Origin of the sequence: Microbulbifer rhizosphaerae, from assembly GCF_014191725.1 — a bacterium.
Classification (GTDB): domain Bacteria; phylum Pseudomonadota; class Gammaproteobacteria; order Pseudomonadales; family Cellvibrionaceae; genus Microbulbifer; species Microbulbifer rhizosphaerae.
Genome location: NZ_JACHWZ010000003.1, coordinates 230,686 through 288,356, shown reverse-complemented (window position 1 = coordinate 288,356; position 57,671 = coordinate 230,686). Strand labels below are relative to the sequence as shown.

Annotated in this window: 51 protein-coding genes (1 of these 51 running past the window's edge); 27 read left to right on the top strand and 24 right to left on the bottom strand. The window is 57.5% G+C overall.

The window, feature by feature from the left end:
* The 13 genes from FHS09_RS04730 to FHS09_RS04670 all read left to right on the top strand — a co-directional run.
* Nucleotides 1-378, top strand: the end of a protein-coding gene (locus FHS09_RS04730) for a F0F1 ATP synthase subunit alpha (protein WP_183457255.1). The gene continues 1,098 nt to the left of window position 1, outside the view; the window shows 378 of its 1,476 coding nt (coding positions 1,099-1,476); its start codon lies off the left edge, out of view; it ends in the stop codon at nucleotides 376-378.
* Between the two features lie 10 nt (nucleotides 379-388).
* Nucleotides 389-1,279: a F0F1 ATP synthase subunit gamma gene (locus FHS09_RS04725; protein WP_183457253.1), complete on the top strand. Its 891-nt coding sequence runs from the start codon at nucleotides 389-391 to the stop codon at nucleotides 1,277-1,279.
* Nucleotides 1,279-2,022, top strand: a complete 744-nt coding sequence (locus FHS09_RS04720; protein ID WP_246394475.1) for a ZIP family metal transporter — start codon at nucleotides 1,279-1,281, stop codon at nucleotides 2,020-2,022. The genes FHS09_RS04725 and FHS09_RS04720 overlap by 1 nt, the downstream gene beginning before the upstream one ends.
* A gap of 305 nt (nucleotides 2,023-2,327) precedes the next feature.
* Nucleotides 2,328-3,737 (top strand): phytase, encoded by a 1,410-nt coding sequence (locus FHS09_RS04715; RefSeq protein ID WP_183457251.1) that lies wholly within the window; start codon nucleotides 2,328-2,330, stop codon nucleotides 3,735-3,737.
* Between the two features lie 338 nt (nucleotides 3,738-4,075).
* Complete coding sequence (locus tag FHS09_RS04710) at nucleotides 4,076-4,726, top strand: response regulator transcription factor (RefSeq protein ID WP_183457249.1); 651 nt, start codon at nucleotides 4,076-4,078, stop codon at nucleotides 4,724-4,726.
* A 344-nt stretch (nucleotides 4,727-5,070) separates the two neighbouring features.
* Nucleotides 5,071-5,727 carry a response regulator transcription factor gene (locus tag FHS09_RS04705; protein ID WP_183457247.1) on the top strand — a complete coding sequence of 219 codons (657 nt, stop codon included), beginning with the start codon at nucleotides 5,071-5,073 and terminating at the stop codon, nucleotides 5,725-5,727.
* A gap of 110 nt (nucleotides 5,728-5,837) precedes the next feature.
* Nucleotides 5,838-7,430, top strand: a complete 1,593-nt coding sequence (locus tag FHS09_RS04700; protein ID WP_183457246.1) for an SLC13 family permease — start codon at nucleotides 5,838-5,840, stop codon at nucleotides 7,428-7,430.
* A 15-nt stretch (nucleotides 7,431-7,445) separates the two neighbouring features.
* Nucleotides 7,446-7,886 (top strand): hypothetical protein, encoded by a 441-nt coding sequence (locus tag FHS09_RS04695; protein ID WP_183457238.1) that lies wholly within the window; start codon nucleotides 7,446-7,448, stop codon nucleotides 7,884-7,886.
* Between the two features lie 142 nt (nucleotides 7,887-8,028).
* A complete protein-coding gene (locus FHS09_RS04690) occupies nucleotides 8,029-8,256 on the top strand; it encodes a hypothetical protein (protein WP_183457236.1) in 228 nt (75 codons plus the stop codon).
* A gap of 263 nt (nucleotides 8,257-8,519) precedes the next feature.
* Nucleotides 8,520-9,008 carry a hypothetical protein gene (locus FHS09_RS04685; RefSeq protein ID WP_183457234.1) on the top strand — a complete coding sequence of 163 codons (489 nt, stop codon included), beginning with the start codon at nucleotides 8,520-8,522 and terminating at the stop codon, nucleotides 9,006-9,008.
* Between the two features lie 74 nt (nucleotides 9,009-9,082).
* Entirely contained in the window at nucleotides 9,083-9,301 is a 219-nt protein-coding gene (locus FHS09_RS04680) for a hypothetical protein (RefSeq protein WP_183457232.1), read from the top strand.
* Nucleotides 9,302-9,323: 22 nt separating this feature from the next.
* Nucleotides 9,324-9,704, top strand: coding sequence for a potassium channel family protein (locus tag FHS09_RS04675; protein WP_183457230.1), 381 nt, complete (start codon nucleotides 9,324-9,326; stop codon nucleotides 9,702-9,704).
* A gap of 44 nt (nucleotides 9,705-9,748) precedes the next feature.
* The gene (locus tag FHS09_RS04670) at nucleotides 9,749-10,642 is read left to right on the top strand and encodes a LysR family transcriptional regulator (RefSeq protein WP_183457229.1); all 894 of its coding nucleotides are present in this window, start codon (nucleotides 9,749-9,751) and stop codon (nucleotides 10,640-10,642) included.
* Nucleotides 10,643-10,697: 55 nt separating this feature from the next.
* Here FHS09_RS04670 and FHS09_RS04665 read toward each other — a convergent pair whose 3' ends face one another.
* The 12 genes from FHS09_RS04665 to FHS09_RS04615 form a co-directional block, all read right to left on the bottom strand.
* Nucleotides 10,698-11,369, bottom strand: coding sequence for a succinylglutamate desuccinylase/aspartoacylase family protein (locus FHS09_RS04665; protein ID WP_281383075.1), 672 nt, complete (start codon nucleotides 11,367-11,369; stop codon nucleotides 10,698-10,700).
* Nucleotides 11,261-11,731, bottom strand: coding sequence for a succinylglutamate desuccinylase/aspartoacylase family protein (locus FHS09_RS23060; protein WP_281383074.1), 471 nt, complete (start codon nucleotides 11,729-11,731; stop codon nucleotides 11,261-11,263). Before FHS09_RS23060 ends, FHS09_RS04665 begins: the two co-directional genes overlap by 109 nt.
* A gap of 101 nt (nucleotides 11,732-11,832) precedes the next feature.
* Nucleotides 11,833-12,084, bottom strand: coding sequence for a hypothetical protein (locus FHS09_RS04660; RefSeq protein WP_183457227.1), 252 nt, complete (start codon nucleotides 12,082-12,084; stop codon nucleotides 11,833-11,835).
* A 23-nt stretch (nucleotides 12,085-12,107) separates the two neighbouring features.
* On the bottom strand, nucleotides 12,108-12,347 hold the full coding sequence (locus FHS09_RS04655; RefSeq protein ID WP_183457225.1) for a hypothetical protein: 240 nt from the start codon (nucleotides 12,345-12,347) through the stop codon (nucleotides 12,108-12,110).
* An 11-nt stretch (nucleotides 12,348-12,358) separates the two neighbouring features.
* Complete coding sequence (locus tag FHS09_RS04650) at nucleotides 12,359-12,628, bottom strand: hypothetical protein (protein WP_183457223.1); 270 nt, start codon at nucleotides 12,626-12,628, stop codon at nucleotides 12,359-12,361.
* A 204-nt stretch (nucleotides 12,629-12,832) separates the two neighbouring features.
* Complete coding sequence (gene rimI, locus FHS09_RS04645) at nucleotides 12,833-13,420, bottom strand: ribosomal protein S18-alanine N-acetyltransferase (RefSeq protein WP_343057403.1); 588 nt, start codon at nucleotides 13,418-13,420, stop codon at nucleotides 12,833-12,835.
* A 67-nt stretch (nucleotides 13,421-13,487) separates the two neighbouring features.
* On the bottom strand, nucleotides 13,488-14,936 hold the full coding sequence (locus FHS09_RS04640) for an alkaline phosphatase PhoX (RefSeq protein ID WP_183457219.1): 1,449 nt from the start codon (nucleotides 14,934-14,936) through the stop codon (nucleotides 13,488-13,490).
* 471 nt (nucleotides 14,937-15,407) lie between these two features.
* Nucleotides 15,408-17,348, bottom strand: coding sequence for a PhoX family protein (locus tag FHS09_RS04635; RefSeq protein ID WP_183457217.1), 1,941 nt, complete (start codon nucleotides 17,346-17,348; stop codon nucleotides 15,408-15,410).
* A 506-nt stretch (nucleotides 17,349-17,854) separates the two neighbouring features.
* Nucleotides 17,855-18,376 carry a hypothetical protein gene (locus FHS09_RS04630; protein ID WP_183457215.1) on the bottom strand — a complete coding sequence of 174 codons (522 nt, stop codon included), beginning with the start codon at nucleotides 18,374-18,376 and terminating at the stop codon, nucleotides 17,855-17,857.
* Between the two features lie 104 nt (nucleotides 18,377-18,480).
* Nucleotides 18,481-18,807, bottom strand: a complete 327-nt coding sequence (locus tag FHS09_RS04625; RefSeq protein ID WP_183457213.1) for a hypothetical protein — start codon at nucleotides 18,805-18,807, stop codon at nucleotides 18,481-18,483.
* Nucleotides 18,808-19,371: 564 nt separating this feature from the next.
* On the bottom strand, nucleotides 19,372-19,893 hold the full coding sequence (locus FHS09_RS04620) for a hypothetical protein (protein WP_183457211.1): 522 nt from the start codon (nucleotides 19,891-19,893) through the stop codon (nucleotides 19,372-19,374).
* A 101-nt stretch (nucleotides 19,894-19,994) separates the two neighbouring features.
* Complete coding sequence (locus tag FHS09_RS04615) at nucleotides 19,995-20,315, bottom strand: hypothetical protein (RefSeq protein ID WP_183457208.1); 321 nt, start codon at nucleotides 20,313-20,315, stop codon at nucleotides 19,995-19,997.
* 544 nt (nucleotides 20,316-20,859) lie between these two features.
* On the opposite strand from FHS09_RS04615, the gene FHS09_RS04610 reads away from it, so the two are divergent.
* Nucleotides 20,860-23,577: a cation-translocating P-type ATPase gene (locus FHS09_RS04610; protein WP_183457206.1), complete on the top strand. Its 2,718-nt coding sequence runs from the start codon at nucleotides 20,860-20,862 to the stop codon at nucleotides 23,575-23,577.
* A gap of 5 nt (nucleotides 23,578-23,582) precedes the next feature.
* Here FHS09_RS04610 and trhP read toward each other — a convergent pair whose 3' ends face one another.
* A complete protein-coding gene (gene trhP / locus FHS09_RS04605) occupies nucleotides 23,583-24,899 on the bottom strand; it encodes a prephenate-dependent tRNA uridine(34) hydroxylase TrhP (RefSeq protein WP_183457204.1) in 1,317 nt (438 codons plus the stop codon).
* A 160-nt stretch (nucleotides 24,900-25,059) separates the two neighbouring features.
* On the opposite strand from trhP, the gene FHS09_RS04600 reads away from it, so the two are divergent.
* Entirely contained in the window at nucleotides 25,060-25,467 is a 408-nt protein-coding gene (locus tag FHS09_RS04600) for a SpoIIAA family protein (RefSeq protein WP_183457202.1), read from the top strand.
* A gap of 48 nt (nucleotides 25,468-25,515) precedes the next feature.
* On the opposite strand, the gene fnr is transcribed toward FHS09_RS04600, so the two are convergent.
* From fnr to ppsA, 4 genes are all read right to left on the bottom strand, one after another.
* Nucleotides 25,516-26,262, bottom strand: coding sequence for a fumarate/nitrate reduction transcriptional regulator Fnr (gene fnr / locus FHS09_RS04595; RefSeq protein WP_183457200.1), 747 nt, complete (start codon nucleotides 26,260-26,262; stop codon nucleotides 25,516-25,518).
* Nucleotides 26,263-26,391: 129 nt separating this feature from the next.
* On the bottom strand, nucleotides 26,392-27,774 hold the full coding sequence (gene hemN, locus FHS09_RS04590; RefSeq protein ID WP_183457198.1) for an oxygen-independent coproporphyrinogen III oxidase: 1,383 nt from the start codon (nucleotides 27,772-27,774) through the stop codon (nucleotides 26,392-26,394).
* 19 nt (nucleotides 27,775-27,793) lie between these two features.
* Nucleotides 27,794-28,489: an OmpW/AlkL family protein gene (locus FHS09_RS04585; protein WP_221191792.1), complete on the bottom strand. Its 696-nt coding sequence runs from the start codon at nucleotides 28,487-28,489 to the stop codon at nucleotides 27,794-27,796.
* Between the two features lie 119 nt (nucleotides 28,490-28,608).
* Entirely contained in the window at nucleotides 28,609-31,050 is a 2,442-nt protein-coding gene (gene ppsA, locus FHS09_RS04580; RefSeq protein ID WP_183457196.1) for a phosphoenolpyruvate synthase, read from the bottom strand.
* A gap of 156 nt (nucleotides 31,051-31,206) precedes the next feature.
* Here ppsA and FHS09_RS04575 point away from each other — a divergent pair, with 156 nt between their 5' ends.
* The 5 genes from FHS09_RS04575 to FHS09_RS04555 all read left to right on the top strand — a co-directional run bounded on the left by FHS09_RS04575 (nucleotide 31,207) and on the right by FHS09_RS04555 (nucleotide 44,484).
* Complete coding sequence (locus FHS09_RS04575; protein ID WP_183457195.1) at nucleotides 31,207-32,487, top strand: aminotransferase class V-fold PLP-dependent enzyme; 1,281 nt, start codon at nucleotides 31,207-31,209, stop codon at nucleotides 32,485-32,487.
* Nucleotides 32,488-32,958: 471 nt separating this feature from the next.
* Entirely contained in the window at nucleotides 32,959-33,966 is a 1,008-nt protein-coding gene (locus tag FHS09_RS04570) for a universal stress protein (protein ID WP_183457192.1), read from the top strand.
* Entirely contained in the window at nucleotides 33,963-42,557 is an 8,595-nt protein-coding gene (locus tag FHS09_RS04565; protein ID WP_183457190.1) for a GH36-type glycosyl hydrolase domain-containing protein, read from the top strand. The genes FHS09_RS04570 and FHS09_RS04565 overlap by 4 nt, the downstream gene beginning before the upstream one ends.
* Nucleotides 42,558-42,560: 3 nt before the next feature.
* On the top strand, nucleotides 42,561-42,980 hold the full coding sequence (locus tag FHS09_RS04560; RefSeq protein WP_183457188.1) for an archease: 420 nt from the start codon (nucleotides 42,561-42,563) through the stop codon (nucleotides 42,978-42,980).
* 67 nt (nucleotides 42,981-43,047) lie between these two features.
* Nucleotides 43,048-44,484 (top strand): RtcB family protein, encoded by a 1,437-nt coding sequence (locus tag FHS09_RS04555; protein ID WP_183457185.1) that lies wholly within the window; start codon nucleotides 43,048-43,050, stop codon nucleotides 44,482-44,484.
* A gap of 47 nt (nucleotides 44,485-44,531) precedes the next feature.
* Here the strand turns inward: FHS09_RS04555 and FHS09_RS04550 are convergent, their stop codons facing one another.
* Entirely contained in the window at nucleotides 44,532-45,002 is a 471-nt protein-coding gene (locus FHS09_RS04550; protein WP_183457183.1) for a Crp/Fnr family transcriptional regulator, read from the bottom strand.
* Between the two features lie 194 nt (nucleotides 45,003-45,196).
* Between FHS09_RS04550 and FHS09_RS04545 the strand changes: the two genes are divergently transcribed.
* The 7 genes from FHS09_RS04545 to FHS09_RS04515 all read left to right on the top strand — a co-directional run bounded on the left by FHS09_RS04545 (nucleotide 45,197) and on the right by FHS09_RS04515 (nucleotide 52,239).
* Nucleotides 45,197-46,318: a 4Fe-4S dicluster domain-containing protein gene (locus tag FHS09_RS04545; RefSeq protein WP_183457181.1), complete on the top strand. Its 1,122-nt coding sequence runs from the start codon at nucleotides 45,197-45,199 to the stop codon at nucleotides 46,316-46,318.
* Nucleotides 46,315-46,794, top strand: coding sequence for a cyclic nucleotide-binding domain-containing protein (locus FHS09_RS04540; RefSeq protein WP_183457309.1), 480 nt, complete (start codon nucleotides 46,315-46,317; stop codon nucleotides 46,792-46,794). The genes FHS09_RS04545 and FHS09_RS04540 overlap by 4 nt, the downstream gene beginning before the upstream one ends.
* Nucleotides 46,794-47,600 (top strand): FAD/NAD(P)-binding protein, encoded by an 807-nt coding sequence (locus FHS09_RS04535; RefSeq protein ID WP_343057399.1) that lies wholly within the window; start codon nucleotides 46,794-46,796, stop codon nucleotides 47,598-47,600. Before FHS09_RS04540 ends, FHS09_RS04535 begins: the two co-directional genes overlap by 1 nt.
* 21 nt (nucleotides 47,601-47,621) lie before the next feature.
* Complete coding sequence (locus FHS09_RS04530; protein ID WP_183457179.1) at nucleotides 47,622-48,410, top strand: NADH-quinone oxidoreductase subunit B family protein; 789 nt, start codon at nucleotides 47,622-47,624, stop codon at nucleotides 48,408-48,410.
* Complete coding sequence (locus tag FHS09_RS04525) at nucleotides 48,397-49,716, top strand: Ni/Fe hydrogenase subunit alpha (RefSeq protein WP_183457177.1); 1,320 nt, start codon at nucleotides 48,397-48,399, stop codon at nucleotides 49,714-49,716. The genes FHS09_RS04530 and FHS09_RS04525 overlap by 14 nt, the downstream gene beginning before the upstream one ends.
* Nucleotides 49,713-50,192 (top strand): hydrogenase maturation protease, encoded by a 480-nt coding sequence (locus FHS09_RS04520; RefSeq protein ID WP_183457175.1) that lies wholly within the window; start codon nucleotides 49,713-49,715, stop codon nucleotides 50,190-50,192. Before FHS09_RS04525 ends, FHS09_RS04520 begins: the two co-directional genes overlap by 4 nt.
* A gap of 202 nt (nucleotides 50,193-50,394) precedes the next feature.
* Complete coding sequence (locus FHS09_RS04515) at nucleotides 50,395-52,239, top strand: hypothetical protein (protein WP_183457174.1); 1,845 nt, start codon at nucleotides 50,395-50,397, stop codon at nucleotides 52,237-52,239.
* 66 nt (nucleotides 52,240-52,305) lie between these two features.
* Here FHS09_RS04515 and FHS09_RS04510 read toward each other — a convergent pair whose 3' ends face one another.
* From FHS09_RS04510 to FHS09_RS04485, 6 genes are all read right to left on the bottom strand, one after another.
* Entirely contained in the window at nucleotides 52,306-52,671 is a 366-nt protein-coding gene (locus FHS09_RS04510; RefSeq protein WP_183457172.1) for a hypothetical protein, read from the bottom strand.
* A gap of 72 nt (nucleotides 52,672-52,743) precedes the next feature.
* Nucleotides 52,744-53,214 (bottom strand): SRPBCC domain-containing protein, encoded by a 471-nt coding sequence (locus tag FHS09_RS04505; protein WP_183457170.1) that lies wholly within the window; start codon nucleotides 53,212-53,214, stop codon nucleotides 52,744-52,746.
* Entirely contained in the window at nucleotides 53,211-53,534 is a 324-nt protein-coding gene (locus FHS09_RS04500; RefSeq protein WP_183457167.1) for an ArsR/SmtB family transcription factor, read from the bottom strand. Before FHS09_RS04500 ends, FHS09_RS04505 begins: the two co-directional genes overlap by 4 nt.
* 394 nt (nucleotides 53,535-53,928) lie before the next feature.
* A complete protein-coding gene (locus FHS09_RS04495; protein WP_183457165.1) occupies nucleotides 53,929-55,173 on the bottom strand; it encodes a tyrosine-type recombinase/integrase in 1,245 nt (414 codons plus the stop codon).
* A gap of 175 nt (nucleotides 55,174-55,348) precedes the next feature.
* On the bottom strand, nucleotides 55,349-56,422 hold the full coding sequence (locus FHS09_RS04490; RefSeq protein WP_183457163.1) for a DNA-binding protein: 1,074 nt from the start codon (nucleotides 56,420-56,422) through the stop codon (nucleotides 55,349-55,351).
* Nucleotides 56,423-56,673: 251 nt separating this feature from the next.
* A complete protein-coding gene (locus FHS09_RS04485; protein ID WP_183457161.1) occupies nucleotides 56,674-57,480 on the bottom strand; it encodes a site-specific integrase in 807 nt (268 codons plus the stop codon).
* Nucleotides 57,481-57,671: the final 191 nt, after the last annotated feature.

Genomic DNA, 57,671 nt, shown 5'->3' with positions numbered 1-57,671 from the left:
GCCCAGCACCCGGCCATCAAGTGGGAGGCCGGACGCATGAAGCTCGACTACCTGCAGTTTCTCGAACTGGAAATGTTCACCCGCTTCGGCGCCAGGCTGGAGGCGGGCATGGAAAAAGCCATCCGCCGCGGCCGCGTGCTGCGGGAGATTCTCAAGCAGGAGCGGCTGGCGCCGCTGTCGATCGAGTTCCAACTGGCGTGGATGATCGTCTTTAATGACGGCCTGCTGGACGGCGTGGAGCCGCAACAGGTACAGGACCTGATGGCAGGGCTGCAGGGCAGGGTGGAGGCCAGCGGCCTGCAGCTGGACGACCCGCGCGAGCGGTGGGTGGCGCTCGCGCAGGACTGGCTGTCGAGTGCCGCGGGAGCCCAAAAGTGAGGGGAGAGAGGTGAGCCGTCGCCACGAGCTGCAGCGCCACGGGCAGCAACTCGGCGAGACACGCGAGATTGTCAGCGCCATGAAGGCGATGGCTTTTATCGAGGTGCGACGCCTGGGGCGTTTTCTCGACAGCCAGCGGCGGACGGTGGAAACCATGCGCACCGCCGCCGCGGACTTCCTCAGCTTTTTTCCGCAGGCACTGCCCCCGCCGCAGGAGCGGCAACTGCGGCGCATCTACCTGCTGATCGGTTCCGATCGGGGTTTTTGCGGCAACTTCAATGAAAGCCTGATACAGCGTTTGCACCGGTGTCTGGTGGAAGAGCCTGTGGAAGGCGACGGCACAAAAGCGGGCATTATCGGTTGGGGGCAGAAGCTGTGCGTCAAATTGGGAGAACACCCGCTGCTGCTGGCGGCCGTCGAGGGCGCCGCGGTGCTGGACGAGGTGGGCGCGCGACTGCTGCAACTGGTGAACCGGCTCTCGGAACTGCAGGCCGGGGGCGCCATAGCGCTGGTGGTGCTCTACCACGACCCGCAGCGGCAGGGCGTGGCAGTGCGCGAACTGCTGCCCCCGTTTGAATCGCTGCGCAGTGCGCCGGAAAAATTCCCCTTTGCGCCCGGTTTAAATCTGGCACCCGGCGACTTTCTGCGCGAGCTGGTGGAGCAGTACCTGTTCGCGGCCCTGCACGAAATACTCTACGTCTCCCTGATGGCGGAAAACCAGCAGCGCATGCAACACCTGGAAGGCGCTCAGCGCTACCTGGACGAAAAACTGGAAGCGCTGCGCCGCAGGAGCAACCAACTGCGCCAGGAGGAGATAACCGAGGAAATCGAGGTGATACTGCTGAACGCCGACAGCGCAAAACTGCCACCGCGGAAAAAATCCGGGGAAGGCGATCACTGATGCCTGACACTCTGGCTTGGATTATCGCCGGCGGCCTGCTGATGAGCGCCATCGCCATGGTGGGCGGCGTCACCGCGTTTATGAAGCCTGCCACTCTGGAGCGAATACTGCTGCCGCTGGTTTCCCTGGCCGCCGCCACACTCCTCGGCGGCGCATTCTTCCATATGCTGCCTGGAGGCCTGGAATCCCTCGCGCCGCTGGCCGCAACCGCCTGGCTGGTGGCGGGTTTCAGCGCCTTCCTACTGCTGGAACAGTTGCTGCACTGGCACCACTCGCACAGCGCTCAAGAGGAGAGATACCGGCCGGTGACCTACCTGATCCTTCTCGGCAATGGTATCCACAACTTTATCGGTGGCCTCGCCATCGCCAGCACCTTCTTGATCGACCCCCGCGCGGGCATCTCCGCCTGGATCGCCGCCGTCGCCCACGAGGTGCCGCAGGAACTGGGCGACTTCGGCGTGCTGGTACACGGGGGCTGGTCGCGGCGGCGCGCACTGACGTGGAATGTGCTGTCCGCGCTGACCTTTCCACTTGGAGCCCTGATCGCCTATGCGATTTCCCGCCATTTCGACGTGGTCTGGCTAATGCTGTTCGGTGCTGGCAATTTTGTCTATATCGCCGCGTCGGACCTGATACCGGAAATAAAACAGCAGGCCAGCCTGCGAACGGCGGCGGTACATTTCGGATTCTTCGCCGCCGGCCTGCTCCTGATGTTTATTCTCGCGTGCTGCTTTTACCACTGAGTAGCGCCAGAAATCGACGGTGACGCTATATTCAGAATAATTGGGGAACTTATACACGTCACACTTCCACCTTGAAGAAATACTTCAACCTCTGTGCCAGAGAAGGTTTTATGTTTGTGGTCAAGCACAACAACGGCGGCTGGATCCCTTCTATCGCACCAGTCTGCCAGACTCGTCAGGAGATTATGAACAGATTCCAAGGACCTGTAGGCGAGCGCATCGCTCAATGTTTACTTTTTTGAGCAAATAGGCATTTATAATTCCTATACTCCTGTTCCACCGACACGAATCAGGAGGGATTCGCAATGAGAAAAGTCATATTACCGAGCAACCGCAGCCTGAGCGTCCGTTCCGTCATGATGCCCATACTGGGCACGACGATGCTGGCGGGAACTGGGGGCATGGCCGCAGTGATGCTGGCGGGAAGTGTGAGCACGGCCGCGGCGCACGACGGATCGGGGCAGTCAGTTGAAGTCGAGCCTGAGCTGGAGATCAGGCCCACGTTCGACGACGAGGCGGGCGGATACCGGGCGACCGATGATGCGGCGATCTGGATTGATCCGAACGACACTGAAGACAGCCTGGTGCTGGCCAGCCAAAAAGAGGGCGGGCTGGCGGTGTACAACATGGATGGTGAGCTGCAGCAAGATATCCCAGCGCCGCCTCCGCCGGGGTCGAATGACCAGCCGGGTCGTATCAACAACGTCGATGTCGCCTACAACTTCCCGTTGTTCGGGTACGGCTGGGTCGATATCGCGGTTGTCAGCGATCGCGGGCTCGACCAGGTGCGTACCTATGTGATCGACCCCCACGATCCGAATGGCCCGCTGACTGACGTATCGGCGGCGAGCTTGCCGTGGATATTCTCTGCCAGCCAGGAAGAGGTGAACGAGGAGTTCACTGCGTATGGGCTGACCGCCTGGCAGCGGTTCGGCAATACCGAAGTATTCGTCACGCAGAACGGCGAAGCGGTCGTCGCGCACCTGCGCCTGTTGAGCCAGGCCGACGGCACTGTCACCTACGAACAAGCCGGTACCATCGAGCTGCCGACGCAGTTTCTACTGCCTGATGGTACAACGTGGGAACCGTGTACCGATCCGGATGAGCGGCCGTTCGCTGAAGGGCTTGTCGTTGACGACGACAGGGGAGTCCTCTACATCGCCCAGGAAGCGGTGGGCATCTGGAAGGTACGGGTCTGGCCTTATCAGGGGCATCCCCGGCTGGTCGACACTGTTGGTGAATACGGAGTGCCCTGGACCTATGAGGCTGACGCCGAGGAGGAGTGCGTGATCCATTACGACCAGGACCCCGGTTATGGCGGTAAATGGCTCACCACCGATGTCGAGGGATTGGCGATCTATGACGGAGGTCATGGCCGCGGCTACCTGATCGCGTCAAGCCAGGGCAGCGATACCTTCGTGATTTACGACCGGGGATGGGGTAACTCTCCCATCGGTGAATTCCGGGTGGTGGCCGATCACGGTATCGATGGCGTCAATGGCACGGATGGTTTTGATGTCACGAATGTCGACGTTGGTGGCGAATTCGAAGATGGCTTGATTGTGTTGCAGGATGAACCGAACACGCCCGACATCTACGACGACGAAGGTGAGTTGCGCGACAACGCCAACTTGAAGTTCGTGAAGTGGGGCGATGTGGCCGAGGCATTCAAGCCAGAGTTGATCGTGAACACCGGTCCCGATCCACGGGACTGATGAAGATACGGCATGGCCCATTCACGAGCAACGCTAATGGGTCGCTGCCGGCATTCCGCAACCTGGTGAGAGCCTCGACACGACTGTTTTTCCCTTCCGAGTTTAGGTTTGCGATGTATTTATAATCCTTATGAAAATTCTAGTTAAATGTAAATTGATATCTCTATTGTTGCTGTTAATCAATTGTATAGATGATTTGTCTTTTTATAAAAATATCCGTAAATAAAAAATTTTGCGACAAATACCATAAAGTGTGACAAGAGCACGATTCTGAAAAATTAAAAAATAGAAACTTACTATGAACAATAATCGGTATAAAAATTATGAACACGTCAAGGATGAAAACACGGGTTCTGATCGCCGATTCCTATCCAGCATTTGTGATGGGTGTTGAATCCACTGTGCAAAATGAGCCAGATCTACTTCTGGTTAGTAAGGCGCAAGAAGGTGTTCAGGCTGTCCAGGAAATTCGCCGCTTGCAACCGGATGTCTGTCTGGTTGAACTGGAACTACCAAAAATAAACGGCTTGAATATTATTGCATCAATTTCCCGTGAAGGAATTGCAAGTCGAATCATAATTATGACGGGATCTGCCAAAGGCTCTGTTATTCATCGAGCTTTCACCGAAGGCGCTGCTGGATTTTTAAGCAAACGGGAACCGCTGGGAAAAATCTATAAGGCTATTCGAAACGTCTATAACGGCTCTCAGGTTTTATCTGAAAGCCTTAAGATGGAACTGAAAAAATATCAACAATCACAAAACTGTATTGTTGCCGATATTCCTCCGCTGATGCATTTCCTCACTGGTCGTGAACTTGAAGTTCTGCGATGCATTGCTCGAGGAATATCTATTGTGGAAACAGCGCGTGAACTTCATATGAGTGCCACAACAGTCAAGCATCATCGGCATGTAATTTTCGCCAAGCTTGGTGTTGCTAATGCCCCAGCTGCGGTTTACACCGCCATGCGGGGAAACCTTCTTCCTTAATACTCCTACCTTATACCGCGATTATCCATCTGCTATTTTAAGCTAAAAGTCCGACCAAAAGTAGGATTGTTAATTTATTCTATGGGCGATAGCGTAGCCAATAACTTGGTATAAGCAGAGGGATTTAATACTTAAATAAGCATATATTTTATATGCATGATTAATTAAGAATAGCCTAATAGTTAATTATATTGGAGTTGAAAAATATCTGTAACGATAAAATAATCCATAAAAAATGAAAGTTATGGTGTTTTATTTTAGGTAAGAAGTATATGAAAGACGGTTAATGACAGTTTATTGATTGTAAATAATAATCTGGCGAAAAAGTTATGAACACGTCAAGGATGAAAATACGGGTTCTGATTGCTGACTCCCATCCGGCATTTTTAAGAGGGGTCGAGTCCGCCGTGCAACAGGAACCTGATCTAACTCTGGCCAGCAAGACCGAAGAGGGTACTCAAGCTATTCGGGAGATTCGCCGTCTACGCCCGGATATCTGCCTGGTCGAGCTGGAGCTACCGAAAGTCAATGGCTTGAATATTATTGCGTCGATCGCTCGTGAAGGAATTGCAAGCCGAACCATAATTTTGACGGGATCTGCCAAGAATTCCACTATTCAGCAGGCTATCACCGCAGGCGCTGCTGGATTGTTAAGCAAACGAGACCCGTTGGAAAAAGTCTGCAAAGCTATTAGAAACGCCTATAACGGATTGCAGATTCTATCGGAAAATGTTCAGGCTGAGCTGGAAAAATACCAAGCGAAAAAATCGCAAAATTCCGTTGTTACCGACATCCCTCTACTGTCTCACCTTCTCACTGATCGTGAGATGCAAGTACTGCGCTGTATTGCTCGTGGAATATCCATTGCCGAAACGGCACGTGAACTTCACATGAGCGCAACAACGGTCAAGCACCACAGGCAAGTAATCTTTTCCAAGCTTGGTGTTGCTAACGCTCCAGCCGCGGTTTATACCGCCATGCGGGAAAACTTGCTACATTAAACTACCTACTTATTATTTCTGGATGAAAGTCCGACCAAAAGTAGGATTGTTAGCTTTTCCGGTAATCGATAGTGTAGTTGCTAATCTAATGGATACCGGGGGCGAAGGGCATGATGGAAAATATGTTGCGATCTATATTGATCGCAACCAAAAAAAAGATAGGGCGTGTCGCCAAACCCGATCAGCAGAGAACACGATCATCTGATGCCCGTGTTATTACAACCGGCCGCCTGGTTGGTTTGGTAACCGGACCAATCCTGCTGGCCATTATTCTGATAACGCCAATGCCGTTAACCACACCACAGCATAATTTGTTGGCGGTAGTCGTGATGACCATCACTTACTGGGTTTTTCGTGCACTTCCGATTCCGATCACCTCGATCCTGGCCTTGGCCCTGGCAGTCGTATTGAATGTGGCCACCGCGGAGAAGATATTTGGTGCTTTTTCCTCACCAATACTATTCCTCCTTATTGGCGGATTTATCATTACCCGAGCCATGGTCAAATACGGACTGGGGCGTCGCATTGCTTTATTCGTATTGTCTATTCCGGGAATTGCCGGCTCAACGAATCGTATCATCATCGCCTTTGGCGCACTCGGTGCACTGTTATCCGGTGTTATTGATAATGGTGCTGTCGCAGCCATGTTATTGCCTATCGCGGTAGGACTGATCCATGCGCTGTCTAGTGATATCCGTGAACAAAGTTCGATTTCTGTGGATGAGAGGCGCCGCCTGAACTTCGGTACCGCGCTGATGTTAATGACGGCTTACGGACCTACGGTTGGTGCCTTGCTAACGCCTTTTGGTGATGCCTCCAACTTGGTCGGCTGGGATTTCATTCAGGGTCACTTTGGTATCAGTATTTCCCTGACCACCTGGATGGCCATGTCCGTTCCCATAGTTATTATGTTGTTTGCCGTTTTGTCCGCAGCCGTTCTGTTGGTTAACCGTCCCGAAGTCAGCCGTCTGCCAGGAGCAGAAGTATTGATTGCTAAACACAGACGTGCACTTGGTCCGATGTCGCGCGGAGAAATCAATACCGCCATCGCTTTTACATTAGCAATACTGCTATGGCTGTTACCTCCGGTCATTGGCTTAATAAGTGGCCCTTCTTCACCGTTGCACGATCTGTTCATTGAGCGCCTACAACCCGCGGTCGTTGCAGTACTCGCTGCTTGCCTGTTGTTTGTGTTGCCGATCGGCCGTCGCAAGGGATTTACATTAAGCTGGCGTCAGGATGTCACCAATATGGATTGGGGACCTGTTTTGCTAATGGGCTCAAGCCTGACTCTGGGACATCTGATGGCCGACACCGGGCTAGCCCAGATCATGGGAACTGAGCTGGCAGAAAAGGTTGATGGCGTAGGCGCAATCACCGTTTACCTGTTCGCTGCGGCTGTTGCCATCATGATTTCGGAACTGACCTCCAACCTGGTTAGCATCAGCATCCTCGTGCCGATTATTCCTACGGTCGCCGTCTCCGGAGGCGGAGATCCACTCCAAGCCGCACTGATTGCGACATTTGCCGCCGTTTACGGTTTCACACTGCCTATATCGACTTCGGCTAATGCCATTGTTTACGGCTCGGGACAGGTTCCTTTTATGCGCATGGTGAGAACCGGAATAATCGTTGATATATCCGGCATTGTAATGATTGTTGTCGGGGTCCTAACTATGTTGCAGTTCGTCAATTTAAATTGAGGAAATAGGGCGTTTATGAAAGTCAATAACTTTGGAGGAATCGTTATGAAACACAAATCAGGAGAAAATGGCAGCAATAATTCGAGTGCAAAAAATCAAACTCAAGGCTCTGGCGGCAATGAGCAGGACAGTGGACAGCCGTCGCACTTGAATTCCGCACCAGAGACAGGCTCTGAACCCCAGGGCGACGAACCGGTGGTTAGCGGTAACAGCGGTTCGGCAGAGGATGAAAATGTTTCCGAAACGGCTCCCGTATCAATCTCCATCGGAACCGACTACGCCGCGGCGGCCTGCGAATTTGGAGTTGCTGTTGTAGGACCGCACTCCGCCGCCGCAGCGAGCCAGGTAGGGGTTGTTGCGGTCAGTCCAGGGGGGGCCGCCGCGACCAGTAATTCAGCTAATTCCAGCAGTGTCGCTACTGGCAGTAATCTGGAAACTGCGGATAAGCAAACCTGACAGCGGCCATGGAAAATATAGAGTTCAAACGGTCGCGCTTGCCAGGTACAAATCTCGCGAATCTGTCTGCTGTGCTGCAGACATGTGAGACAACTGTGCGGGTCATATGACCCGTCAATATTAACCCACCAGGAGATTTATTATGTCAACAACGCCAATTGATATGCAACTTCAGAGCAGGCTGGATAGGGCTGTATCCCTATTGGAGGAGATTCGATCCGATAGGAGAACGGACCGGCTGTTTGATGTTATGAAAATTGTGCGCGATGAAGTGAATGGGCTTTCTCGGGAGCACGATGCGATCCGTGATGATGTACGGGAACTCGTCCATTTGCTTATGCAGCAACAGTCAACAACTGGTGCTGACTGATCGGTGATGATCCGGGTCGTGAGTATTTTTTTATCACGGCCCGTATCGGCCCGAAGATCAATGAAGTATTGCGATACAAAAATCACAGACTTGCAATCCTGGTATTGATCAGGTCCATTTCATGCTTATGGTGAAAATGGGCATGCATAGTTGATGCATTGGACAGTCCAACTAACGTCATTGGAGTTCTGGTCATGCTGCAATTCGTCACTTTAACCTGACACCAAGGATGCATGGGAAGCTAAATTTTTGGAGGAAACATTATGAGTAGCGCATCAGCGGGCAGTAGCAGTAGCAATTCCGGGGAGAATAATTACGCCGAAACTCCCGATGGCAGTGAGCAGGATTATGGAAGGTTACCTCAGTTTAGCGCCACATCGACAACATGCGCCGAAGCCCAACAGGGCGATGGTCCGGCGGCTGCCAGTGCCAGTGGTTCTGCGGTTGGGGTAAATGTTGCCAAAACCACTTCAGTATCAACCTGCATCGGAACTGATTATGCGGCAGCAGCTTGTGAATATGGTGTCGCTGTTGCTGGACCGCATTCGGCCGCAGCGGCGAGCCAGGTTGGAGTTGTTGCGGTCGGACCGGACGGCGCTGCGGCGACCAGCGATGCTGCCAATTCCAGCAATGTGACTAATGTCAGTGATACAGTTGTGGTGACAAGCGAACCAGAAAGCAGTCAGGAAAACCAGGACGTCGAGAGGAACTCTCTGAATGAATCCGGAGAAAATCTCGCGAACAATGCCTGACACAGGATGTATATGAAAAAGTTGCGTGGTCCAGAACGCAACCCCTCAATATCAACCATACAAGGAGATTAATTATGTCAACCACACCAATTGAGGTGCAAATCCAGAGTACGCTGGATCGGGCCGTATCCCTGTTGGGAGAAATAAGATCCGATAGAAGAATAGATCGCCTGTTCGATGTACTGGAAATCGTGCGCGATGCGGTGAATGAGCTTTCCCGGGAGCATGAGGCGATTCGTACCGATATACGGGAACTCACCATCTTAATGATTCAACAGCAGTCAGTTGAGTAGGCACCGATAAGCCGGGCTGTGAATGGTTGTTCAATTACAGCCCGGTATCGACCCTAGTAACAATATGAGATATCGCGATACAGCCAAGCGCAAACTTGCCATCATGGTATTAGCGATGCTTATGACGGGAACGACATTTTACAGCCTGGTGGAAAATTGGTCTGTGCTGGATGCACTTTATTTCAGTGTCGTCACTCTGACTACTGTCGGATTCGGAGATTTGACACCAACCAGACCTATATCAAAGGCTTTTACGATTATTTACATTCTTACTGGCGTTGGCCTGTTAACAGCCTTCATTCGTGCACTTGTACGCCAAGCCATTCCGCCAGACAAATCGTCCGCAGAGCCGAAAGGAAGCGTTGCCCATAAAAGACCTCGGCGAGCAATCCACAGGAGATAGTTTATGGAAGCGCCAATGTTTTATATAAACAGTTGGAGCAATATATGTATACCGGAAATCGCCGATTAAATGTATTCTATACTGTTGCCAATACTAACAGTTTCACCCGGGCGGCAAAAATATTGCATATGACCCAGCCTGCGGTTTCATCGCAAATCCAGCGATTCGAAGAGTATTACGGTATGCGCCTGTTTCATCGTAATCATGACGGTGTGGTGCTTACCGATACTGGCCGGATGGCGTATAGTTATGCCGAACGTGTAGTTCGGCTGCTTAATGAACTTGATTACAAACTCCGCAGGATTGATGATGATAATCGGCATCTACGCTTGGGAGCTACATCGGATACGATCATTTTTTTTGTGAAGGCGTTCCTGAATGGTTTCATTACAAATAATCCAAATGTTAAGGTGCGGATGAATATATATGATGATGAAAAGATTTTTTTTAAGTTGGGAGATCAAAGTATAGATCTTGCGGTGACAATGAAGATTAAGAATAACAGGAATATTTCGGTGGAACGCAGTTGGCAAATCCCGCTGTCAGTTATTATTCCCCGGGATCATCCTCTGGAAAAACGGGAATGCATCACCGTGGACCAATTGCTTGGATATCCGATTGTTTGCCGTGGCAGCGCTGAGGATGCATTCAGTATAATCGCATCTCATGTGGAGGAGAACTTTAACCGGAACGCCCTGGACATCATTGACAACTTGGGAAGTCTGGAAACGGTGACTGCCGCGGTGCAGGCTGGCATGGGTATCGGAATTATCCCGGAGATAGAAGGAAAAGGCTTACAACAAAATCCGGAACTGACTGTGCGCAGAATAGATCCCCCAATCATGCTGGGTTACCACCTCATTCGAGATACACGTTACAGCCGCCACGAGTCCGTTCATGCATTGCTCAAACATGTGGACTGTAACTTTACAGCATAACTTTGCGGACAGCCTTCGGCGGTGTAGAACGGCTGGTCCGGCCGCTCCAGGGTATTCACGGCGCCTTCGGCCCTGCCGTTTTGTCCTCTTGTAACAGGCTGTCCTGCAGCAGCTCCAGGCTCTCTGCCACCTCATGAGGTTCGTGGAAATAGGCGATGTGGTACATGGCCTCGCCCTTTTGTACCAGCGGGATATTCAGTCGGCCGATAATGATCCCCTCCGCGTTACACAGCATCCGGTCCAGTTCACAGCCGTAGGGGTCGACGATGGTGGCCAGCAGCTCGCCCCGATGCACGTGATCGCCGAGGGATTTTTTGTGGTTGACGATGCCGCTGTCGCTGGCACGCAGCCAGCCGCTGCTGCGGGCAATGAAGGGCTCGATGGCGTGGCACGCGCGATCTCGGGGCAACATGGCCAAGTGTCGCAGCACGTTGAGGATGCCCTTGACCCCGGCGCGGATGCACAGCTCGTCGAAACGCAACGCCTCGCCCGCCTCATAGAGGAGAATACGCACTCCAAGGTCCGCCGCCGCCTGGCTCAGGGAACCGTTACGCAGGGTGGAGTTGAGCACTACCGGCACGCCGAAGGCATAGGCCATGGCTCGGGTCTTCCGGTCGTTCAGGTTGGCGCGGATCTGGGGCAGGTTACTGCGGTGCAGGGCACCGGTGTGCAGGTCGATGCCGTAGTCACACTTGGAAAGGATTTGGTTGATAAATACGTGTGCCATACGCGATGCCAGGGAACCTCGGGGGAACCGGGGAAGGAGCGGTTAAGGTCTCGCCGGTCTGGCAGGTAGCGGGACTGATCCAGTAGGCCGTAGACGTTGACCACTGGTACAGCGATCAGGGTGCCGCGCAGGGAGTTGAGGGCGCGGCTGTTGATCAGGCGGTTGATAATCTCTATGCCGTTGAGTTCGTCCCCGTGGATCGCTGCGCAGACGAACATGCAGGGGCCTGATTTCCTGCCTCGATGCACGTGGACCGGAATTGCCATTTCGGTGTCCGTGTAGAGGCGAACCACCGGCAGGTCGATGCGCCGGGTCTCGCCGGGCGCAACCGCAACCTCTCCGATTTTTAATTCGTCTGTCATGATCTGGCCCGGATGTGCCAGCATTTGCGGGTGACAACTAAACAGGTTTCGATGACCTGTTTAGTCGTTCAGGTTAATAGAATCAGCCGCTGTTGGAGATATTATCCCGGAGGAGGGAAGAAATTCTCCACGGCTGCCATCTGCAATTTCTCCTGGATTGACAGTAATATTTGAACTGAACCATGCGTAGTTCCGACAGCATCTGTCAGCCATGAGATAAAGTCGCCGGGGGTCGTGCTATTCGGCGGCAGTTCCTGCAGAAGCTCATTAAAGAGTACAATCAGCTCTGTATCGGTATCGATCAAAAACTGTATAAGTTGCTCGACGGTAAGCTGCTTTGCCGTGGGCATCATTATCACCTCTTATGCAAAACATGTTAAATGGACTGTGTGGCAAGCCCTTCCAGAAGGGATTGTACAACGTTACGGGATTTCTCAATTTCCTGGATAAGGTTGTTCAGTCCGTTTTCCAGTTCTACCTGAGGTACCTGATCATCCCCCCAGTTGATTACCACAGATTCCAGCACATTCTGAAAGGCCAACACATTCCCGAGCACCTCCTTATTCTGCTGAATAAGGATCAGCAAGGCCTCTGCCACCGATATATTTATGGGCATAACGACGACCTTTAATCCTGTGCGGGGAAATAGCTTTCGATAAAGCGCGTCTGGAGATTCTCCTGAAATGACAGCAAAGTCTCTATGGCCTTATCGGCGGTTTGCAGGATTGAACGCAATAGCTCTTCTACTTCTCCCTGCAGCTGTCCTGATCCAGCCGTTATCAAATCATTCTCGATCTTTTCCATAAGGCTAACGAATCGGTCCAGCATTGAAGAGTTAAAGTTTATCAGTGCATCAATAGTATCGCTCACAGATACTTCGCTAGGTGTAGTTGACATGTTTTGTCTCCTGTTTGTATGAATACGGGTTCTATATAAACAATTTACAACAGGGAAAACCAATCGTTTCTTTTTATGTGTTTGTATAAATCCGGATTGTGGAGGAAAGAGAAGGGGGGAGGATAAAAGTATTTTTCTACCAGGATTTTGTGCTTTCGGGTAGATTGATTTGGATAAATGTATCTGCGGAGGAGTTTACGGAATTCAACAGCGCGGACGGAGAGCAGAGCAGAATCCGGCGGTTCCTGAAGTGAGGGGCAGTGCCATGACAATCGCATCCTCGCGGCTGTCTTCGGCGGGGTAGTAATTGCGGCGGCGACCAACTTCACTGAAACCGATGGATTTGTAGAGCCGGATGGCGTTCACATTTGATGGCCGCACTTCGAGAAATGCTATCTGCGCGCCGTACTTCCGCCCCACGTCAAGCATATGTTCCACCATTAGACGGCCGAAGCCGCGGCCCTGCCACTGCGGCGCGATGCAGATATTGAAGATGCGCGCTTGGCCGAAGGGGGCCGACATGATTCCGTGGCCGACAATCTTATTGTCTGTTTCCGCCACCAGACAACTACAGCCGTTGGTCAGGCAATCGTGAAAGACATCTTGTGTCCAGGGATGGGAGTACGCCAGTATTTCATTGGTGTGGACAGCGGCGATATCATCCGCGCTCATGGCACGAAAGCGCAGTGGGCATGATCCCGGAAATACGCCACGCGGGCTAGCAGTCCGATTCGAAAAGCCCGGTCTCCTGGTGGTGACCGGGCTTTTATTCGGGCCATCGCTGGTCCTCACCCTGCGGCAGCCTTCGGTTGTGCAAAACGACTGTTCTGCCGTTTTGTTATTGATAGCTGCTTGCTGATTACAGGCACCCGTTTCTCCAAGGGCCGCGAATCGCAAAAGTCACCCCTGGCGATTGCACATTGGCAAACAACCAGTCGCCATAAAAGGTGGCGCCGGCCCATTCGCGGCCGCGGTAGTCGTCCACGGGGTCGTCCCAGAAGTTGTCCCGGGTTCCCGGAAAGACCGCGTCGATGACGTCGATATCTCCGTCGTTCAGCACAATACGATTTTCCGCAAAGGGGAAGGTGGTGCCGCCGGTGGTCAGCCCCACTAGGCGGCTCGGGGTCCAGCTGCCGTCCTCGCACAAAATGATGCCCCCGCGGGAACTGATGGCGATGTTGTCCGGGCTGTCCACATCCGCGGAGTCGCTGGACTCGTACAGCATGGTCAGGGTTTCCGCACGCGGGTCGTAGACCCACACCTGACCCAGCTCCTCTGCACCACCGTCGGTGGAGACGAAATAGATTTTACCGGCATCCTCAAAGCAGCCCTCGCCGCGGGAGAAGATGGCCGCGCCGGGGGCCGAGTCGAACGGGCGGCCGTTGACGCCCTCCGGATCGGTAACGCGCACCCATGTGACCGGGAAGGTGTCCCCGGCATTGAAGCCGCCGCGCAGATCTTTGCCCGATTCGCCCTCGACGGCCAGGACATAGAGTTCGCCGCCGTCGCGAAGGCCTTCATTTCTGTTGCGTCTGCCGCGCCAGTGTCGGTGCCCGGCGCCCGGCTGTACGTATTTGTAGAAACCACAGGGGTTGGCGTCCTCGGTCTCGTACATGACGCCGGTACGCGGATCTATGGCCACCGCTTCGTGACTGAAGCGACCGGCGGCGCGAATCGGTAGTCCGTTGCTGGTGCCGAAGCCGGGCACGTCAAAGACATAGCCGTGGTTGAAGCCATCGGTTCGGCTGCCCCAGGAGTGGAAGGTCTCCTCGCAGGAAACCCAGGAGCCCCAGGGCGTCGGGCCGCCGGCACAGTTGCGTATGGTGCCTCCGAGGCTGGTGTAGGAGTAGACAAACCGGCCCCGGAAAAGATCGAAAATCAGGTTGGTGGTACCGCCGAACTCATTGGGGTTGTACATGCTGCCACCCACCAGACACTGATTGCTTTCGCCGGCGGAGAGTTCGTGGTTGCGTACCAGGGAGATGAAGGGCCCGCGCCGGGCGGAAACCGCCATGCCATCGTGGTCAGTGGGAGTAGGGCGCCCGTCATCCATGATCTGGCCGGTCCAGCCGAAGGACATGTATTCGAAACCTTTTGGCAGGGCCAGAAGCTCCAGCCCTGTTGCCAGGTCCCTAGTCGGCTGCAGCGGTCCATAGTCCGGCACGTGGGATCTTCGGTGCCCCCTACTCATCGGCATGCCGGATGCCCGCGCAGCCAGGGAACTGAAGGCTAGGGCTGCAACTCCGGCCGCCAGGCCGGATTTGACAAACCGGCGCCGGTCGAGCGCTGTATCGTTGTGATTTTCCATAGATCCTCCATTTTTCTTATGGTGGGGAATGTTTGGACGGGTGAGAATCGGAAAAATACGTATGCAGGCATGACATTTTTGTCTCGAAGACGTGAAGCTTCGATGAATCCCGGAAGTTATGTGATCCAGTCCATAAGCTCACACGCTGCTTCATTCTTGAGGCACTAAAGTCAATCGATACGCCAGTAATTCCGCCTGCAGATATTTCCCGGCAGTTGTGGTCGCCATATTTTCTTTTTTGATTGCGGAAAATACCCGAATCATATAAACAATTTACAGAGAGTAAATCCAACTAGTTTCTTTAATGCGCGTGTATAAATCCGCCTTATATACAGAAGGGATAAAAGAGACGAAATAATTTCCCGTGATCCGTTTGGATAATGAGATTTTGGTACCAGTTTTGAATTTTAATGCTTATTAAACTCAAAAATAGAATTCCGATATAGCGGAATAGATTACAAGAGCCCTTATTCAAGTGCCGATCTCGCCACCGTCATTCTTCTGGATTACCACTACGGAAGGACGCGGCGGCATATCCTCGGTAAAATCGGGCCAGCGTGTGGCCGGATCCTCGAAAGTCGAGTTCCGTTCGAAGCCGGGGAAGTGCTCGGTTCCGTCGGTGCCGGGATGCTGCACAGCGACAAAGAGCGTCCCGTTATCGGCGGTAAAACGGGGACTGCAGAGCTCCGCCCCGATCGGAGTACGGAAGAACATTTTGCTGTAACCGCGCAGGTCGCCTTCGGTCTCCAAGCCGAAAAGGCCGTCGGCATTGCCGGTCTTCATCCAGTTGGGGCCCTGGTCGGTGGATACCCAGAGACGCCCCCTGGCATCCACGCAGCAGTTGTCCGGCGAGCCGAACCAACCGTTCTCCGAGGTCGCCTCGTGGTACATGGCGCCGGACTCGGAATACTTCGGATTACCGGCGACCACCAGCAGTTCCCAGGTAAAGCGTTCAGCCGTATGGTTCCCCTCCGGTGGCGAGAGCTCGACGATCTGGCCAAAGTGGTTGGGACCGCGCGGGTTGGGGCTGTCTACGGCGTCGGCCGTGCGCGCGGAGTTATTGGTCAACATGACGTAGACCTTATCGGCCCACGGGTTCGGTTCCACGTCCTCCGGACGGTCCATCGGCGTTGCCCCCAGCATGTCGGCGGCGGTACGGGCCTCGATGACCACATCGGCCTGGCTGTAGAAGCCGTTCTCCGCCGTCAGTGGCCCCTCGCCGTGTACCAGAGGCAGCCATTCCAGAGAGCCGTCTTCGTAGAAACGCGCCACAGACAGAGTGCCGCTATCCAACAGGTCCATGTTGGCCGGGCGGTCGTCCGGGCTGTAGCGCCCCTCGGAGACGAAGCGGTAGAGGTAGTCGAAGCGCTGGTCGTCGCCCATATAGACCACAACGCGACCGTCGGAATTGACGATCGGCTCGGCGCCCTCGTGCTTGAAGCGGCCCAAGGCCGTGCGCTTCTTCGGCCGGGAGTTCGGATCGAAGACGTCGACCTCAACTACCCACCCGAAGCGGTTGGCCTCGTTGGGCTCGGCATTGATGTCGAATCGCTTGTGAAACTTCGGCCAGGCGCACCAGTCAGAGGGTACGCCACAGCGCCTGTAATTGCGTGCTTCCGGATGGCCGTTTTTCAGGATGCCGCCAAAATAATGGTGGAAGTTCTCCTCCGCCATCAGGTAGGTGCCCCAAGGGGTGATGCCCCCGGCGCAATTGTTGAGAGTGCCGATGCAGACTACGCCGGCCGGGTCGGCTGAGGTCTTCATGCGGTAGTGCCCGGCAGCGGGGCCGGCGATTTCCATCTCGGTATCGCCTCCGGTAATGCGCCGGTTGTACTGCCCGTCGGTCACCACCCGCCAGCGGCCGCCTTCGCGTTTCAACTCGATGACGGTACCGCCGTGAGCGGCCAACTCGATATCGACCAGCTCCTCGGTCATGTCGGCAAAGCCCTTGTTATCCTGCCGGCCGATACCGGGGAACATCATTTCCTCGTTGGTGTATTCGTGATTCACGCAGAGCAGGCCGTGGTCCGGGTTGTCGGAGCCCAGCGGCAGGCCGATGTAGCCGAGGTAGTCGTTGTTGTAGCCGAACTGTTTCCGCTGTGCGGCGGCGCTCTGGTTCATCGGGTCGAAGGGCGGCGAGTCGGCGAAAACCGGATCTCCCCAGCGGATCAGAATCTCGGCGCTGTAGCCGGGTGCCACGTGGTGCGTCTCGTCAACGCCGTGGGAAACCTCCTCCCAGAGGTAACGTCTGTCGGCCGCTGCCCTGGCTGAGATCGCCTCCTTCGGCATCGCGCGCTGCTCGTAACGGCTTTCTGTCACCTTATCGAAGGTAACCTTCGGATTGGGGTTCAGGGGTATATCGTCGGAAGCCTTGAACGTGGCTCCTTTGGATCTAAGGATGTCTTTGAGCATGTCTGTTGCCTTTCCAAATAGGTGCAATCGCTACCCGGGACGCTGAAAAAAACCAGATAATTTATTGGTGGTATGCCTGCATGAAACAGGTGTTTTTATATAAAAGATTCACGATAAACAAATCAAATCACTTATTCTTATGCACTTGTATAAGTTCTGCCCGAAGCACGCTCCGTCGAGAGTTTGTGGACTTGTTCAGAGGTCCCCAGGTAATAGAGATGTATGGTAAATTTGGCGCAAAAAAAAGCGGACTTGCGCCCGCTTTCAATACCTCTCTTCCTGTGAGTGACTATATTTCCGCAGCCTGCTTCGGCTCTGTTTACTGCCTGAGCCGGGCAGGTGCGGTGGTGCTGGCCGCGCTTGCATGGTCGCGACGCTCTCCCCCGAGAGTCCCTTCTATGCCTGTCGGTTACGAATCAGATTTTTCTACAAAGCACTGATCCGGGAATATTGTTTTGCATATACCTTATATGGTGCATGACCAGAGGCGAGTTCTTACGTTGGTACTAGCGTCCCTGTATCTGCTCCATTGTTATTTCTCCGCGATTAAACCGGTCAACAACTTCCAAGGCGAGTTCTTTCTTCTGCTCAGTGGTTAACTGATCAAATTGGGGGTCTGACGACATGACTTCCATAAGTGGTTGGCCGGAAGTAGCGTAAGCATATATGCGCTGTTCCATGGAGTCGTAGAGTTTTTGCTGTTCTTCCGTCGGACCTGTCGGATGGTCGGTAGTCGCTGCTGCCGCAATTGGGCCTGGTGATGAATCTCGAATTGATTTGCTGATTGTTTCCCTGATGCTGGACAGCAGTCCGGCGTAGGTCTGACAATTCCCGACTGCGAGTCTTTTTATCGACTTAGTTTCGAGTTGGTTTAATCGGTTATGCACTTTTTCGAGTAAGGTGTTGTTCTCATGGACCATATTATAGTGTTTATCCATGAGGTTCTGCTGTGCCGGGTTTCCGATCCAGAAGCCGATAGCAATACCAAACAATAAGGATGTGCTGACCAACAGAGTATATCTCTTCATGACGGCTTCCTGACTTTGGGTATCTGTCTCAAATCAAAATCAATGAGGTTCTTGAAAGGTGCGGAAGCACCTGTTAGTCCGGCGCTTCCGCGCCCATCAATCAGCTAGTCTGAACCTGACGACAGTTGAAGCTGCTGAGCCTGGCCCGTGTCACTGCATGTCAAGGTAACTTCCGCGCTTTGCGTGGCGGCAGTGGCCGCTGAACTCATCAGCGTGCCTCCGAATGCGGTCGTCGCATCAACGGCACAGAACACGGAGCCACCGCCGCCTCCGTCACCGCCACCACCGACGGATATCAGCGAAAATCCCGGCGTCTGTGATACAGACCACAGGTTCACCATGCCGGTCGCGGTTTGGGCCGCAAATGCTGAAATGGACGATGTGAGCAAAAAGGTGAATAAAAACACGTACTTGAATACTAACTGTTTCATGACAGCAGTCCTCCTTCGTTAGTGTCAAATGACTCCGACTTCTCATGAGTAGGAGCCCAGGCAGGTGGATAACCTGCACGGCGGAGTTAAGCAAACGAAATATGCATGCGCCAATCACTTTTCGTTATGTGTAGGAATAACCGCGCTTTATTCCTGCGCCTGTTGACACTAAAACCTTCCTGGGCCTAGTGAGGCACCGCTTCTTAAATTAAGTAGAGTTATCCCTCCTGGGTAAAATACAGACGGCGGGGACCTCTGGCGGTAAATCGGCTGACCCGGCCGCACCGGGTATCCGCGGCGCCTTAGGGCCGCCGAGTTGTTTCGGCGAGGTCGCTGTGCCGCTTGCAGAGCCGGAGCTTTATAATCCCGGGTCGCGGCCCGCACCGGCTCTGTGACTGCTGAGCCGGGCGGGTGCGAGTGGTCTTGGCCGCGCTTGCGCGGTTACAACGCTCTCCCCCGAGAGTTCTTTCTGTCTTTTCAGGCAGGCCTGGAGCCCGCAAGCGGAGCTGGAGCTCCGCGGTCCCGGTAGTTGCTGGCAGGCCAAACACGTTCGGTATGTCGGCATCAGCGTCCCTGTATCTGGTCCATTGTTATTTCACCGCGGTTAAGCCGGGAAACAACGTCCATGGCCAGCTGTTTCTTTTGCTCGTTGGTTAACTGCTGAAACTCGGGATCTGATGACATGGCTTCCATAAGCGGTTGCCCGGATGTGGCGTAAGCATAGATACGTGCTTTCATGGCGTCGTAGAGTTCGAGCTGTCTTTCCGTTGGGTCCGCATGCTGGCTGGCAGGTAGTGTTGCTTCGACAGACCTGACTGATAAATCTCGAATTGATTCACTGATCGTTTCGCGAATGCTGGACAGCAACCCGGCGTAGGTCTGGCAGTTACCTGCCACGACCTGTCTCGTTGTCTCGGTTTCAAGTTGATTCAACCGGTTATGTACTTTTTCGAGCAAGGCATTGTTTTCATGGATCATGTTGTAGTGTTTATCCATTAGATCCTGATTATCCGGAGTTCCGGTCCAGTAACCGATAACAATGCCGAACAAAAATAATGCGGCGATCAGCAGGGTATGTACTTTCATAATGTCTTCCTGACTTCGGATCTATATCAAATCAAAATCAATAGCATTGATGAGCGGCACGGAAGCGCCCATTAACCCTGCGCCTCCGCGCCATCGGCCAGTTAATCGGAGCCTGAAAGCATTTGAAGCTGTTGAGCTTGGCCGGCATCACTACACGTTAAGGTTACATCTACGCCTTGTACGGCAGCAGTGGCGGCAGAACTCATCAGTGTGCTTCCGAATTCGGCTGTTGCATCAACCGCGCAAAACACGGAATTGCCTCCATTTGCGGTGCCGTCGACGGCAATCAGCGAAAATCCCGGGGTCTGCGATATAGACCACAGGGACACCAGGCCGGTTGCGGTTTGGGCGGCAAATGCTGAAACGGACGATGTGAGTAAAAAAGTGAATAAAAACACGTACTTGAATACTAACTCTTTCATGACAGTAATCCTCCTCCATTAGTGTCAAAGAACTCCGACTTCCCGTAAGTGAGAGTCCAGGCAGGCGGATAACCTGCATGACGGAGTTAAGCAAACAATAGGAGAGGGGACCAATCGTTTCTCGTTATGTGTAGGGATAAGCTCGCTTTATCCCCTTTGTCTTCTTCCCTTTATTCCAGGTGGAAGTATCGGCCTAGGGCAGGTCCGGTTCGCGCGCTTTCAGCAGGCGGCGCATAATCTTGCCGGAGCGGGGTGCGCGGTTGGACTTCGATTTCTTTCGGCGCTATTACGCGATCCAACCGCTGACCCGATGCTCGGAGTCGAATTCCTCGTGGTCTACAGAGTACGGGAATGCGTTTGCTGAGAGCGACACGCGATCACCTTTCCCGACACCGCTCAGCTCGCCGTAGCTGAAGGAGACGACCTGATTGATTTTGATCAATACTGTCTAAAAGTGGGGGTATAAAATTTTTCATCTAATGTTGCAGAATCAGGCCCGCATGTTTACGCAAGCCGTGTACAACCGGATGTCGCAAGTGCCGATATGATCGATTCAGACAGCCAGCGCCAATGGCATTGCTTACCTCTGACCGAAGCGACCGCTCGACTGAACAGCAGTGAAGACGGCTTGTCGACCACGGAAGCCGCCCGGCGCCTTGCCAGTTATGGCACCAATGCGCTACCCGTGCCACAACTGCCAGGTTTCTGGCGGTTGTTCCTGCGCCAGTTTGTCAGCCCGCTGATCTATGTACTGCTGGCGGCGACAGTCGTCTCACTCGGCGTGGGGGAGCTGATTGATGCAATATTTATCGGCCTGGTCCTGCTGCTCAACGCGCTTATCGGTGCACTGCAGGAATATCACGCACAACGCAGTGCCGAGGCTCTCCGCAACCTCCTGGTCAGCCAAACACGAGTATTGCGCGACGGGGAAATCGTCGAGCTGGCTACCGGGCAACTGGTGCCCGGGGATCTCGTGCTGCTGTCGTCCGGAGATCGCGTGCCCGCGGACTTGCGTTTGCTGGAAGCCCGCGGCTTGGAGGTGGATGAATCCTTTCTAACCGGTGAATCACTGCCAGTGAATAAGGATAGTCAGGCCATTTGCGAACCCGATACGCCTGTGGCGGAGCGCTGCAACCAGTGCTTCGCTGGCAGCCTGGTTACCGCGGGGCGAGCCAGGGGCCTGGTGGTGGGTACTGGTCTGAATACCGAGATGGGACGATTGAGCCTCAGCCTGGAAAGCGCGGACCTCGTCAGGCCTCCGCTGTTCCAGCGTATCGAGCGCTTCAGTAAAAGGCTCACGGTCGCGCTGTTGATTACTGTGGCGCTGCTGGCGATGATCGAGCTCGCGCGGGGTACGCCGGTATTGGTGATCTTTATGACGGCGGTGGCACTGGCGGTATCGGCGATACCTGAAGGACTGCCGATGGCGCTGACCATAGTGCTGTCCGTCAGCATGCGCAGGATGGTCAAGCGCCACGTTATCGTGCGCAAGCTGGTGGCGGTGGAGAGCCTCGGGTCCTGCACGGTGATCGCCGCCGACAAGACCGGCACCCTGACCCTGAACCAACTGGTGGCCCGCGAAGTGGCTTTTTTCGACGGGCGCGGATTCCATGTGACCGGCGGCGGCACAGAACCGATCGGGGATTGCCTGCCGTTGGAGGGGGAGGTACAGCCCGGGGACGCCGAACGCCTGGCCCGCCTCAGTCGTGTGGCGGCACTCTGCAACGAGGCCGAGCTGCGCCAGTTGGAGGGCGGCCAGTGGCACGGCAGTGGCGATGCGGTGGATCAGGCGCTGCTGGTGCTCGCGCACAAAAACCACCAGGCGCCGGGCCAACTGCTGGACCGGTACCCGCTGCAGGCCCAGATTCACTACGAACCGGCACTCGGCTTTGCCGCCACGCTGCACCGCGACGACGGGCGCCAACTGGTCTGCGTCAAGGGAGCGCTGGAAAAACTGCTGCCGATGTGCAGCCATATGGCCGGTGCGGATGGCGACATTCCGCTGGATCGGAAGCTGGCTCTGGCGCGCATGCAGGAACTGGCGGGCAGGGGAGCCAGAGTGCTGGCGATGGCTGAGGGAAGCTGGCACAACCGGCATTCCTTTGCCGCGGACAATCTGGAAAACCTGTGCCTGCTGGGCCTGGTGGCCATGTTCGACCCGCTGCGGGATTCGGCCCCCGACGCGATTGCACAGTGCAGGGTGGCGGGAATCAATGTCTGTATGCTGACCGGAGATCATCCGCACACCGCCCTGAGTATTGCGCGGGAACTGGATCTGGCCGGCAAGGGGGAAACCGCGGTCACCGGTATGCAATTGGCGGACGCTGAAGCCCGGGGAGGTCAGGCGGTGGATGCGTTGACCGGTGGCACCCGGGTTTATGCCCGGGTATCGCCGGAACAGAAACTCACCATCGTGCGGTCGTTGCAACGCCAAGGGGAATTTGTCGCGGTAACCGGCGACGGGGTGAATGATGCGCCAGCGCTCAAGGCCGCCCACGTCGGTGTGGCCATGGGGCGGCGGGGCACCGATGTGGCGAAGGAGTCCGCGGACCTGCTGCTCACCGACGACAACTTCGCCTCAGTGGTGTCGGGGGTGGAGGAGGGGCGGATCGCCTACCAGAATATCCGCAAGACGGTTTTCTTCCTGGTTTCCACCGGTGCGGCGGAAATCGTGCTGTTTCTGCTGGCTTCCGCATTTGCGTTGCCCCTGCCACTAACGCCGGTGCAGTTACTGTGGCTCAACCTGGTGACCAACAGCCTGCAGAGCATCGGGCTGGCGCTGGAACCCGGTGAGGGCGACGAGATGCAAAAACCCCCGCGGTCGCCCCGCGAATCGCTGTTCAATCCGTCGATGGTGCGCCGGGTAGTGGTTTCGGGGGTGGTGATGGGCGGCCTCAGCTTTTTTTGTTTCAGCTGGCTGCTGCGACAGGGCTGGGAAATCGAGACAGCGCGCAATAGTGTGCTGTTGTTGATGGTGCTGTTCGAGAACGTCCAGGTGTTCAACAGCCGCTCGGAAAGCCGCTCGATATTCCGGCAGCCGCTGTTCAACAACCCGGTTCTGCTTCTCGGCACACTGGCCGCCCAGGCGATACATATCCTCGCCATGTATTCACCGTTGATGCAAAGCGTACTGGGTGTTTCCCCCGTGAGTCTTGCGCACTGGGGGGCACTGCTGTCGGTGGCGTTGTTGCAGCTGGCGACGATGCAGTTGCTGTTGCTCTTTTCCAAAAGGCGGGATCACGAGAACAGTATGAAGGAATAAGCCGCTTATTTCAGATAGCGCATCAGCAGGGCGAAACCGCTGTCCCCGGCCAGCGATACGCCGGCGGGGAGGGGTATCCTGACGGTGTGGCCGGATCCGGGCGCTGAGCCTACGGCCCGCCCCCGCAGGTCCTCCAGCACTTCCAGGTTGAAGCGCAGATTGCCCTCGGGAGTAATCAACTCCATTTTGTCGCCCACCTCGAAACGGTTTTTCACCTCAAGCGTGAGCCAACCGGCGTCGCAGTCAATGACCTCGGCCACGAATTGCCGGCCGGTGTTGCCCGAATTTCCCTGTTCGTAGTTCTGGTACTCGCTGGGAATATGGCGGCGGTAGAAACCCTCGGTGTAGCCGCGGCTGGCCAGGTGTTCCAGTTCGTCCATCAGGCGCATGTCGAAGGTCCGGCCGGCGAGGGCATCGTCGATGGCGCGGCGGTAGATCTGGGCAGTGCGCGCTACATAGTAATGACTTTTGGTGCGGCCCTCGATTTTCAGCGAGTGGATGCCCATTTTTACCAGGCGTTCCACATGCTGCACCGCGCGCAGGTCTTTTGAGTTCATGATATAGGTGCCGTGCTCATCCTCGTAGGCGGGCATGTATTCCTCCGGCCGGCTGCGCTCCTGCAACAGTAGCGGCGGTACGCGGCCGGCACTCGGATCGAAAGCCTTCGGTTCCACTGCGACCAGGTCGCCGCAGGCATTTTCCCGGGCTTCGTGGGCGTTGTATTCCCAGCGGCAGGAATTGGTGCAGGCGCCCTGGTTGGAGTCGCGGTGGGTCATATAACCCGACAACAGGCAACGTCCGGAATAGGCGATGCACAGGGCACCGTGTACGAACACCTCCAGCTCCACTTCCGGGCACTGCATACGAATCTCCTCGATCTCATCGAGGGACAGCTCACGGGAAAGGATTGCGCGGCGGATACCCTGACGGCCCCAGAATTTTACGCTGGCCCAGTTCACTGCATTTGCCTGCACCGACAGGTGTATCTCCTGTTCCGGCCAGCGTTCCCGTACCAGCATGATCAGGCCCGGATCGGACATGATCAGGGCATCGGGGCCCATGGTGATCACCGGTTCCAGATCCCGCAGGTAGGAGCGAATCTTGTCGTTGTGCGGAGCGATGTTGCTGGCCAGGTAAAATCGTTTTCCCTGGCTGTGGGCCTCATCGATGGCCGCGGCCAGATTTTCCAGCCGGTTGAACTCGTTGTTGCGCACCCGCAGGCTGTAGCGGGGCTGGCCGGCGTAGACGGCGTCGGCGCCGTAGGCAAAAGCGTAGCGCATGCTCTTCAGTGTGCCGGCGGGGGAGAGGAGTTCGGTGTTCATGGATGGATACCGTTGGTGGACAGGTCTGGACGGGCGCGGATTTTACTCAAGGAACAGGGCACAGACAGCTGAAAGCCGCCCGCGGCTTGATCCAAATCAAGTGTCCGGCTGCGCTCGCTGGAATAATTGCGGCACCGGCAAACGGAATGGGGGAGGAGGGATGAGATCCACGATCAGCCACGGCATTTCCATCGGCATCGAGAGAATCCAATGGGATTTCTTTCTCTGTTTGAAGGCTTCCGGTTATCTCAGCCATACCGATTATGAAATGCTGGCTCCGCTGATTGACGGCGCACTGCGCGGGGTGGCGCATCCGCAGGTGAATGTTCTTCTCGATGCAACGGATTTTTTGGGGTGGGAGCAGTACACCGCCTGGGAGGACTTTATGCTGGAACTGGGCTACCGAAATCAATTCTCCAGAATTGCCATTCTGGGCCGTTCCAACTGGCGGCTGATCACGTCCGGCATTGCCTCCTGGTTTGCATCCGGGGAGGCGCGTTATTTCGAAGACCGGGATGCGGCGTTGAAATGGCTGTCCTGGCCGGTGGTGGTATCCCGTCCCGCTTAGAGCCTGTTTGAAGACTTCAAGAAATTCGGTTTCAGTGTGGGGCAATCCCTATTGCCGGGCTGACAACTCGCTGTCGTCGTAACTGCAGTGGGTTCCCGCCAGTTCGCTCAGCCCGACCATATCGAGGATTTTCACATCCCGGCCTTCCACCTGAATCAGCCCCTCTTTCTGGAAACGGGAAAACAGCCGGCTGACGGTTTCCGCGGTCAGCCCGAGGTAGTTGGCGATGTCGGTGCGCGGCATGGACAGTAGGAAGCGGCTGGAAGAGTAGCCGCGGCGCGCGTACCGGCTGGAGATATTGATCAATAGCGCCGCCAGCCTGGTTTCTGCGGAGCGCTTGCCGAGGAGCAGGAGGATTTCGTTCTCGCCGCGCAGTTCCTCGGAAAAAATCGCGTAGATATGCCGCTGTAGTGTCGGAACGTCCTGTGCGAGTATTTCCAACTGGTTAAAGGGCAGTACGCACACGCAGCTGTCTTCCAGCGCTTCCGCGTAGCTGGGATGGGTGTGTCCGCTGTAGGCGTCCAGGCCGAGCAGTTCACCAGGCAGGGAAAAGTGGGTCACCTGGGTGTCGCCGTCGGCGGCGATAATGGTGGACTTGAAGCTGCCGGAGCGGATGGCGTAGAGGGCGGTGAAGGGGTTTCCCGCCCGGTACAGGCAATCACCGGCCTTGACGATTTTTTTCGCCCTGGTCACCCGCTCCAGCCGGACGATATCGCTTTCCGACAGGCCGGCGGGTAGGCAAAGACGTTTGACTGCGCAGTCGCTGCAGCGTACGGATATGGGGCGTTCGCTCATCGAAGAATCGGGAACCGGGTTCAAGTGTCGCTGCATTGTAACGCTGCTCGTGCTTGTTGTCCTGGGAGTTTGTTTTTGTCGGTCATTCGCGCCCGCATGCCGGCCCCTACCTCGATCTGCATCGATTGTTCAGAGAACCCTCGAGTATTCCGTTTCCGTACTTCTGCCGTGCAGATAGGCGTCGAACGCGGAGGCTATATTGCGGGTGAACCATCGGCCGCGGGGGGTGATCCGCAGGTAGTCCCGGTCCTGCTCCACCAGCCCATCGTCGAACAGGGGCTGCAGGCGCGCGAGATCTCCGCGGAAAAACTCATCGAAGGGCCCTCCGGCCATCCGGGATACTTGCTCTTTGTCCAGCTGCAGGCGGCACATCAGCTCCATCACCACATATTGGCGCAGGCGATCGTCTTCGCTCAGCTGCCAGCCGCGGTAAGCCGCGAAGCCCTGTTCGCGGATGGCCCCGGAGTACTCTTTCAGCCGGTGCAGGTTCTGCCAGTAGCCGTCGGCGCTGTAGCTGATCGCGGAGGCTCCCAGGCCCACCAGCGCGTCCGCTGGCATCACCGTATAGCCCTGGAAATTGCGCTTGAGCTGGCCCGCGCGGGCGGCCTGCGCCAACTCGTCCCCGGGCAGGGCGAAGTGGTCCATGCCCAGGAATTCGTAGCCGGCGTTTTCCAGCGCCGAAACCGCTGCCAGCTGCATGGCGATCTTCTCCATCGGCCCCGGTGTGGTGTCGGTGTCGATCAGCCGCTGTGCCTTGAAACGATGCGGCAGATGGGCGTAGTGGTAGAGGGCGATGCGATCCGGCGCCAGCTCCATCACTTTGTCCAGGGTGGATTGCAGGCCGGCGACCGTCTGCCGGGGCAGGCCGTAAATCAGGTCGTAGGAGATGGAGCGGAAGCCGTTCTCCCGTGCGGCGGTGGTCAGTTGCTCCACCTGCTGCGGAGAGCAGATACGGTTGATCGCCAGCTGCACGTCGGTATTGAAGTCCTGGATGCCGAGACTCAGGCGGTTGAAACCGAGTTCGCGCAGGGTGACCAGGGTATCGGGCTCCAGCGTGCGCGGGTCGGCCTCGATACTGTACTCGACAGCGTCGCCGGAGCCGAGCTGGAACACCTCCCCCAGCCCCTCCACCAGGCGCCGCAGGTCGCTGTCGTTGAGGAAGGTGGGCGTACCGCCACCGAGATGCAGTTGGACCACCGGCGCACTGGCCACCCGGTCGCGGTACCAGCGCGCCTCCTTCAGCAGGCAATCGAGGTAGTCCGAGGCCAGCCCGTACTGGTTGGTGATTACCTTGTTGCAGGCGCAGAAGTAACACAGTGAGTGGCAGAAGGGGATATGCACGTACAGTGACAGCCTGCGGATATTCTCCAGGGCGAGCCAGGGCTTCGCCCCCTCCAGAGGCGCGAACCGGTCAGCAGTGGGGTAGGAGGTATAGCGCGGACAGGAACCGCTGTAGCGGGACAGCAGTTCCGGCGAGAGGTCGGCGCGCAGGCGATTGGGGTCTTGTGTCATTTTGGGAAAACCACAGAACTCAGAAACGGTAGCCCAGGCCGGCCATATAGACCAGCGGGTCCAGCTCGACATCGGCCGTCACGGTGCCCACACCGGGTACATCCACCTTCGCCTCGGTATCTATATCGATCCACCAGACGGCGAGGTTGAGCATCCACTGTTTTTGCGCGCCGAAGCCGAAATCCACTCCGGCCTCCGCGGCGATTCCGTAGGAGCTGTCGAGTGAGAGATCCGCGCCGCCGGTGGCGCCGAGGCTGGCGAAAACCGCATCGGCTTCACCGCTGATTTTCTCCTCGAAGAATTTCGTGTAATTCACTCCCAGGCCAACGTATGGCTGCACCGAAGAAGCCGCGTCCAGCGGGAACCACTGCAACATTAGTGTGGGCGGGAGGTGCTTGGTCTCTCCCAGGTCGAAGGTCTCTCCCAGACCCTTCGCACTCAGCTCGTGCTTGAAAGGGGTGGCGGCCAGCAGCTCCACTCCCCAGTGATCCCGGAACAGGTAGGCAGCAGTGATGCCGAGTGCCGCGCCGTTGTCCACATCGGCGGCAGTTCCGGGCAACTGGGTTCCGGAGAGCGACAGAGCGCTTGAACTGACGTCTGGATTGACCCCGGCGGCACCCAAACGCAAGATTGTTGTCCCCTGCTCATAGGCGAATGCCGGAGTGGAAAGGGCGATGGCGGCGCCCAATGCAGTGCTTTTTACTAACGTGTTCATCAGCTTCTCCAAATGATGACGTTTCACGAGCTCTATTCTCGGCGGCGGGGTTGTGGCGCCCGGCCGGCGGGGATGGCGCAAAGGTTAGTCGGTCGAGGGCGGGCGCCCCTTGATCCAGGTCAACCAGCCGTGTCGTCGCCTGTATTGGGAGAAGCGTTCCTGTTTTCCTCTATCGCCGCCACTTTTTCGATGGTTTTCAGCAGCGCATCGGGGGTGAGGCTGATGGAGTCGATGTTGTGGCGCACCAGGTATTCCGCCACCTCCGGATAGTCCGAGGGCGCCTGGCCGCAGATACCGGCGTGGATGCCGTTGCGGTGAGCGCCCTCGATGGCCCAGCGGATCATTTCCAGCACGCCGGGATCGCGCTCGTCAAAATCGAAGGCGACGATATCCGAATCCCGGTCCACGCCCAGCACCAGTTGGGTCAGGTCGTTGGAACCGATGGAGATACCATCGAACAATTTGCTGAAGGCGTCGATCTGCACCACGTTGTTGGGGATCTCGCACATCACATAGACTTCCAGGCCCTCCTCGCCCTGTCTCAGGCCGTGCTTCGCCATGGCCTTGAGCACCTGCTCGGCCTCCGGAATCCGGCGGCAGAAAGGGATCATCACCTTAATGTTTGTCAGCCCCATCATCTCCCGCGCGCGCTTGATCGCGGCGCACTCGAGGGCGAAACCCGCCTCGTAGGCTTTGTGCGCATAGCGCGCGGCGCCGCGGAAGCCGAGCATGGGGTTGTCCTCCTTGGGCTCAAAGGCTCTGCCGCCGATCAGTTGCGCGTATTCGTTGCTCTTGAAGTCCGAGGTGCGCACAATCACCGGACGCGGGTAGAAGGCCGCGGCGATGGTGCCGATGCCTTCCGAAAGTTTTTCGATAAAGAAATCACCACCGCTCTCGTGCAGGGCGGTCAGTTTGGTGATCCGCCGCCGCGCCTCCTCATCCTCCACCCGCTTCGGGAAGCGCAGTGCCATCGGGTGCGCCTTGATATATTCGGTGATGATAAATTCCATGCGCGCCAGGCCGACCCCGTCGCAGGGCAGGGCGCTGAGGCGGAACGCCTGGTCCGGGCTGCCCAGGTTGATCATCATTTTGGTCTGCGGCTTGCGCAGGCCTTCCAGTTCAGTGGTGGTTACCTCGAAAGGAATTTTTCCGGCATAGACCTTGCCGATATCCCCTTCGGCGCAGGACAGGGTGACAGTCTCTCCATCGCGTAAATTTCCACTGTCGTCGCCAATGCCCACTACGGCGGGAATACCGAACTCGCGGGCGACAATGGCGGCGTGGCAGGTGCGCCCGCCGCGTACGGTGATCACTGCGGCGGCGCGGCGCATGGCGGGACCCCAGTCCGGGCTGGTGCTCTCGGCAAACAGCACCTCGCCTTCGTGAAAGTCCACCAGCTGCCTGGCGTTGTCTATTTTGCGCAACGTGCCGCTGGCGATATTGGCACCGACGGCGCGCCCGCGCGCCAGCAGGGATTTTCTGTCGGGTTTCTCAGCCAGGTGATAGCGTTTCAATTGGTTGCGCGGCTTCTGCGAGGCGACGGTTTCCGGGCGCGCCTGCACCAGGTAGAGCTGGCCGTCATCGCCGTCCTTGGCCCATTCGATATCCATCGGGGATTCTTTGCCGCGCCGGTCGCTGTAGAGCTTTTCGGTTTTTATGGCGTAGTCCGCCAGGGTCAGCACCTCCTCATCGCTGAGGCAAAAGTGCCGTCGCCGTTCGTCCGGCGTGTCAATATTGTGCATTTCCTGGCTGTTGAGATCTTCGTCGCACACCAGGGTCTGCTGCTTGCCGCCGAGTTCCCGGCGCAGCACGCAGCGGTGGCGGAGTTCGAAGGTGGGTTTGTGTACATAGAATTCGTCCGGGTCCACCGTACCCTGGACGATATTTTCACCCAGGCCGTAGGCGCCGTTGATAAAGACAACGTCGCGGAAGCCGCTGTCGGTATCCAGGGTAAACATGACCCCGCTGGCAGCCAGGTCGGCGCGCACCATCTTCATTACCGCGATGGCCAGGAAGACTTTGAAGTGATCGAAGCCGTTGCGCTCGCGATAGCTGATGGCGCGCTCGGTAAACAGGGAAGCGAAGCAGTGGCGACAGGCGTCGAGCAGGCCGTCGTTGTCGCCGATATTCAGGAAACTGTCGTGCTGCCCCGCAAAGCTGGCGTTTGGCAGGTCCTCCGCAGTGGCGGAGCTGCGCACCGCCACCCGCAACCCCGGGCCGTATTGCTCGTAGAGGTCGAGATAGGCCCGGCTTATCTCTTCGTTCAGGTCATCGGGCAGGCCGGCATCGTATATCAGGGCACGTGCCTCCTCAGCAATTTCCGCCTGGCTGTTGTCTTTCTGCGCCTGATCCATCAGCCGGCGGAGGGGCTTCCAGAGGTCGGCGCGATCGAGAATCTCGCGATAGGCGGCGCTGGTAATTGCAAATCCGTTTGGCACGTGAATCCCCTGTGAACCCAGGGCCCTGTACATTTCCCCGAGGGAGGCGGTCTTGCCTCCTACCTGGGGGACGTCGTCCAAACCTATTTGGTCGAACCAGCGGATATAGCGATCACCTGGCATGCGAATGCACCTCTGGGATTGTCCTTTCTTTCAACCTGAGCGCCCGTCTTTATTTTGTATCCTTGATCGTAGCCGAGGGGCCCCCCAACTGCTGGTCTATAGTTCCCGGAGCCTGGCGGGCCCCGCGTGGTGCTACTCCCGACGGAGGTGATTAGGATGACATTAAGCCGCAGGGATTTTTTGCTTTCGTTAGGGCTGGGGGCAACCGCCGGCACCCTTCAAGGAGTTGTTGCTTGCGGAAAATCGACGGCTAATGGCCAGGGTGCGGGAAAAGGTTCCGATGAATGGGAAAGTATACGTGCGCGCTTTGCGCTGTCTCCTGATTACATCCACCTTGCTGGTCTGCTGATTGCCTCTAATCCCGATCCTGTCCGCAAGACCATCGAGGAGCATAGGAAAGCGCTCAATGAAAATCCGGCGGTGTATGTGCTGGATAATAATGTGGAGCTTCAACGGGAAGTGCGGCGGGCTGCGGCCAAGTACATGGGAGTGGAAAGCGACGATATTGCACTGACCGACAGCACTACCATGGGGTTGGCTCTTGTATACAATGGCGTGAAGATCCGCGGAGACCAGGAAATGCTCACCACGGATCACGACTATTACTCTACTCATGAGTCCTTGCGTTATAAGGCAGCCCGCTCGGGCGCTTCTGTACGGGAGATCCCTCTCTACGAGGGAATCGAGCCTGTCTCCGAAAGCAGAATTGTGAAGAGACTGATTTCGGAGGTTCGCCCCAATACGCGGGTTATTGCACTCACCTGGGTCCACTCGAGTACCGGGTTAAAGTTTCCCATTCGGGGTGTGGCCGATGCTCTTGCAGAGATTAATAGAAACCGCAATGACGATGACCGGGCACTGCTCTTTGTCGACGGAGTCCATGGTCTGGGGGTCGAAGACATCGATATCAGTGCTCTGGGCTGTGATTTTTTTATCGCCGGTACGCACAAGTGGATGTTTGGTCCCCGTGGGACGGGGATTGTCTGGGGGGCTCCCCAATCCCAGGCGGCCGTGTCACCGACCATTCCCACTTTTTCGCATGGTGAAGGGTGGGGAGAGACTATGTCGCCAGGCGGATACAAACCTTTTGAACATCTCTGGGCACTGGCGCAAGCATTTGAGTTCCACCAGGAGATCGGCAGGGCTCATGTCACTAATCGCATTCATTCCTTGAACCGGAAATTCAAGGAAGGGATGGCCGAGATGTCTCATGTGAAGCTGCATACCCCCATGGAGGAAAATCTCTCTGCGGGAACCATTTGCTTTGAAGTCGATGGGATGTCACCCGAGCAGGTGGTGGATCGATTAATGGAGCGCAATATCGTTGCCAGTACCACGCCTTATAGCCCCTCATACGCGCGGATCGCACCGGGACTTATCAATTCCATGTCAGAAGTCGAACCCGTGTTGCAGGCACTTCAAAAGTTGGGGAGTTAGTACCAAGTGGGACCTTGCTGCTTCCTGTCAATACCTTCTCAGTTCCCCGAAGGTAGATACGGTGCTTTGGGTTGGCAGCCAGCGGCCGGTCTTTTTCCTATCCAAGAGATACCATGCAGGCCTGTTTGGTCTAATCGGCGGACATCCCGCTGCGAGGACTCCTCGCATTGGCCATTGTTTCAACCTGGGCGCCTGTCTTTCTTTCGTATTCTTGATCCCAGACAAGGCAGATTCCGTCTACTGGTCTATAGTTTTCTGGTGCCTGGTCCCGGTGCCCCACGGCCTCACAGGAATTCATTGCGAGAAAGGCCAGCGGGCAGTGCGCTGCCTATAGCACAACTGTCGCCGAGACAATAAGCGCCATATCTGTCGGTTTCCTTGCCCGGTCCAGGTACAAAAAATTCATCAGAGAAAGACTAATGCGACAGTCGAATCGCCGGGCATCCATTTGCCAGCCGCGATGACGACGCAATGCCGGACTTCGCAGAGGAAATACACGTGCCCTTCAAACAAATACTCGTGCCACTCGATGGCTCCTCCACAGCGGAGGAGGCCGTCTCCCACGCTATATTCATTGCCGAGAGCTGTGGTGCCCAGATTCACCTGCTGCATGTACAAACCTCTCACGGCGATGAGCACAGCCCCGATTCGGTAGACTGGCGGCTGCGCAGGGCCGAAATGCGCAGCTATCTCAACCAGTTGGAGAAGCGCTTGTCAGAGCGAACTATTCCAGTGACTTCGAATATCGTCGAGGGCCGGCCTTCGGAACAGATCGTCGAGTATTCGGAAGAGAATGACATCGATCTGCTGATCTTTACCGCCTATGGAAAGGGGGGCATCAGCCGCTTTCACTTCGGCAGTACCGCGCACAAGGTCATCAGCGGCTCCGGGATTTCCTTTATGATCGTTCGGCCCGGGGAGCTGCCTTCAGGGCGGGCGGACAAAGCCTACAAGCGCATCCTGATTCTGATGGACGGCTCGCACAGCTCCGAGTGGGTGGCCTGCCAGGTCGCGGCCATGGTGCGCGGCCAGGAGGTGGAACTGATTTTACTGCAGGTCATCTCGGTGCCTGAAATGCCGCGCCGGATGCCCATTACCCAGGAAGAGTACGCTCTGCGGGAGAAATTCGTCGAATGCAACCGGCGAGCGGCGAAAGCCTACCTCGAGGATATTGCCCGGCAGCTGCAGAACGGTATCAAGGTCCGCGTTCGCCTGGAGGTGACGCAGAGTGTTGTAGAGAACGTTTGCGGCGTAGCAATGGAGGAAGAAGTCGACCTGATTGCCATGGATGTCCACGATACCCAGGGCGGCACACACTGGGAAAAGGGCAACCTCTGCCAAGCGGTAATGTGCCGCTGCTCCCTGCCGTTGCTGGTCTTCCAGGACCTGCCCGACACCCATCCCCAGCACCTGCACACGGGCGGCGAGTTCTGCCCGATATCGCACTTCAATCACCCCAGTGACAGGAATGTCGAATGAAACTGTATGGGCGTAAGTTCTTTTCGCGCCCGGTAGCATCCGGTGGGGCGCAACCGCAAAACGTGAAGCGGGGCATTGTCGAGGACGAAAACGAGCAGGGCGGTCCGGAAGAGGAGATTTCCGCCCTCGCGAAGGAGCACCGGAATATCCTTTCCGGACCGGGGAAATACCATCTCAAGCCGAAGCTGAGGGCGCTTGAACGGCATTTCCCGGATATTTACAAGCGCATCGCCGCCCGTATCGAGGCTGGCGAAACGGGAACCCGCGGTGAGGAGTGGTTGCTGGACAATCGCCACGTGGTGCAGGAAGCACTGGAGCTGGTGCGGGAATCTCTGCCGCCGTCTTTCCTGAAACAACTCCCAAAAATCCGCGGCGGGGAGGGGCGCCCCGATCTGCGGGTTCGGGTCCTGGCCGTGGCCCTTTTGTCCACCGACGACAAGCCGCTGGACATGGAGCGTATCCGCCCGCTGGTGGAGCGTTATCAGGATGACACTGTCCTGACCACCGGCGAATTGTGGGCGCTCCCGGCCGTCCTGCGCCTGGCCCTGTTGGAATCCCTGGCCGGCTATGCCGAGGACGTGCTCGGTTCCGAGGATGACGAGCAGGACTTCGAGGCGGCGGAACTCGGCGGGGTCGGCGTGGCCAGCGCCATTATCAGCTTGCGCGACCTCCGCACATGCAACTGGCGTGAGTTTGTGGAAGGGCTCAGCCGCGTGGAGATGGTCCTCAGGCAGGACCCGGCGGAGGCCTACACCCGCATGGATTTCAAAACCCGCGACAGTTACCGCGGCGCCGTTGAAAAAATTGCGCGCGGCAGCGGGCGGCCGGAGTACGAGGTGGCGGAGCGGGCCCTGGAGCTGAGCCGGGCTCAGGCATCCGACAGTCGCAAACGGCATGTGGGCTTTTACCTGGTGGGGGATGGGCGCCGCCAATTCGAGGAATCCCTGGAGTGTCGGCTCGCCTGGGGGACCCGCCTGTACCGCTGGATCACCGATCACGCCCTTGCAGTTTACTTTGCAGGGTTGGCCGTATTTTTCCTGCCCCCGCTGGTTGGCCTTGCCGTTTACCTGATTGCCGGAGGGACATCCGCCTGGGTGGTGGTATCGGCCCTGCTGCTTACCACGATACCGCTGCTGGGTTTTGCCCTGGCGCTGGTGAATGGCCTGATCACCCACAGCCTGCCGCCGCGCAAGCTTCCCAAGCTCAATTTCGAGACTGGGATTCCGGCGGATTACCGCACCGCGGTGGTCATGCCCGTGCTGATTGCCGATACCGAGGACGTGCACCGTATTCTGCAGTGCGTGGAAATCAATTACCTGAACAACACCGACAACAACCTCGTCTATGTGGTGCTGAGCGATTTCGCCGATGCCGGTAAGCAGGACTGCGATAGCGACAGCATTCTGCTGAAAATAGCCGAGGAATCCCTGTCCGCGCTGAACCGGCGCTATGGCCTCGACAGCACCTTCCTGCTGCTGCACCGCAGGCGCTGCTGGAACGCCGCCGAGGGCTGTTGGATGGGCTGGGAGCGCAAGCGCGGCAAGCTGGTCGAGTTCAACCGCCTGATCCACGGCGACGAGGACACCACCTTCGAGACCTGCTTCGGCGACCGCGCCGCGCTGCACGGGTTGCGCTACGTGATCACCCTGGATGCGGACACCCAGATGCCGCCGGGCACCGCCCGGCGTCTTGTAGGCACCATCGCGCATCCCCTGAACCGCGCGCAGATGGACACCGCCGGGCAGCGGGTGGCGGCGGGCTACGGCTTCCTGCAGCCCCGCCTGGAAATCGACCCCGCCGACACCGCAGACACGATGTTCACGGAAATATTTTCCGGCGACAGAAGCGTGGACCTCTATACCCACGCAGTGTCGGATGCCTACCAGGACCTGTTCGGCGAGGGGATCTTCGCCGGCAAGGGGATCTACGATCCGGAGGTGTTGGAGCAGACCCTGGCGGGCCGCCTGCCGGAGAATGCCGTGCTCAGTCACGACCTGCTGGAGGGCGCCATCGGCGGCACCGCGCTGCTGTCCGATACGGTGGTCTACGAGCAGTATCCCCCCAATGTCTTCGCCCTGTTGCGGCGCTCCCACCGCTGGATACGCGGTGACTGGCAGCTGCTGCCCTGGCTGCGCCGCCGTGTGCCGGCCACCGGCGACACCCGGGTGAAAAACCCGCTGCCGTTGATCCACCAGTGGAAAATCGCCGACAACCTGCGGCGCAGCCTGGAGGCCCCCGGCGTATTGCTCCTGTTCCTGCTCGCCTGGAGCGGATGGTTGCCCGGCTCGGCCTGGGCCTGGACCCTCGCGCTACTCGCACTGACCGCGGCACCGGTCTGGGTGGAGCTGTTGTCGCTGTTGTGGCGGAGTGCGGCCAGCCCCCTGAGCGCGCACCGGCATTTCCGGGGCACGCCGGGGCTATTGCGCCAGCGGTTGCTGCACTGGCTGTTGTCGCTGGCGCTGCTGCCCTACCAGGCGGTCAGTACTCTGGACGCGATAGTGCGCACCCTCTACCGGCTGGGTATTTCCCGGCGACACCTGCTGGAGTGGCGGTCCTGCGCCCACGTGAACCGGGCGCTGGGCCGGGCCATGGGAGCGGTCGGCGCCTGGCGGGAAATGTGGATTTCCCCCGCGCTGGCCGCCATCGTGGCACTCGGCCTGATCTTCCGCGAGCCGGCGAGCCTGCTCGCCGCCGCGCCACTTCTGCTGGCCTGGCTGATTGCGCCGCAACTGACCCGCTGGATAGACCGGCCACCGGTGATCAAACAATTGCCCGTCGGCGAGGAAGACCGGCGGGAACTGCGCCTGTTGGGGCGGCGCACCTGGTTTTTCTTCCAGCAGTTCATGGGGCCGAACGATCACTGGCTGCCGCCGGACAACTACCAGGAGGAGCCCCTGGCGGTGCTCGCGCGCCGCACTTCCCCCACCAATATCGGCCTCGGGCTGCTGAGTGTCCTGAGCGCCTACGATTTCGGCTATATCGACCTGACCCAACTGCTGGCCAGCCTGAACAATAGCTTCGACCGCATGGGCTCCCTGGAGCGCTACCGGGGGCATTTCCTGAACTGGTTTGAAACCCGCGAACTGCGCCCGCTGTTGCCCCGCTACGTCTCCACCGTGGACAGCGGCAACCTCGCGGGGTCGCTGCTGGCCCTGGCCGGCGGCCTGGAGGAGATGTTGTACCTCCCGCCCGCAGGGCGGCAACTGGTGCTCGGGGTTGTGGACACCCTCGGGATCATCGAGGAGACCCTTCAGCCCAGCGACGGCTCGAAACCCGGGGAGGAGCTGCGGGAAATCATCGCGCAGATACGCGACCTGCGCGACCGCCTGGAGGAACGGGTGGAGGAGGGCGACTGGTGGTCTGTGGTAGAGGAGGCCTACCAGCGGGAAATACCGGAGCTGCAGGAGCGGATGCTGGCGCTGATCGAGAGCGACGACAAGAGTTTCAGTGCCGAGGCACTGGGACGCCTGCGGCACTGGCTCGACGAACTGCACCACCAGCGGATATTCCTGCGCCGCCACCGGGAAAGCATCGAGGCCTGCCACCCGCTGCTTGAGGAGCCGCCCGCGGCTTACCGGCAAGCGGATACCCCCCTTGCCGACAACTATGGGGTACTGACAGTGGCTCTGGACCCCCTGATTCCCCTGGGGAAACTCGCCGAGCGCTGCTGGGAGGCGGAAGAGATTCTCGAGCGGCTCGAGGCCGCCCTGGCGGACTCGGATATTTCGCAGGAACAGCGCCGGCAGGCAGAAGACTGGAACAGCGAATTGCGGACCGCCTTGCAATCCACCCGCGAACACGCGGACAAGCGCACGCGGGAACTGCGCGGGCTGGCTACACGGGCCCGAAACTGGGTGCAGGAAATGGAGTTCGGTTTTCTCTACGACCAGGACCGCCACCTGTTTCGTATCGGCTACAACGTCACCGACGCCAGCCTCGATCCCAATTACTACGACCTGTTGGCCTCGGAATCGCGTCTGGCCGGTTTCATTGCCGTGGCCAAGGGGGATGTCCCCAGCCAGCACTGGCTGCACTTGGAGCGTCCCTTCCGGCGACTGAAGGGGAAGGTGGTGCTGATGTCCTGGAGTGCCACCCTGTTCGAATACCTGATGCCCCGCCTGCTGATGGAGACCCCGGACCACAGCCTGATAGCGAAGGCCTGCCGGAACGCCATCGAGGTCCACCGCGATTTTACCCGGCGGCTGGGTTTGCCCTGGGGGATTTCCGAATCCGGCTACTACCAGCTCGATACCCACCTGCACTACCAGTACCGGGCCTTTGGGGTGCCGGGCATCGGTTTTCGACGGGACCTGGGCGACCGCCTGGTGATATCCCCCTATTCGTCGATGATGGCGCTGCCTTTCGACGCCGCCGCTGTGGTGGACAACCTGCGCGGATTGCGCACCCACGGCGGCTACGGTCAGTACGGTCTGTACGAGGCGATCGACTTCGGCCGCACCGCGAAGGCCGCGCCGCGCAGGGCCCGCACCGTGCGCTCCTATATGAGCCACCACCAGGGCATGATCATGCTGGCCCTGAACAATTTCTTTCACGCCGACATCATGCTGCGGCGCTTTCACCGGGAGCCGCGCATCGCCGGTTTGACGCCGCTGCTGCACGAACGCATCCCTTCCGCACCCGCCGCACCGGTACCCTGGAGCCGCCCCGGTGCTGTCCGCGGTTTCCACCCGGCCGTGCCCCTGGAGAGTTGGTGGGCCACCCTGCACGGAGTGCGTCCGCAGTACAACCTGTTGTCCAACGGCCACTACACCCTGATCAACAGCGCTGAAGGCGGCGGCGGCAGCTATTGGCACAACATCGCCCTGACCCGCTGGCAGCCGGACCCCACCAGGGAACAGTTCGGGCACTGGTGCTATGTGCGCGACCTGGACAAGGGAACTCTCTTTTCCATCGGCCTGGACCCCTGTGGCGCCGACCCCAGCCTGTGCGCCGCCAGCTTCGCGCCCCACAGCATCGAGTACCAGCGGCGGGAGTCCGAGTTGTTCTGCCGCCTGCGCATCGCCATCAGCTCCCAGCACGACCTGGAGGTTCGCCGGCTGATCATCAAGAATGAGAGCGCGCGCCCGCGCCGCCTGTTGCTGGGCACCTATGCGGAAGTGGTGCTGGCCCCGGAACAGGAGGACCGCCGCCATCCGGCTTTCGCCAAACTTTTCGTGGAGAGCCACCACCTGCCCGAGGAGCAGACCATGCTCTACCGGCGTCGGCCGCGCAGCAGTGAGGAGAAGCCCATCTATCTGGGTCACAGCGTGCTGGTACAGCCGGGGGTGAAACACAGGCTCGCCTGGGAAACGGACCGCTGGCGTTTCCTCGGGCGCGGCGGCTCCCCGGCACGCCCCCAGGCACTGCAGAAGGGGCTGGCGGGCTTCAGTGGCACCACCGGCGCGGTCCTCGATCCGGTGATCGCCACCGGTGTCGAGCTGACCGTGCCGGCGCAGTCGGAAGTTGAAGTCGCGTACCTGACCGGGGTCAGCAAATCTCGACAGGAACTCATGGCGGTACTGCGCTCCCGCCGCTCACTGCCTCAGGTGCATTGGATTTTCGACCTGGCGCGCATGCAATCAGAGCACGAACTGCAGAACCTGCGCATGGCGTCGGGGAACCTGCGCTGGATGATGGAGTTGCTGTCGGCGCTGTTCTCGCCGGACAGCAGTGTGCGCGCGCCCTCGCGGATACTCGGCCGCGGTCGGCAATTGCAATCCAGCCTGTGGAGCCGGGGCATCTCTGGCGATAATCCGATCCTGCTGCTGCAGGTCCAGAGTTCCGGGGAGGTCGCCTTTGCCGAGCCCATCCTGCAGGCGCACACCTACTGGTGCGGCCGGGGGATAGCCATCGACCTGGTGATCATCGACGAGGATTCCGCCGGCTACGAACAGAACACCCGGGACCGGCTGCAATATATCAGTACCGATGTCCGCGGCAGGACCCTGCGCAAACTGAACGGCTCGGTATTTATTGTCCCCGGGCGGGAGCTGCCCGGGGAGGAGCGGGAGCGGCTGATGGCCGCGGCGCGGGTTGTGCTGGATTCCGCTGCCGGCCCGGTCTCGGCACAGATCGCAGCCCCCGGTGTGCCCCAGCACTTGCCCCCCTTCGTGCCGGTGCGCCCTGCGGACTACGAGCCGCAGCCCACGCCGGAACTGGAGCGGCCGGAGGACCTGCTGTTCGACAACGGCATCGGCGGCTTCAGCGCCGACGGCAGGGAATACGTGCTGCACCTGGAGAGGGGACAGCGTCCGCCGGCGCCCTGGGTCAACGTAATCGCCAATCCCTCTTTCGGCTGCCTGGTGACAGAAGCGGGCTCTTGCTGCACCTGGTCCGGCAACAGCGGCGAGCACCGCCTGACCGCCTGGCAAAACGATCCGGTGCGCGATCCCAGTGGCGAGGTCCTCTACCTGCGGGACGAGGAGACCGCCGAGGTGTGGTCGCCGACACCGGCGCCGCGCCCCGCAGATGCTCCCTACCAGGTGCGCCACGGTGCCGGCTACACCGAATACCGGCACAACAGCCACGGCATGGAACAGGCCTGGCGGGTCTTTGTGCATCGGGAGGCGCCGGTCAAGATCGGCCGCCTGACCCTGACCAACAGCTGGGACCGGCCGCGGCGTATCACCGCCACCTATTACGTGGAGTGGGTCCTGGGGCTGACCCGGGCGGGCACCTGGCCCTATATCGTCAGCGAATTTGAATCCCACAGTGAAGTGCTGTTGGCACGCAACACCTTCACCCGCGATGCCGACGCCGGCGTGGCATTTCTCGCCGCAAGCCTGCCGGTCCACGGCCTGACCACCGACCGCACGGAATTCCTGGGGAAATCCGGCGGGCTCCACGCTCCGGCAGCCATGTTCTGCATCGGCCTTTCCGGCGAGGTGGACCACGGCGGCGATCCCTGCGCTGCCTATCAGGTGCATATCGACCTGGAGCCCGGCGCCACGGAGCAGATCTATTTCGTGCTGGGAGAGGGCGCCGACCGCAAGCGGGCCCTGGAGCTGGCTGAGAAGTTCAGCGATCCGCAGCGGGCGGAATCGACCCGCGAGGAAGCCGAAGAATTCTGGGAGGAATACCTGGGCAGCGTACAGATCGAGACGCCGGACAAGGCCACGGACCTGCTGGTGAACCGCTGGCTGCCTTACCAGACCCTGGCCTGCCGGCTCTGGGGCCGCAGCGGCTACTACCAGTCCAGCGGTGCTTTCGGTTTCCGCGACCAACTGCAGGATGTGCAGGCGCTGCTGTGGACGCACCCGGAGTGGACTCGGGAGCATATTCTGCGCGCCGCTTCCCGGCAGTTCCAGGACGGTGACGTACTGCACTGGTGGCACGAGAACCCCTTACGGGGCGTGCGTACCCGATGTTCCGACGACCTGCTGTGGCTGCCGTTTGTCACCGCGGAGTACATCCGCACAACCGGGGATTACTCGATCCTGGAGGAATGGGTCAGCTACCTGCAGGGGCCTCCCCTGGAAAAGGACGAAAACGAACGCTACACGGAATACGAAACCAGCGCGGAAACCGGTTCTCTTTACGAACACTGCTGCCGGGCCATAGAGCGCGCCGGCGCGGTGGGCCCCCACGGCCTGCCGGTGATCGGCAACGGCGACTGGAACGACGGCTTCAACCGCATCAGTACCACCGGGCGCGGGGAGAGTGTTTGGCTGGGCTGGTTCCTGGTGCGGGTCTGCCGGGATATGGCGCCCCTGTGCGAGCATATGGGCGACGGCGCCCTGGCGAACCACTACCGCGAACTGGGCGAGAATCTCAAGCAGCAGGTTGAGGAAAACGGTTGGGACGGCGCCTGGTACCGGCGCGCCTACTACGACGACGGCACCCCGGTGGGTTCGGAGAAGAGCGACGAATGCAAGATCGACCTGATTGCACAGACCTGGTCGGTCCTGGCCCCGGAAAAGCCAGTGGAGAGGGCGCCCATGGCAATGCAGTCCGCCTACCGGCACCTGGTGCGCGAGGAGGCGCGGCAGATACTGCTGTTGGCGCCACCCTTCAACCGCACGAAAAAAGATCCCGGCTACATCAAGGGCTATCCGCCGGGCATCCGCGAAAACGGCGGCCAGTATACCCACGCCGCCACCTGGGCCGTCTGGGCCGCCGCCGGCCTCCGCGACAGCGGGCGCGCCTGGCACCTGTTCGACCTGCTTAACCCGATCACCCACACCTCCGACGCCGAAGGCGTGCAGCGCTACCGCACCGAACCCTATGTGCTGGCCGGGGACGTCTACGGGGTGGCGCCGCACGTGGGCCGGGGCGGCTGGACCTGGTATTCCGGAGCTTCCGCCTGGCTCTACCGCGGGGCGCTCGAAGTCCTGCTCGGCCTGCGGGTCCGCGGAGACAACCTGGAGATAAAACCCTGTCTGCCCCCTTCCTGGGAGCGCTACCGCGCGACACTGCGTCGCGGCAACAGCAGCTATGACATCGAAGTGGAAAACTGCGGCGGCTGCCCGGAGGAAATCCACGAGTTGAACCTGGATGGAGAGAAGATCGACGGGCCGCAGATTCCGTTCAGGGACGATGGCGAGCGCCACCGGGTGCGCATCGTCTTCGAAGCGCAGGGTAGTGGGGATTGACCGTTGACCACCGGCTGGGAGCATTTCAGCCATGAGGCCGATATGGGTCTTCGCGGTTATGGCGTGACGCCGAAGGAAGCTTTCGAGCAGACCGGCCTGGCGCTGACCGCGACCGTTACCGAACTGGACAGTGTGTCGCCGGATGAGCGCGTGGACGTCGAATGCGAAGCCCCCGATCTCGAGCTGTTGCTGGTGGATTGGATCAATGCGCTGGTCTACGAAATGGCCACGCGCAATATGCTCTTTTCCCGTTTCGCGGTAAAGCTGGACGGGAACCGCTTGAGCGGCAGTGCCTGGGGCGAACCGGTGCAGCGGCAGAAGCATATGCCGGCGGTGGAAGCCAAGGGGGCGACCTACACTGCATTAAAAGTCTGTGAGCAAGAGAACGGCGGTTGGATGGCGCAGTGCGTAATCGATGTGTGAAGCGGGCTCATCCTACAAAAAGCTGACATCTGATTGATTTCAGGGTGGGCCCTTCTGAGGTGGCGATATGAACAAAGGCGAATACACCCTTCAGCGTGAATCCGAATTCGCCTGGCGCATCGACCCCACCGGAAAAATGCGTGTGCCCGGAGTGGTCTACGCCGATGAATCGCTAATCGAGGGCATGGACGACAAGGTGTTCGAGCAGCTGGCCAACGTGGCCAGCCTGCCGGGCATCGTACAGGCGGCCTACGCGATGCCCGATGCCCACTGGGGTTACGGATTTCCCATCGGCGGCGTGGCGGCCTTCGATCCCGATGAAGGCGGCGTGGTCTCCGCCGGCGGTGTCGGCTTCGATATTTCCTGCGGGGTGCGCTGCCTGCGCACCGGCCTTACCGTGGACGACATCGAGCCCCACAAAAAGAAATTGGCCGACCAGCTCTACAAACATATTCCAGTGGGCGTCGGCAGTACCGGGCGCATTCACCTGAATGACAAGGGTATGCAGGGGATGTTGCGCGGCGGCGCGCGCTGGGCGGTGGAGCAGGGATTCGGCAATCCCGAGGACCTGGAACATATCGAAGAACGCGGCTGCATGGCCGGCGCCGACCCGGCGGAGGTTTCGGATAGGGCACGCAAACGGCAACAGGACGAAATGGGCACGCTGGGTTCCGGCAATCACTACCTGGAAGTCCAGCGGGTAGCGGAAATTTACGACCGGAACACAGCCGCGGCATTCGGCCTGCAGGTGGACGACGTGGTGATTTTTATCCACTGCGGCTCCCGCGGCCTGGGCCACCAGATAGGTACCGAGTTTCTCAAGTACATGGTGCTCGCCGCGAGCCAGCACAAGATCGAGTTGCCGGACCGCGAGCTGGCCTGCGCGCCGATCAATTCCGAACTGGGACAGGCTTACCTGGGTGCCATGCGCGCAGGCATCAACTGTGCCCTGGCCAATCGCCAGATCATCACTCACCTGACACGGGAAGTATTTGCGGACGTGCTGCCGAAGGCGGACCTGACCCTGCTGTTCGACGTTTCTCACAACACCTGCAAGGTGGAGGCACACCGGGTGCAGGGCGGAGAGCGCAAACTCTATGTGCACCGCAAGGGCGCCACCCGCGCCTTCGGCCCCGGGCACCCGGAGATTCCCGAAACACTGCGCGCGGTGGGCCAGCCGGTGCTGATCGGCGGCTCCATGGGCACTGAATCACACGTTCTCGTCGGCACCGAGCAGGGTGCGGATCTCTCTTTCCACTCCGCCTGCCACGGCGCCGGCCGCGCCATGAGCCGGCACCAGGCCAGCAAACAGTGGCGCGGGCGCTCACTGGTGGACGAACTGGCGGAGCGGGGCATCCAAATCCGAAGCCCGTCCATGCGCGGTGTAGCGGAGGAGGCGCCGGGTGCCTACAAGGATGTGCGTGCAGTGGTTGATGCGGCGGAGAAAGCGGGCCTGGCGCGCAAGGTGGCGCGGCTGGAACCACACGTATGTGTCAAAGGTTGAATCCGGAAGACTTCTAATGCCGTTTGAATCGGACCAGACCAAGTCCTTCAGCGGTTGTCTCTTTTTTGCCTTTCCAAGATTCTCCGCGCCAACTCTCGGCACAGGTTTATCAGCAGCACGCCGAAGTCCAAAGGTCTTTCATAATGCAGGGCGTAGAATAGATCTGTTGTGACCTCCAAAACATAACTGTCACTGGAGGCTATCGCAGTTCCTGGCCGCGGTATTAGCGCGATCATACTGACGAAGCCTATCTCCATCCCAAAATTGAATTCGCGTATATATTCGCTACGATTATTCGATGGTAGATAATAAGAAAAAGAACCCTTGAGAATGATAAAAAAGGTGTCTCCCGGTGCGCCGTCTTCGAATAGTGTCTCGCCTTTTCGCAGCGCGTAAACACGTCCCTTCTTCATCAGGTAATCGATCGTCTGGTCGGACAGGGCGCCGAGTGTTGAGGCATTTTTTAAATGGTCGACGCCGAGTTCGTCCAGTAAAAGCTCACCATCTAGTTGGCGCATGGCAGCCTTCTCAATAAAGTGGTCATTGATGCCTGCAGATTACTTTTGGTCATTGGATATTGTCACCTATCTCCTCTCAAAAATGGCCGCGGGATTCTACAATCTGACTCAATAATAGATCTTTTGCCTTTGCTCCCCGCCAACTAAACAGATTCATTTATGTGCAGGAATGAGCCAGCCATGGCCCAAGAATAATGCAAACGTTCATTTTGCAGGCGGAATATCTGGATAGACTAATTCAGGCAATTCGTGCGGATGGCTACCAGGTGCTTGGCCCGACGCTGGCGGAGAGAGCCATTGTCTACGATGAAATCCGTTCCGCCGACGACCTGCCGCGAGGGTGGACCGACGAGCAGGAAAAGGGCTACTACCGGGTAAAGCGCCGTGAAGACGACGCCTATTTCGGCTACGCCGCCGGCCCCCACTCGTGGAAAAAGTTCCTGCAGTTGCCGCGCCGTCCGGTGTGGCGGGCACAGAAAAGCATTCACCCGATGCAAATAACCGCCGTTGTGGAGGAGGCGCCCGCCATGGCCTTTCTCGGCGTGCGCAGTTGCGAGCTGCATGCCATCGCCACTCAGGATCGTGTGTTTGTAGACGGCCGATATCAAAACGACAGCTATGCAGAAAGGCGCGGGAAACTCTTTATCGTGGCGGTTAACTGTACTTCCGCCGCGGCCACCTGTTTCTGCACATCGATGAATACCGGGCCGAAGGTAACACTGCCAAACGACCTGGAAATGACTGAAGTGATCGATGGGGAAAACCACTATTTCCTGCTTTGCAGCGGCTCGGGAAAGGGCGAGAGGATTCTACGACAACTGCCGCTAAAGCGTGCCGGTAAGAGACATCGCGAGGCCGAGCGCGATTCGATTCAGCAGGCGGTGAAACAGATGCTGGAGGGGCCGCGGAGTTTCGACAGTTCGGACCTGAAGGAACTGCTGTACCGCAACTACGAAAGTCCCGCTTGGGACCAGGTCGCAGACCGCTGCCTGTCCTGCGCCAACTGTACCATGGCCTGTCCCACCTGCTTCTGTTCCACGGTGGAGGACACCACCGACCTCAGCGGTGAACACGCACAGCGTTGGGAGCGCTGGGATTCCTGTTTCACGGCTGACTTCAGTTATATCACCGGCGGTCCGGTACGGCCGGATACCCGCTCCCGCTACCGCCAGTGGATGACCCACAAACTGGCCACATGGTACGACCAGTTCGGTACCTCCGGTTGTGTCGGCTGCGGTCGCTGCATTGCCTGGTGTCCGGTGGGCATCGACATCACCGAGGAGGTGCAGCGTATCCGGGAGGCGGAGAAGCCGTGAAGAAAATCGTGGACCTGTTGCGCGAGCACCCGTTCTTCGATGGTATCGAGGAGGAATATCTTGAATTTATCGGTGGTTGTGGCGAGATCGTCGGATACAGTGCCGGCGATGCTCTCGCGGAGGAACACGCCCCGGCAGAGCATTTTTTCCTGATTCGCCAGGGTAGGGTCGCTATCGAGACCTATGTGCCGGGGCACGGAAAGGTGTGCCTGCAGACCCTGCAGCACGGCGATATTTTCGGTTGGTCCTGGTTGTTCCCTCCCCATCAGTGGACTTTTGATGCGCGCGCTGTGGACAGAGTTCGCGCGATTCGCCTGGGTGGCAAATGCCTGCGTGAAAAATGCAGTCGGGACACCGAGCTCGGCTACGAGTTGATGAGGCGCTTCGCACGTATTATGACCGAGCGGCTGCAGGCTACCCGGATGCAGTTGCTGGATATCTACGGCCACCCCTCGCGGCCGGCGGGAGGGCAGTAGTGGTTCCCGAAGTGTTCCGCGTCGAGCGGAGAGCGGAGGAATTCCCCGGCACCTTCACCTTGCATCTTTCGCCGATCGGGATGGGCAGGGTAGCGGGATTCCAGCCGGGGCAATTCAGTATGCTCTACGCATTCGGGACCGGCGAGGTGCCGATTTCCATCAGTGGTCCTTCCGACCAGGGCAGCGGTTATGTGTATACCATCAGGACCCACGGAATGGTTACCCGCGCACTGGAAAACCTTCGCGAGGGCGGGCAGTTGGGTGTACGGGGCCCCTTTGGCAGCGACTGGCCGATAAGTTCTCTCGCCGGAAGGGAGATTCTGCTGGTCGCCGGTGGCCTGGGGCTGGCCCCGTTGCGCCCGGTTATTTACACCCTGCTATCGCGGGGGGGAGGTTCGGCAGTGCGCCTCTTTTACGGAGCCAGAAGTCCTAGGGAAATGCTCTATCGCGACGAGCTGGTTGAGTGGTCCCGGAGTATGGATGTGCAGGTTTCGGTCGACCAGGCGGAGCGGGGCTGGACGGGACGCATCGGCGCGGTCACCGATCCGCTCGCGGCGACGTCCTTCGACGCCGGGAAATCAATCGCATTTCTCTGCGGTCCGGAAGTCATGATGCGCTTTTGTATCCGGGTGCTGCTGGAAAAAGGTATGCCACCATCGGCCATTTACCTTTCCATGGAGCGCAATATGAAATGCGCTACCGGCCACTGCGGCCACTGCCAGTGGGGCCCCAGTTTTATCTGCAAGGATGGCCCCGTCTTTCGTTATGAGGATATCCGGCAATGGTTTCATATTCGCGCGCTGTAAGATTCCACCGAGAGATTTGCAATGGGTAATGCTACCCCGGTTCCCAAGCTTGCCGTGTGGAAATTCGCCTCCTGTGACGGCTGCCAGCTGAGCCTGTTAGACTGCGAAGACGAGCTGTTGCAGTTGGCGGATAAGATCGATATTGCCTATTTTATGGAGGCCTCCAGCCGACAACTGGAAGGGCCCTACGACCTCTCCCTGGTAGAGGGTTCCATTACTACTGCAGAAGATGAAGAGCGCATCCGCGAAGTGCGTGCACAGTCGCACACACTGATCACTATCGGCGCCTGCGCCACCGCCGGTGGCATCCAGGCTCTGCGCAATTTTTCCGATGTGAAAGACTTCACTTCCATTGTTTACGCCCACCCGGAATATATTGCAACGCTGAAAACCTCGACACCGATCAGCGCTCATGTACCGGTGGATTTTGAACTGCAGGGCTGTCCGATCAACAAACGACAGCTGTTAGAGGTGATCAGCGCTTTCCTGCACCGGCGCCCGCCACAGGTGCCCCCGCACTCCGTGTGCATCGAGTGCAAACTGAAAGGCAATGTGTGTGTCATGGTTGCCCACGGTACGCCCTGCATGGGCCCGGTTACCCACGCCGGGTGCGGCGCACTTTGTCCTTCCTACAACCGCGGCTGTTATGCTTGCTATGGCCCCAAGGAAAACCCCAACACCGCGTCCCTGAGTCACTGGTGGAAAGAGGAAATGGAGGTGCAACCGGTCACCATTGTCGAGAACCTGCGCAATTTCAATGCCGCTGCACCGGCCTTTGCCGAAGAAAGCCGCCGCCATGACAAAGAGTAAGATCATCAAGGTGGACTATCTGGCCCGTGTGGAGGGGGAGGGGGCCTTGTATATCCGCTATGACGACGGCGGCGTACAGGATGTGCAGCTGAAAATATTCGAGCCTCCGCGTTTTTTCGAGGCTTTTCTACGCGGGCGCGATTACCTGGAAGCACCGGATATCACGGCGCGGATCTGCGGCATCTGCCCGGTGGCCTACCAGATGAGCGCACTGCACGCCATGGAGGATGCGCTTGGCCTGGTGCCGACGCTGGAACTGCGCGCCCTGCGCCGGCTGATTTACTGTGGAGAGTGGATCGAAAGCCACGTATTGCATATCGCCATGCTGCATGCACCGGATTTTCTCGGTTACCCCAGTGCCGTGGCCATGGCCAAGGATCATCCTCAGATCGTGCAACGGGGGCTGCAGCTGAAAAAAGCCGGCAACGCCATAGTTCGCCTGCTGGGCGGACGGGAAATACACCCGATCAATGTCCGTGTGGGCGGGTTCTACCGTGTGCCCCGGGCGGGAGAACTGCGCCCGCTGGTGGACGAGCTGCAGCGGGCACGCGATATGGCGGTGGAGAATGCGCGCTGGGCGGCCTCGCTGCCGTTTCCGAAATTCGAGCGCTCGACACAGAATCCCTATGAATTCGTCGCTCTTTCGCACCCGGACGAATACCCGATGAACGAAGGCCGAATTGCATCCACGCGAGGCCTGAACATCTCTGTGGCGGACTACGATCAACATTTCACTGAGCGACATGTCGAATATACCAACGCGTTGCACAGCGTACTCAACCAGCGCGGGGCCTATATGGTTGGCCCAATGGCGCGCTTCAACCTGAATTTCGACCGCCTGTCGCCGCTGGTCCAGCAGGTTGCGGGCGAAATTGGTTTTCCTCCCTTCTGCGCAAACCCTTTTCAGAGCATTGTTGTGCGGAGCCTGGAGGTACTCTATGCCTTCGATGAGGCTCTGCGGATACTGGAAAACTACCGGCGGCCGGAGGAGCCATACCTTCAATGCCAACCCCGCGAAGCCGCCGGCTATGCCGCCACAGAGGCTCCCCGGGGACTGCTCTATCACCGCTACAGCCTGGACCGGGACGGAAAGATTACCGACGCCAAGATAGTGCCACCCACCTCCCAGAACCAGAAAACCATCGAAGAGGACCTGCACAGCATGATTCCTCAGTATCTGCATCTTCCGGAGGAAAAGCTCAGGTGGCAGTGCGAACAGGCCATTCGCAACTACGATCCATGTATCTCCTGTTCCACGCATTTCCTGAAGTTGCATCTGGAACGGGGAGACAGAAGGCTCCCGTGATTAACACCGTAGTCATCAGCCTCGGGCACCGTTTTCGCAGCGATGACGGCGTCGGCCCCTATATTCTGGATCGAGTGCGCCAGGGGCTGGGAAACGACGCTGTTTGTATCGGAAATGGCGGTGACGTTACCCGGTTACTGGAGGATTGGATGAACAGGCGGGTCTACCTGGTGGACGCAGCCTGTACAGATAGCCGGGCCCCAGGAGAAGTTATTCACCTCAATGGCTTGGAAGAGGAGCTGCCGGCCAGCCTTTCCATTACCTCCAGTCACGGCCTGAATCTTTCCGAGGCAATTGAACTGGGGAAGCTGATGGGTATGCTTCCCCATGCACTGGATATCTACGCGATCTGCGGCGAGAAATTCTCCACCGGCGGGGATCTCTCCCCCGCGGTAAGAATTTCGGCGGATATGGTAGCTGAATATATTGTCACTGAGTTAAAAACAGAACAATCGTACAAACCAGACCAGGTTTGAGACGGCATCTTGATCAGGCCGGCAATCCCCTTCGTTTTTGCGAGAAGAATTACAATCAGAAATTAAAATACACTTGCCTTACCTCCTGTGGTGCCGCAAGGTATCCGGGCCAGAAGAGGTTGCCGAAGGTGTAACCAGTAATAATAAACGGCACTTCCCTGACACCAATTCCTTTGGTTAACCATGTTGGGAGAAAATAACTATGAGATGCCACTCACATCCATTCTTGTCGCTGCTACTCGGATTTGTTCTAGCGGGAAGTAGTCTTTCACAAGCACAGGAGAAAATCGAAGATACAACCCTGGAAAACCCCAAGCCCGCCGATCTCAGCTTGCACCGGTTGGACGATAGTACCGCGTTGATTTCCGGGTACTTCCCGCTACAAGAACCCGGTAAGACCCTGGAGATCACCATTGAGGGAAAGCCTTTCACACTCAGCGACAACGGTGAGGGCGGAGATGAAAGAGCAGGGGATGGTTGGTTCTCGATCAAGACGGAGTTCGACTTCCAGACTTTTGCCGAGGCCAATCGCCTGTACGCGGAACTCCATAGGGGTAAAGAACGCATATTGTTTGCTCCCGGTGGCCGCCATCAAATCGGAACCCAGAGCACCTTCGTCGAAAACGAAACAGCGACCGTAATGGAGCATGTTGGTGGCAAAGAGCGCAGGTTTAGCTTGCCGTTCAGTCCGGATGGTATCAAGTTCGATGTGCCGATACAGCTGCCGGTAAAGGGTTTCCCCTTGGGCTTGCCGGAGAACCCTGACTTCGCAGCTGCAGCCAGTATTCCGGATTCACTGATGATCACCAAGCTGGATGTGGTCACCGACCCGGACCGCACCTGGTCCTGTTCATCCACAAACCAGCAGCCTGTTGGCAATCCCGTCGGGGAATGGACCTTCTGGCAATTGATGGGAAATATCAACAACGGTACCGCGTCCACATCCGATTACATAAAAGCGCTTTTCGATCACTGGAATGGAACCCAGACCATCAACGGTCAGACGGTCCCGGCCAGAAGCCATGTCTTCGACGAGGTGATCGGGGAATGGGAGATCCGCAGTGGCGGGCCCGGTGCCACGCTATTGCCTCAGCACAGTCCCTTCAAGCTGCTGGGAATTGTCCTGCGCCTGGACCTTCGGGGCGGAAGTACCATCTACGGCGGCGGGGATGCCGGGGAAGGGCGTTTTGTTTTCTCGCTTCACGACGGCAATTGCAATAGCCTCGGCAAGACCCTGATCCTGGAATACAAAGTTCCCATTTCCGGTTGCGCCAATGTCCGGGACTGGGCGCAGCAGTGGAAGGCCCTGGAGGGATCGTCAAACTACAACAGCGACTTGGCGGCACTGACCGAGGTATTCAGCGCCGCGGGAGCCAATCCCTCCGCGCCCAATGGCAGCGCGATCAGCCAGGTGCGCACTAACGAGTTCCTGCCGATCTCTCCCGAGTGGGAGCTGCGTGAGTTCATACTGCCCGCGGGGGGAGGCCACCTCGAGCAGACGACCGTCAAACAGGAACCTCAGGAGATTCACAACAACAGCCCGTTGCTGGCCGATTATGTCAATCAGGAATGGGGGCACTTGGTTGCGCAAACCCATGTGGTGCCGGAACTCTTTAACGGAAATGACTTCCTCGCCGGGCGCGCACCGGCTCCCTTGCTCTGGAATGTGCCTGCAGCAATGCTGTCGATACCCAACTCACCACCGCCGGCTACACCGGGGGCTACCAATACCGATGAAGCATTGTTCGGGCTCGCTGTGAACACCTGCAGCGGCTGCCACACCCTGGAAACTGGTACCGGTTTTGCGCATATGCACTACAACACACAGCCTGGCCAGGAGGCTATTCTGTCCGGCTTTCTCACCGGGACTTCACTGCCGGACCCGCGCGAACCGTCCATTATGCGTCATTTTGACGACCTGGCCCGCCGAGCGGATGATCTGGATACAGTCGCCGCCAGTGCCTGTTTCACTATCGGTGACGTAGCAGTGGGAAATTCCATACTGCATGAGCTGACGATAGCGCCGCTCCTCAGAGCGGAACATTGATTGTTACCTGATTAAATTGTTTCCCGGGCGCCCGACAGCCCCCTCGCAGTGGTGTCGGGCAGCCGGTTAAAAAGGCTTTAATACAAATCTTCCGTAGGCAACAAATGCGCATATGGCGGCCACGACAAGCCAATAAATAATAGGGCCGTAATTCGCGTCCCCGGATAGAACATGCAACGCGGAAAAGAGCAGCATTTCCACGGCTATGCAGACCGCCGCGATAGGGGCCAGGATGGCCAGCGGCTTATAAAATGCCGGCAGGATCAGACACAGACTGAAAAACAGCTCAACCACGCTCATTGCCAGCCAAACTCCATGGGGAATCGCGTTCAGGGAAGGCACGGTTTCCTCGGAGTTGGAAAGCTTCCACACCGCGCCGACGGCGGTATGCAGGGCCAGGGCAATTTGAAGAACCCATAAGAGAATGTTCATGTTTGTCTCCTTAAAGATCTAAATCGGCTGGTCAGGGCTGGACCAAATCCTTCCTTTATTTAAAATTCACTATTATTCGTTTGGAGCGTTGGCAGAATCTGTAAAAGTGGGTCGTTCCACTCGCGCCAAGACTTCCTCCAGAGAGGTAAGGAACCCCCGCCACCCGAACTTGGCACCCTGGTAGGCCTGCTTCTGATCCGGCCGGAAGCCCGACTGCTCCATACGCAAGTGGGTCCCGGTGCTCGTTGGGGTAAGGGTAAAGGTCACCACACTCTGAAGATTGTAGGCCGCATCATCGTGGGAAAAATTCCAAGTGTAGGATAGCGTTTTGTTCGGCTCGACGGTGAGGACCTCGCAATCCAATACGCCGCCCCAGTCTCCGTGAAGGTTAAAGCGGTGACCGAGGACTGGCTTGAAATTGTTTTTCATCAACCATTCCTCCATCAGGTGTGGTTGCGTGAGCGCGCGCCAGATTTTTTCCGGCGGATAAGGAATCTCACGTTCCACAACAACGGAGAGTGTTTCGCTCGATGTTTCGTTCACTGGTCCATCCTTTTCAGTAGATCTTCGAGATCGTCAAACCGGCTTTGCCAAAATCCGGTCATTTCGCTCGTCCAGTCGATCAGCGGGGCCAAGGCACCGAGCTGCGCGCTATAGTGCGTCTGGCGACCTTCGTGACGGTCGCGCACCAGCCCGGCCTGCTTCAAAACGCCGAGATGCTTTGAGACGGCTGGTTGGGAGACTCCAGCCTGAGCCGTCAGGGCCCCGACCGTCTGTTCTCCCTCGCGACACAATCGTTCAAAAAGAGCCCGCCGGGTCGGATCGGCGAGCGTTCTGAAGAGCACATCATGGGCGTTTGGCATTTTTAATCTATAACTCTATGGTTATTGGTTTGAAACCATAACCCTTGAGATATGTGTTAGTCAAGCAGTCATGCAAAAAAGACTCTGACCACTACACCTTCGCGCTATCAGGGCGACGAATGTTCAAAGCTTTCCCTTTCGATGATGTACTCATTTATCAGGCTGCCGACGATGGCTCCCCAGGCTCGTCCGCAATAGGACATCGGGGTTGACAGGGGTGGGGAGCGTAGCGAGCACAGCCGGTTACAGACTAGTGAGTTCTGTAGGCTGACGAAATCAGTAGGTTATTGGCCGCAAGGTAAGGGGGGTATCCGGTTTATTTCAACTATCGCGCACTTGAAGAGTCCACATGATCAGACCAGTAGTGTACAAAAAAGGGATTTGATTAAATCAGCTATTTGACGCCACGGCTTTTTCCACTTTGCGCACGGACGCGGTTCTCGGTCTGTACGTACACTGTATCTGTAGTTGCCATACTTGAGTGGCCCAAGTCTTCGGATAGATCCTTGAGCGCGCGGCCGCGCTCAATCTCCATGCTGGCTCCCGTATGCCTTAACCAATGTGTAGATGCCTCTTTTAGCTTGCGGGCGTTGTCCTCACCCTCAGCCAGCCGCATTGTTTCATAGGCTTTTTCAAAAACCTGCTGAACAATGCGGGTGAGCTGTCGCGACGTCATGCCGCCTTGGCCACGGATTTTCTCGACTATGGGATGGTTTTCTCCCAATGACGGCAGCGGGCTCAGGCCTCGGTAGATTCGATAGCGTTTGAGGTAATCGATAAAACTGGTTGGAACTGTGATATCCCTCAGTTTTCGGCCTTTCCCGAAGATTTTAAGCCACCAGTTTCCATCCGAGTCCTGCCAGAAATGGCTCATCACAGGGGTCCAATTCCTACGTTCTGACAGCTCGGAGATACGCAAAAACAGGGTCTTTAGTGCACAAATGACGAAGAGGCTGCGCTCGTAGATTGGATCCTCATCGGCAAGGTTTAACGCCGTATTAAAGACATACTGCCACTGGACTTCGGTTAACCGCCGAATCTCCTTGACCTGTGCATCCCTAATGAAATGACGGCAGTCGGACTTGGCAATCTGGGCAGGATTGCCGTACAGATACTCCTCGTTCATCAAGTACTTATAGAAAGCTATGATCCCGGTGAACGTGGAGGTCAGAGTTTGCTGTGAAGGCTTGTACTTTCTCTTGTCAGGCGTTGAACCGCGGGCCTCACTGTTTTTGGGCAACTTGAGCTTGTACGGCGCCCAGGATGAGTTCTGTATATATCGGCCATTGTTGAGCAGGAATTTTTCGTGGTTGGCCAAGCAGATCCACGATGCTGGCGGCTGCCAGCAGAAGTCCGCGTACTCGAGAATATCAGCCTTGCGTAATCGCTCCATAGGTATGGATTTGACCAGGAATATCCACAACAGGAAGCGTTCGGTTTCATTGCGGAAGCGCGTAAAGGTATGCTCGGACTTGTTGCGGCCTGTATAGCTCAGGAACTCCTGGCCCCAGTGCCAATGGGACATCCACCAGGGTTCGCCAGTTTCGAGAAACTCCTTGAGATCCGGATAGTCATCAAAGCTGAAGTCTTTCAGCTCGGTATAGGTGGGATACAGTGGGACAGGTTTCGGGATTGTCATGGGTAAACCTGAGGTCTGGGTTTTCAGTAGGAATCCATTCTACAGGCTCTGAGCAACAATGTCGAACACTAAACAGTATACGACATAGTGAAGGCGGTATGTAGGAACCCATATCGATAGCCGATGCCTGCTGGGCGGAATCATTATCGGGGGCTGGCCGCTGAGTATGCCAAGTTCAACTCTCACCCGGGAGTGATTCTCGTAAAGAATTTTCGAGCTGTTTGAATTGGCCCTGGATAACAGCCTTTTCCTGTAAGATTGCCCGATTCTCGTCAGTTAACAGGATCACTCTATCTTTGGTTGAGTTCAGCTCCAGCTCTACTTTTCCCAGCGATTGTCGCAGCAGTTCGGCTTCTTTGCTGACAGATGCGTTGCGGCTCGATAGAGAGGTAACTTTATCCCGCAGCACGTTGATTTCGGCCACCTTTGTCGCAATCTCCTCTAGGTGGTCGATACGCCTTTCCTTTAGGGCCTCAACTTCAGTGCGGTATCCTGAGACCTGCTGCTGCAACTGCTGATTTTCAGTTTCCAGTGTCGCTGTGATCTCCCGCTGCCGATCATCGGACTCTTCACGCTCCCTGAGCCTGCGGCCAGCTTCAGCAAGCTGTTCCGTGAGGCCGGCTATCTGCTCCTTGAGCTGTTCGTTTGTCGATCTGAACTGATCGCGCTCCTGCTGGCGATCATCAGCTGTCCGCTGCTGAAAGTGCTCAAAATGGTCGCGTATATCGCGATTTTCCTGCTTTAGCTCTTCTACGGCCGCCTTAAGTTCGGCAATACGGACGCTGCCCTCTTCCCGTTGAAACTCGCTTTTGGCCAGCGCCGCCTGCGATTCCTCCTGAGCCAACTTCAATTTCCGGTTCCGCGTCTCGGATATCTCCAACTTGTGCTTCAGGCAGCGCAGCTCTTCCGCCAAGCCGGTGGAGGCAGCCCGAGCCTCCTCCTTCTCCCGCCTGTGCTTATCGGCGGCGGCCTCGAAGCCTTCCCTGGCCTCCTCCACTTTCCGGTCGGCTTCTTGTTGTACCCGATTGTGTAATGCTTTCAGTGCTTCAACCAGGTCCCTGGGCAGCCCACCCGTATCGGCCTGGCTGCCCGTTTCAGAGCGCCAGCGCTTCAGCAGGGGAGTAATTGTGCTTTTGCTCCCCGTACCCAGCGCAGCTCTCACCCTGTCCACTGTTGGCTCCTCACCGCGATTTTTCACCGCTTCTGCAGCTTGAGCGATATCCAGATAAGTGACCCCTGTGCGCGCCATGATCCGGTCTCCTTGTTTTTCGTATTGTATTACGTAGTATGTAATATAGCATTATTTAACTCTTTGGAATAACTTCTTGAAGCACTTTATTTAACCCTCGATAATGACACTTATCGTCGGTTAGAATCTGCGGTATGAATCTGTTCTCCCCTCTGTCTGGATGCCCAACTATAGATGGAAAGTTTTTCAAGTAAATCGGTAAAAATCCAAGTAAATCGGTAAAATGGGCATTCACATAATTTGAGATTACTTTACGTTTCTCGCACCTTCGGGCCGCCAATTCGACTCAGTGCATCTGAAATCTCTTCCTCTGGTGGTTCTTCATAGATAATCGTCGTAGACGGACTTACATGGCCTGCAATCTTCTGTGCCACCTTTACGGATTTCTTCTGTCTGTGAATCACATTGGTAATCAGAGCCCGTCTACCGCTATGAGAACTTGCCTTCTCAATCCCCGCCCAGTCGCGCAGCATCAGCGCCATATGTTCTTGGAGCGTATTTGGCGAGTAAGCTCCACCCTTTTGGCTCACAAACAGCGGATCAGTGGGTTTAGCTGCAGGATTCTTTTCGAGGCGCATAGTCAGATATTGAGTTAGGGAATCCCTCAAATCGTTATCTACTAGGGGCAAGTCTCGTGATTTACCGCGGTGCGTCTTTACAGGCGGATAAAAGGCTTCAGGGTCGACCTCGGCATCAGCTTTAGCCAGTGCCACGATTTGTGCCACAACCTGGTCAAAAGCCTCTTTTTCAAAACTAATGGTTTTGCGTTGGTATTTGGCTTTTGAGCGCCCCATCGCATCGGCACCTTTTGTATAGGCTGCCGGTAATGTCATCACCTCGTACAATTGAAAGTCTCTCGGCTGACCACTTCGATACGCCCCGAGTCTTGCGACCTCCTTGATTTGTAGCAAGGCGATTTCCTGTACACGGAGTCCCAGCTTAAAGCTGATCTGCATGATGGCGGTGTTTTTCTCAGGATACCGATGTTGTTGAATGGCTTCGAAAAGGTGGCGCTGCTGTGCTGGTGTAGGTACTCGAGCCTGTCCAGATTTCGGCATCTAGGGGCCTCCGCTGTCTTGTGAGGGGAGGCCTATTATAATCCGTATTAATGATATTTAAACGGATTTTTGGTTGCTCCGCTGCTCCTGCCGCTTTTTCATGCTAATGGCACTAAGTTCCTGATCGCTGTCAATGTTGCCATCTGCCACGAGAGTTAATTCAACCGGGTGTGCGCAACTACATTCTTGAT

What these genes read in the sequence shown, in the direction of transcription:
- ppsA (WP_183457196.1), bottom strand. Translation starts at nt 31,050, where the DNA reads ATGCCAGGTGATCGCTATATCCGCTGGTTCGACCAAATAGGTTTGGAC.
- FHS09_RS04515 (WP_183457174.1), top strand. Translation starts at nt 50,395, where the DNA reads ATGAGATGCCACTCACATCCATTCTTGTCGCTGCTACTCGGATTTGTT.
- FHS09_RS04715 (WP_183457251.1), top strand. Translation starts at nt 2,328, where the DNA reads ATGAGAAAAGTCATATTACCGAGCAACCGCAGCCTGAGCGTCCGTTCC.
- hemN (WP_183457198.1), bottom strand. Translation starts at nt 27,774, where the DNA reads ATGACACAAGACCCCAATCGCCTGCGCGCCGACCTCTCGCCGGAACTG.
- FHS09_RS04610 (WP_183457206.1), top strand. Translation starts at nt 20,860, where the DNA reads ATGATCGATTCAGACAGCCAGCGCCAATGGCATTGCTTACCTCTGACC.
- FHS09_RS04710 (WP_183457249.1), top strand. Translation starts at nt 4,076, where the DNA reads ATGAAAACACGGGTTCTGATCGCCGATTCCTATCCAGCATTTGTGATG.
- FHS09_RS04675 (WP_183457230.1), top strand. Translation starts at nt 9,324, where the DNA reads ATGGTTGTTCAATTACAGCCCGGTATCGACCCTAGTAACAATATGAGA.
- FHS09_RS04680 (WP_183457232.1), top strand. Translation starts at nt 9,083, where the DNA reads ATGTCAACCACACCAATTGAGGTGCAAATCCAGAGTACGCTGGATCGG.
- FHS09_RS04630 (WP_183457215.1), bottom strand. Translation starts at nt 18,376, where the DNA reads ATGAAGAGATATACTCTGTTGGTCAGCACATCCTTATTGTTTGGTATT.
- FHS09_RS04495 (WP_183457165.1), bottom strand. Translation starts at nt 55,173, where the DNA reads ATGACAATCCCGAAACCTGTCCCACTGTATCCCACCTATACCGAGCTG.
- FHS09_RS04655 (WP_183457225.1), bottom strand. Translation starts at nt 12,347, where the DNA reads ATGCCCATAAATATATCGGTGGCAGAGGCCTTGCTGATCCTTATTCAG.
- FHS09_RS04570 (WP_183457192.1), top strand. Translation starts at nt 32,959, where the DNA reads ATGCCGGACTTCGCAGAGGAAATACACGTGCCCTTCAAACAAATACTC.
- FHS09_RS04700 (WP_183457246.1), top strand. Translation starts at nt 5,838, where the DNA reads ATGATGGAAAATATGTTGCGATCTATATTGATCGCAACCAAAAAAAAG.
- FHS09_RS04635 (WP_183457217.1), bottom strand. Translation starts at nt 17,348, where the DNA reads ATGCTCAAAGACATCCTTAGATCCAAAGGAGCCACGTTCAAGGCTTCC.
- FHS09_RS04555 (WP_183457185.1), top strand. Translation starts at nt 43,048, where the DNA reads ATGAACAAAGGCGAATACACCCTTCAGCGTGAATCCGAATTCGCCTGG.
- FHS09_RS04530 (WP_183457179.1), top strand. Translation starts at nt 47,622, where the DNA reads ATGGGTAATGCTACCCCGGTTCCCAAGCTTGCCGTGTGGAAATTCGCC.
- FHS09_RS04620 (WP_183457211.1), bottom strand. Translation starts at nt 19,893, where the DNA reads ATGAAAGTACATACCCTGCTGATCGCCGCATTATTTTTGTTCGGCATT.
- FHS09_RS23060 (WP_281383074.1), bottom strand. Translation starts at nt 11,731, where the DNA reads ATGACAGACGAATTAAAAATCGGAGAGGTTGCGGTTGCGCCCGGCGAG.
- FHS09_RS04695 (WP_183457238.1), top strand. Translation starts at nt 7,446, where the DNA reads ATGAAAGTCAATAACTTTGGAGGAATCGTTATGAAACACAAATCAGGA.
- FHS09_RS04550 (WP_183457183.1), bottom strand. Translation starts at nt 45,002, where the DNA reads ATGCGCCAACTAGATGGTGAGCTTTTACTGGACGAACTCGGCGTCGAC.
- FHS09_RS04585 (WP_221191792.1), bottom strand. Translation starts at nt 28,489, where the DNA reads ATGAACACGTTAGTAAAAAGCACTGCATTGGGCGCCGCCATCGCCCTT.
- FHS09_RS04670 (WP_183457229.1), top strand. Translation starts at nt 9,749, where the DNA reads ATGTATACCGGAAATCGCCGATTAAATGTATTCTATACTGTTGCCAAT.
- FHS09_RS04510 (WP_183457172.1), bottom strand. Translation starts at nt 52,671, where the DNA reads ATGAACATTCTCTTATGGGTTCTTCAAATTGCCCTGGCCCTGCATACC.
- FHS09_RS04525 (WP_183457177.1), top strand. Translation starts at nt 48,397, where the DNA reads ATGACAAAGAGTAAGATCATCAAGGTGGACTATCTGGCCCGTGTGGAG.
- FHS09_RS04685 (WP_183457234.1), top strand. Translation starts at nt 8,520, where the DNA reads ATGAGTAGCGCATCAGCGGGCAGTAGCAGTAGCAATTCCGGGGAGAAT.
- fnr (WP_183457200.1), bottom strand. Translation starts at nt 26,262, where the DNA reads ATGAGCGAACGCCCCATATCCGTACGCTGCAGCGACTGCGCAGTCAAA.
- FHS09_RS04615 (WP_183457208.1), bottom strand. Translation starts at nt 20,315, where the DNA reads ATGAAAGAGTTAGTATTCAAGTACGTGTTTTTATTCACTTTTTTACTC.
- FHS09_RS04660 (WP_183457227.1), bottom strand. Translation starts at nt 12,084, where the DNA reads ATGATGCCCACGGCAAAGCAGCTTACCGTCGAGCAACTTATACAGTTT.
- FHS09_RS04575 (WP_183457195.1), top strand. Translation starts at nt 31,207, where the DNA reads ATGACATTAAGCCGCAGGGATTTTTTGCTTTCGTTAGGGCTGGGGGCA.
- FHS09_RS04690 (WP_183457236.1), top strand. Translation starts at nt 8,029, where the DNA reads ATGTCAACAACGCCAATTGATATGCAACTTCAGAGCAGGCTGGATAGG.
- FHS09_RS04500 (WP_183457167.1), bottom strand. Translation starts at nt 53,534, where the DNA reads ATGCCAAACGCCCATGATGTGCTCTTCAGAACGCTCGCCGATCCGACC.
- FHS09_RS04600 (WP_183457202.1), top strand. Translation starts at nt 25,060, where the DNA reads ATGAGATCCACGATCAGCCACGGCATTTCCATCGGCATCGAGAGAATC.
- FHS09_RS04705 (WP_183457247.1), top strand. Translation starts at nt 5,071, where the DNA reads ATGAAAATACGGGTTCTGATTGCTGACTCCCATCCGGCATTTTTAAGA.
- FHS09_RS04545 (WP_183457181.1), top strand. Translation starts at nt 45,197, where the DNA reads ATGCAAACGTTCATTTTGCAGGCGGAATATCTGGATAGACTAATTCAG.
- trhP (WP_183457204.1), bottom strand. Translation starts at nt 24,899, where the DNA reads ATGAACACCGAACTCCTCTCCCCCGCCGGCACACTGAAGAGCATGCGC.
- FHS09_RS04565 (WP_183457190.1), top strand. Translation starts at nt 33,963, where the DNA reads ATGAAACTGTATGGGCGTAAGTTCTTTTCGCGCCCGGTAGCATCCGGT.
- FHS09_RS04640 (WP_183457219.1), bottom strand. Translation starts at nt 14,936, where the DNA reads ATGGAAAATCACAACGATACAGCGCTCGACCGGCGCCGGTTTGTCAAA.
- FHS09_RS04625 (WP_183457213.1), bottom strand. Translation starts at nt 18,807, where the DNA reads ATGAAACAGTTAGTATTCAAGTACGTGTTTTTATTCACCTTTTTGCTC.
- FHS09_RS04650 (WP_183457223.1), bottom strand. Translation starts at nt 12,628, where the DNA reads ATGTCAACTACACCTAGCGAAGTATCTGTGAGCGATACTATTGATGCA.
- FHS09_RS04485 (WP_183457161.1), bottom strand. Translation starts at nt 57,480, where the DNA reads ATGCCGAAATCTGGACAGGCTCGAGTACCTACACCAGCACAGCAGCGC.
- FHS09_RS04665 (WP_281383075.1), bottom strand. Translation starts at nt 11,369, where the DNA reads ATGGCACACGTATTTATCAACCAAATCCTTTCCAAGTGTGACTACGGC.
- FHS09_RS04720 (WP_246394475.1), top strand. Translation starts at nt 1,279, where the DNA reads ATGCCTGACACTCTGGCTTGGATTATCGCCGGCGGCCTGCTGATGAGC.
- FHS09_RS04490 (WP_183457163.1), bottom strand. Translation starts at nt 56,422, where the DNA reads ATGGCGCGCACAGGGGTCACTTATCTGGATATCGCTCAAGCTGCAGAA.